The 57,671-nt window shown below is 59.6% G+C and carries 42 protein-coding genes (2 of these 42 cut by a window edge); 17 read left to right on the top strand and 25 right to left on the bottom strand.

Going from position 1 to position 57,671, the window contains the following annotated elements; genetic code table 11:
• From IPM54_45635 to IPM54_45615, 5 genes are all read right to left on the bottom strand, one after another.
• Positions 1-171, bottom strand: partial view of a hypothetical protein gene (locus tag IPM54_45635; protein MBK9267048.1) — the 5' portion only. It extends 657 nt beyond the left edge of the window; the window shows 171 of its 828 coding nt (coding positions 1-171); the start codon lies at positions 169-171; its stop codon lies off the left edge, out of view.
• Between the two features lie 294 nt (positions 172-465).
• Positions 466-1,797: a hypothetical protein gene (locus IPM54_45630; protein ID MBK9267047.1), complete on the bottom strand. Its 1,332-nt coding sequence runs from the start codon at positions 1,795-1,797 to the stop codon at positions 466-468.
• 33 nt (positions 1,798-1,830) lie between these two features.
• On the bottom strand, positions 1,831-2,988 hold the full coding sequence (locus IPM54_45625) for a PEGA domain-containing protein (GenBank protein MBK9267046.1): 1,158 nt from the start codon (positions 2,986-2,988) through the stop codon (positions 1,831-1,833).
• A gap of 95 nt (positions 2,989-3,083) precedes the next feature.
• On the bottom strand, positions 3,084-3,416 hold the full coding sequence (locus tag IPM54_45620) for a helix-turn-helix transcriptional regulator (GenBank protein ID MBK9267045.1): 333 nt from the start codon (positions 3,414-3,416) through the stop codon (positions 3,084-3,086).
• Positions 3,417-3,532: 116 nt separating this feature from the next.
• Positions 3,533-4,576, bottom strand: coding sequence for a sigma-70 family RNA polymerase sigma factor (locus tag IPM54_45615; protein MBK9267044.1), 1,044 nt, complete (start codon positions 4,574-4,576; stop codon positions 3,533-3,535).
• 453 nt (positions 4,577-5,029) lie between these two features.
• On the opposite strand from IPM54_45615, the gene IPM54_45610 reads away from it, so the two are divergent.
• A complete protein-coding gene (locus IPM54_45610; protein MBK9267043.1) occupies positions 5,030-5,389 on the top strand; it encodes a helix-turn-helix transcriptional regulator in 360 nt (119 codons plus the stop codon).
• A 58-nt stretch (positions 5,390-5,447) separates the two neighbouring features.
• Here the strand turns inward: IPM54_45610 and IPM54_45605 are convergent, their stop codons facing one another.
• The 3 genes from IPM54_45605 to IPM54_45595 all read right to left on the bottom strand — a co-directional run bounded on the left by IPM54_45605 (position 5,448) and on the right by IPM54_45595 (position 11,384).
• Positions 5,448-6,932, bottom strand: a complete 1,485-nt coding sequence (locus IPM54_45605; protein ID MBK9267042.1) for a hypothetical protein — start codon at positions 6,930-6,932, stop codon at positions 5,448-5,450.
• A 172-nt stretch (positions 6,933-7,104) separates the two neighbouring features.
• On the bottom strand, positions 7,105-10,299 hold the full coding sequence (locus IPM54_45600; protein MBK9267041.1) for an efflux RND transporter permease subunit: 3,195 nt from the start codon (positions 10,297-10,299) through the stop codon (positions 7,105-7,107).
• An 8-nt stretch (positions 10,300-10,307) separates the two neighbouring features.
• A complete protein-coding gene (locus tag IPM54_45595) occupies positions 10,308-11,384 on the bottom strand; it encodes an efflux RND transporter periplasmic adaptor subunit (protein ID MBK9267040.1) in 1,077 nt (358 codons plus the stop codon).
• A gap of 725 nt (positions 11,385-12,109) precedes the next feature.
• Here IPM54_45595 and IPM54_45590 point away from each other — a divergent pair.
• Complete coding sequence (locus IPM54_45590; GenBank protein MBK9267039.1) at positions 12,110-13,678, top strand: hypothetical protein; 1,569 nt, start codon at positions 12,110-12,112, stop codon at positions 13,676-13,678.
• Between the two features lie 30 nt (positions 13,679-13,708).
• Here the strand turns inward: IPM54_45590 and IPM54_45585 are convergent, their stop codons facing one another.
• Together IPM54_45585 and IPM54_45580 are read right to left on the bottom strand one after the other, a co-directional pair.
• Positions 13,709-15,232 (bottom strand): NAD(P)/FAD-dependent oxidoreductase, encoded by a 1,524-nt coding sequence (locus IPM54_45585; GenBank protein ID MBK9267038.1) that lies wholly within the window; start codon positions 15,230-15,232, stop codon positions 13,709-13,711.
• A 16-nt stretch (positions 15,233-15,248) separates the two neighbouring features.
• Positions 15,249-15,587, bottom strand: a complete 339-nt coding sequence (locus tag IPM54_45580; protein MBK9267037.1) for a hypothetical protein — start codon at positions 15,585-15,587, stop codon at positions 15,249-15,251.
• A 232-nt stretch (positions 15,588-15,819) separates the two neighbouring features.
• Between IPM54_45580 and IPM54_45575 the strand changes: the two genes are divergently transcribed.
• From IPM54_45575 to IPM54_45565, 3 genes are all read left to right on the top strand, one after another.
• Positions 15,820-17,547, top strand: a complete 1,728-nt coding sequence (locus IPM54_45575) for an ATP-binding protein (GenBank protein MBK9267036.1) — start codon at positions 15,820-15,822, stop codon at positions 17,545-17,547.
• A 2-nt stretch (positions 17,548-17,549) separates the two neighbouring features.
• Positions 17,550-23,231 carry a hypothetical protein gene (locus IPM54_45570; GenBank protein MBK9267035.1) on the top strand — a complete coding sequence of 1,894 codons (5,682 nt, stop codon included), beginning with the start codon at positions 17,550-17,552 and terminating at the stop codon, positions 23,229-23,231.
• 227 nt (positions 23,232-23,458) lie between these two features.
• Positions 23,459-23,974 carry a hypothetical protein gene (locus IPM54_45565; protein MBK9267034.1) on the top strand — a complete coding sequence of 172 codons (516 nt, stop codon included), beginning with the start codon at positions 23,459-23,461 and terminating at the stop codon, positions 23,972-23,974.
• A gap of 15 nt (positions 23,975-23,989) precedes the next feature.
• Here IPM54_45565 and IPM54_45560 read toward each other — a convergent pair whose 3' ends face one another.
• Positions 23,990-25,795, bottom strand: a complete 1,806-nt coding sequence (locus IPM54_45560) for a hypothetical protein (protein MBK9267033.1) — start codon at positions 25,793-25,795, stop codon at positions 23,990-23,992.
• A gap of 306 nt (positions 25,796-26,101) precedes the next feature.
• On the opposite strand from IPM54_45560, the gene IPM54_45555 reads away from it, so the two are divergent.
• A complete protein-coding gene (locus tag IPM54_45555) occupies positions 26,102-28,090 on the top strand; it encodes a hypothetical protein (protein ID MBK9267032.1) in 1,989 nt (662 codons plus the stop codon).
• Positions 28,091-28,102: 12 nt separating this feature from the next.
• Here the strand turns inward: IPM54_45555 and IPM54_45550 are convergent, their stop codons facing one another.
• Genes IPM54_45550 through tssI form a run of 5 tightly spaced genes read right to left on the bottom strand, consistent with a single transcriptional unit; the run spans position 28,103 to position 35,570 of the window.
• Entirely contained in the window at positions 28,103-29,008 is a 906-nt protein-coding gene (locus tag IPM54_45550; protein ID MBK9267031.1) for a hypothetical protein, read from the bottom strand.
• Positions 29,005-29,310: a hypothetical protein gene (locus IPM54_45545; protein MBK9267030.1), complete on the bottom strand. Its 306-nt coding sequence runs from the start codon at positions 29,308-29,310 to the stop codon at positions 29,005-29,007. Before IPM54_45545 ends, IPM54_45550 begins: the two co-directional genes overlap by 4 nt.
• Before the next feature lie 2 nt (positions 29,311-29,312).
• Positions 29,313-30,566 carry a sel1 repeat family protein gene (locus IPM54_45540; GenBank protein ID MBK9267029.1) on the bottom strand — a complete coding sequence of 418 codons (1,254 nt, stop codon included), beginning with the start codon at positions 30,564-30,566 and terminating at the stop codon, positions 29,313-29,315.
• A gap of 8 nt (positions 30,567-30,574) precedes the next feature.
• Positions 30,575-32,944 carry a hypothetical protein gene (locus IPM54_45535; protein MBK9267028.1) on the bottom strand — a complete coding sequence of 790 codons (2,370 nt, stop codon included), beginning with the start codon at positions 32,942-32,944 and terminating at the stop codon, positions 30,575-30,577.
• A 1-nt stretch (position 32,945) separates the two neighbouring features.
• Positions 32,946-35,570 (bottom strand): type VI secretion system tip protein VgrG, encoded by a 2,625-nt coding sequence (gene tssI / locus IPM54_45530; protein ID MBK9267027.1) that lies wholly within the window; start codon positions 35,568-35,570, stop codon positions 32,946-32,948.
• A 465-nt stretch (positions 35,571-36,035) separates the two neighbouring features.
• Here tssI and IPM54_45525 point away from each other — a divergent pair, with 465 nt between their 5' ends.
• The 5 genes from IPM54_45525 (at position 36,036) to IPM54_45505 (ending at position 42,079) form a co-directional block, all read left to right on the top strand.
• Positions 36,036-36,263, top strand: a complete 228-nt coding sequence (locus IPM54_45525; protein MBK9267026.1) for a hypothetical protein — start codon at positions 36,036-36,038, stop codon at positions 36,261-36,263.
• 288 nt (positions 36,264-36,551) lie between these two features.
• Positions 36,552-37,943, top strand: coding sequence for a Stp1/IreP family PP2C-type Ser/Thr phosphatase (locus IPM54_45520; protein ID MBK9267025.1), 1,392 nt, complete (start codon positions 36,552-36,554; stop codon positions 37,941-37,943).
• Between the two features lie 128 nt (positions 37,944-38,071).
• Positions 38,072-39,655, top strand: coding sequence for a hypothetical protein (locus IPM54_45515; GenBank protein ID MBK9267024.1), 1,584 nt, complete (start codon positions 38,072-38,074; stop codon positions 39,653-39,655).
• Between the two features lie 50 nt (positions 39,656-39,705).
• Positions 39,706-41,079 carry a hypothetical protein gene (locus IPM54_45510; GenBank protein ID MBK9267023.1) on the top strand — a complete coding sequence of 458 codons (1,374 nt, stop codon included), beginning with the start codon at positions 39,706-39,708 and terminating at the stop codon, positions 41,077-41,079.
• A gap of 49 nt (positions 41,080-41,128) precedes the next feature.
• A complete protein-coding gene (locus IPM54_45505) occupies positions 41,129-42,079 on the top strand; it encodes an RluA family pseudouridine synthase (GenBank protein ID MBK9267022.1) in 951 nt (316 codons plus the stop codon).
• 42 nt (positions 42,080-42,121) lie between these two features.
• Here IPM54_45505 and IPM54_45500 read toward each other — a convergent pair whose 3' ends face one another.
• The 7 genes from IPM54_45500 to IPM54_45470 all read right to left on the bottom strand — a co-directional run bounded on the left by IPM54_45500 (position 42,122) and on the right by IPM54_45470 (position 48,249).
• Complete coding sequence (locus tag IPM54_45500) at positions 42,122-42,640, bottom strand: hypothetical protein (GenBank protein ID MBK9267021.1); 519 nt, start codon at positions 42,638-42,640, stop codon at positions 42,122-42,124.
• A gap of 33 nt (positions 42,641-42,673) precedes the next feature.
• Positions 42,674-43,078, bottom strand: a complete 405-nt coding sequence (locus tag IPM54_45495) for a type II toxin-antitoxin system VapC family toxin (protein ID MBK9267020.1) — start codon at positions 43,076-43,078, stop codon at positions 42,674-42,676.
• Complete coding sequence (locus tag IPM54_45490; protein MBK9267019.1) at positions 43,075-43,317, bottom strand: type II toxin-antitoxin system Phd/YefM family antitoxin; 243 nt, start codon at positions 43,315-43,317, stop codon at positions 43,075-43,077. The genes IPM54_45495 and IPM54_45490 overlap by 4 nt, the downstream gene beginning before the upstream one ends.
• Positions 43,318-43,382: 65 nt before the next feature.
• Positions 43,383-45,248, bottom strand: coding sequence for a hypothetical protein (locus IPM54_45485; GenBank protein MBK9267018.1), 1,866 nt, complete (start codon positions 45,246-45,248; stop codon positions 43,383-43,385).
• Between the two features lie 94 nt (positions 45,249-45,342).
• Positions 45,343-46,347, bottom strand: a complete 1,005-nt coding sequence (locus IPM54_45480; GenBank protein MBK9267017.1) for a hypothetical protein — start codon at positions 46,345-46,347, stop codon at positions 45,343-45,345.
• A 130-nt stretch (positions 46,348-46,477) separates the two neighbouring features.
• Positions 46,478-47,536 carry a hypothetical protein gene (locus IPM54_45475; protein ID MBK9267016.1) on the bottom strand — a complete coding sequence of 353 codons (1,059 nt, stop codon included), beginning with the start codon at positions 47,534-47,536 and terminating at the stop codon, positions 46,478-46,480.
• Between the two features lie 8 nt (positions 47,537-47,544).
• The gene (locus IPM54_45470; protein MBK9267015.1) at positions 47,545-48,249 is read right to left on the bottom strand and encodes a hypothetical protein; all 705 of its coding nucleotides are present in this window, start codon (positions 48,247-48,249) and stop codon (positions 47,545-47,547) included.
• 141 nt (positions 48,250-48,390) lie between these two features.
• Here IPM54_45470 and IPM54_45465 point away from each other — a divergent pair, with 141 nt between their 5' ends.
• The 6 genes from IPM54_45465 to IPM54_45440 all read left to right on the top strand — a co-directional run bounded on the left by IPM54_45465 (position 48,391) and on the right by IPM54_45440 (position 54,456).
• A complete protein-coding gene (locus IPM54_45465) occupies positions 48,391-50,130 on the top strand; it encodes a serine/threonine protein kinase (GenBank protein ID MBK9267014.1) in 1,740 nt (579 codons plus the stop codon).
• Positions 50,131-50,138: 8 nt separating this feature from the next.
• The gene (locus IPM54_45460; protein MBK9267013.1) at positions 50,139-50,924 is read left to right on the top strand and encodes a tetratricopeptide repeat protein; all 786 of its coding nucleotides are present in this window, start codon (positions 50,139-50,141) and stop codon (positions 50,922-50,924) included.
• Positions 50,924-51,523 carry a hypothetical protein gene (locus IPM54_45455; GenBank protein ID MBK9267012.1) on the top strand — a complete coding sequence of 200 codons (600 nt, stop codon included), beginning with the start codon at positions 50,924-50,926 and terminating at the stop codon, positions 51,521-51,523. The genes IPM54_45460 and IPM54_45455 overlap by 1 nt, the downstream gene beginning before the upstream one ends.
• A 54-nt stretch (positions 51,524-51,577) precedes the next feature.
• Positions 51,578-52,438, top strand: coding sequence for an acyl-CoA thioesterase II (gene tesB, locus IPM54_45450; GenBank protein MBK9267011.1), 861 nt, complete (start codon positions 51,578-51,580; stop codon positions 52,436-52,438).
• 381 nt (positions 52,439-52,819) lie between these two features.
• Positions 52,820-53,833 (top strand): hypothetical protein, encoded by a 1,014-nt coding sequence (locus IPM54_45445; GenBank protein ID MBK9267010.1) that lies wholly within the window; start codon positions 52,820-52,822, stop codon positions 53,831-53,833.
• A gap of 2 nt (positions 53,834-53,835) precedes the next feature.
• Complete coding sequence (locus IPM54_45440) at positions 53,836-54,456, top strand: ankyrin repeat domain-containing protein (protein MBK9267009.1); 621 nt, start codon at positions 53,836-53,838, stop codon at positions 54,454-54,456.
• Positions 54,457-54,685: 229 nt separating this feature from the next.
• On the opposite strand, the gene IPM54_45435 is transcribed toward IPM54_45440, so the two are convergent.
• A complete protein-coding gene (locus IPM54_45435) occupies positions 54,686-57,493 on the bottom strand; it encodes a proprotein convertase P-domain-containing protein (protein ID MBK9267008.1) in 2,808 nt (935 codons plus the stop codon).
• Positions 57,494-57,627: 134 nt separating this feature from the next.
• Positions 57,628-57,671, bottom strand: the end of a protein-coding gene (locus tag IPM54_45430) for a hypothetical protein (GenBank protein ID MBK9267007.1). The gene runs 193 nt beyond the window's last position; only the last 44 of its 237 coding nucleotides appear in the window; its start codon lies off the right edge, out of view; the stop codon is at positions 57,628-57,630.

The following is a 57,671-nucleotide window of genomic DNA, read 5'->3' as shown; positions in this document are numbered from 1 at the left end:
TGCATGGATCCAACGTCGTGGAAACTCATAATACATGGAGGAGATGGAATAATTGATCTCCGGTTCATTGAAGTGCAGGTTCAAGAAGCAACTATTGAGCATTATCGCGGCCTTGAGAACGCCTTCGGAGTCTTTTGGACCTGGCGGATCCGGAGGGCTGACCATGCTCACATCGGGCACATCGAGGGGAGGCGGAGGTGGTTGATCTGGCGGTGGGGGTTGCTCGGGCCCAGCGTACGGTGGCTCGCCCTTTTTACGGCCGTAGCAAAGCCAATCGGGCTCGAAAAAGGATTCCTTGTATTCGCGGTTATCGATGATTATCAACGGTCCCATATCTGGGCAAGGCTGCCAAGGAACAACCCGGACCCGGACAAACCCATTCCCAATGCATACACAACGACATCCACGCGAAAACGCGCGCAGCCTTCATGACATGACCTCTCTTGATTCAAATTCGCACGGGCGTCATTGGCGCAGGTCCCAAGGCTCGATGCAGCACCACGTAACGGCGTCCGTTTCATCAATCTCGACCGAGCCTACGGGAAAACCGCCCGTGGGCTCACAACTACCCGACTCATACTTTAAATTGACGATTTCTTTGCTCCCGACCGCTCTACCGGGCGGTAAAAGATCATCACAATCGGGAGCGTCAGAGCCAAGTGTTTCAGTTGTCAATAACTTGGTACAATTTTCGTCTTCATAAACATTGAATGTGCCATAACATGCCCCACCAGACGCCTTGCATCCGCATTCGGTACAAGAGCGATGATCGATGATGGCTTTGTGGGGATACACGACGTACTGGTTCGTGTATTTGCCTTTTTCCGGACACGCGTGCACGCCTTTGTGGGTGTGATGCACGCAGTAACGCCAATGGTCGTCGTCGGGAATGTCCGCCCAGCGCGATTCTGAACCTTCGCAACCGTCGGTACCGAAATACTGTGGACTGCAAGACAATGCCACTTTCTGCCATCTCGGTGCATCCGTAATGGCTTTTGGGACCGGAATGGTGACAGGTTTGCAGCCCTGCACCGGATCGGGCAGCGCCGAAACGTAAATGGACTGCGCGCACGGAATGCCACTGCCCGCGGGGCACTCGGCATTGGCGGGTATGGCGTGGTCATTCGTGCACGAACCATCCCAGTTCTCGGGCGGGTCAAACGGTGTCGTTGGGGCCTCCGGTATGCTGCACAAACCACTACGAACGTGAATCGAGGTTACCTGCGGTGAGCATGTGCCTTCAATGGGACCGCACGCGCATTTGGCGCACCCGTCGGATGGGGGCACATACAAGGCAAAATAGCCTTGGCCGCCAGGTGCGCCGATGTATGTTGGGCAATCCGTCGGCCCAATGTCCTGGACATTGGGTCCGATCCATACCGGTTGCGGATCTGCAAAATAATCTGGCGCATTGGGAATGCAGGTTCCGCGAGCGGACTGCCCGTCGGTTGCCGCATCGAACGCCGCGTCCTCAGACGCGCCTGCATCCTCATCCTCAGATGCATCCGTATCCGTGCCGGCGTCAGGTGGCAGCGTTGGCAGCAGCATGGCGGCGCACTCTTCATGTTGATACAGCTCGTCGTTCGGATCCTCGCACTTCCTGCGGAAGTTCATACACGCATCGTCGTGGAGTAACGGGCGATCTGGATCTTTGCATGAGTCGCGAATGTCGCGGCATTGCCAAGCGCTGAATGCTTTCGCGCTGGGGACGTCGCAAGGGACCTCTCCGTCGCAAGCGTTGGCGATGAGCCCGCCGACAACCACTGCAACTGCCAAGATGAACTGGCGCAGGTTCATGGTCAAACCCTACAGGACAAACCGCGGGTCTGTCTAGAAAAATTTCAATCCATCGATTCCGACGGTTGGAAGGACAACCATCCCCTCCCAAACCATGCGGTTCCTGTGGTAAAAACGAGGCCAATCATGCTGTATCGCCAAGTCGCCGAAGAGTCGCACGTGAAAGCGTTCGTTCCAGTGAAACTCGTATCCCGCACGCACGCCGAACCCAAATCGCACCCAGGGCGAGTTTAGCGAATGAGAGAGACCACCATCACCCTGCACGAGCAAACAGCCAAACCAATGCTCGCGAACGCGCCCGCACGGCGCAAAGATCACCGCCCACGTCGATGCGCTGCCGAACGCATATTCGCCACTTCCAAGCGTCACCGCAAACCGCAAATCCCCGCCGATTTCCCACCACGATCGCGATCGCCACGCCGCGTGTCCATGCAGCCCAAGTGCCACACCGGGCGTCGCGCCAAACACCGTCGACACGCCACCTCCGAGGACAAACCTTCCCGAACTGCTTGATTTCAAGGGGTTTGTCGCTGGTTTGGCAACGTATAACGTCTTCGTGGGCTTGTCCTTCTTCTGCTCGACCACGACTGGCTTGGATGTCTTCGGACGCATGACGAGTCTGACTTTTTCGTGACCACCCGCCTCTGCATCGAAGTCGTGCGTGGCGTCGTCGAATCCTTCGAGCGTCGCGCGCATCGAGTGCTTGCCAGGATTGACGAACACCCAAAAATTCGCCTGCTCGTCACCAACGTCAGTTCCATCGAGGTCGACACGAGCACCCGTGCGACTCACCTCGACATCGACCCGACAAACCTTCAACAGCGCCTTGTGGTACGTCTCGAAGAACTGCGCGTGCTCGTCCGCGGACAAACCCTTCGCGGGACGCGTGATCGCCTTCAGCAAGTGGAACGCTGCGACGTCGTAATTGCCGTGCTCGAAGAGAATCAGCCCAGCGTATCCAGCGACGATCGGATCGTCGCGCAACGCCTGCGCCTTCGTGTACGCCGCGAGCGCTTCGTTCGAACGGCCCGCAGCTCGAGCCGCATCACCCTGCTTCTTGTGCGTGTCGAAATCGTCAGCAGGTCGTGCCGCCGATGCGGGGGATGAAGACGAGGGTGGGGGGGTTGCACCGGCCAAACCAGGTATGGCGAGCAGCACCACACATAGGATGGCCCAAGGATACGTCGTCAAACGCACTTGCTCCGGGACGAACGGTCGATGACAATGGGCACGTACCGTCGTTTACCAGACCAATTTTGCGATGTCGAGCTTCCTGGCCCGTGCGATCAGTTCTCGACGAGCGGTCTTACTTTGAGCATGATTTTCCGAACGCATTCGGGCTGACGGCGCATCATTTCGACGATGTGCCCGATATCATCGTTTTCGGTGTCGTGATTGAGCAAATCCAGCGGCGCGACGTCCAGCGCCTTCGCAATGGCGCGGAGCGTTCGAGTATTCGCAGCCAATTGCCCGAGCTCGATGGACATCACGTGAAATGGGTGTACACCGGCGATTTTTCCGAAATCGCGAAGCGATAGCCCCCGTTCCTTGCGCAATTTGCGGATTCTCTTGCCCACCCGAACGACCAGCGAATCCTCTGCATATTGTTGGCGCAACATACTCCTCCTCCCGAACCGCGGATACACCGCTCCTCATTGCGACCGACGTCGCAGGTTGTTACTGAATACAAATCCAGTGCGATATCGTCACCGCGATGCGATGACGCCAGCGCACGCTACTTGGTAATTGGAGCGACGCCAGGTGTCTCCGATCCCCGCATTCGATTCACGATGGCGGGATCCAAAACCTCTTTCGATTTCGGCGCTGCATTCGATTTCGGTGCCGCCTTGTGATCGGCTCTCGACAGTGGCTTACTGACGGTCGTTGCACCGGCCGGCTCGACTCTGCTACCTGCTTGCAAATCCTTCTTGGAAGATGCGGCAGGCGGCAAAGATTTGCCTGCGTCAAGCGGCGCCCGCTCGAGCTCCGGCAACTTCACGGAAGATAGCCGCTTCGCCTCGGGTACGGATGATGTAATCGGCTCGGATGAAATGGGGGCGAATACCAATGCACCCATGAGCGCCACCGTGGGAATGCTGGGCCGCGACACGGGTCGAAACTTCAATATCGTCGATAGCTGTGGCGTCATGCCCAGCGTTTCGAATACGGCGCCGAAAATCGCCTTATCGAATGGATCGAAACCGAGACCGCATAACAAGAGCGCCTCACGCGACCCCACAGACTTGCGCCCACCCACGAGACGCCCGACCGCCCCACGCAGCCGCTTGTTCGCCACGAACACCCGCCGCTCGATGGTGTCCTCTTTCTCATTGAGCGCCTTGGCAATCTCGAGGTTCGTCCGCCCCTCGATCTCGTGCGCGTAAATCAATGCTTGCGCAGGTTCGTCCAGTTTCTCGATGGCCAAAAGCACGAGCACTCGCGCCTCGACCCACGCCGCCTCATCCCGCGGATCCGGCGCCTCGACACTCTCGATACTCAAATACCGCTCGGCATCCCGCTGCGCCTGCCGACGCGCTCGAAGCGCAACGTTGGACACGATACGAATCAACGCCTGACGCGGCCCATCCGCGTCCGTCAAGATTTTGTGGCGCGATTCACATATCTGGAGAAGCGCTTCCTGCACCGCGTCCGCAATGTCCGCTCGCCGCACGCCGCACCGCCGCAGCCACTTCGGCAGCACCTCGGCAAACTTCGCGAGGAATGCGTCATTCGAGCAAATTTGCTCGGCAGACCACTCGTCACGGTTTCGAGCGTTCAATCGACCCACACTCGGAAGGGCAAAACCCCCCCTCCCATCCCGATCCAAAAATGCACGAACAGCAAAATTTGTGGGTATATGTAATGAAACAGCATACACCAACGACGCAATGGTATTTTGCGTCACCAATACGGTTCGTTGGGATGGATGGCGAAACAGGTGACACTCGATAGCCAACGACAAACGCTCGTCGGGCAAACCGACAATCCATCAAAGGTTTTTCCCATCCCCGAGCATCGACCGAAATGCGTAATGGATGACGCACCCGATCCCCCCAGAGCGCGGGCAAACGCCTCGAACGGACCTTTGGCGCGACGCACCCAAGCGAAGGCCGACGTCGGGACCAACCCAGAGTCGCCAGGACAGACGTTCGCAATCCGAACGGCCCATGATTTTTGTCTACCGAGGCAATTTTGTTTGTCTTTCCCCATCGTCCCGTGTTATTGACCCAGCATGCCCAGGCGAACTGAACCCGAACCCTTTGCATCCAAAGTTGGCGCTCGCATCCGCGAACTGCGCCTCGAACGCAACATGTCCCTGGCCGAGCTTGCTGACATCAGCGGGCTTTCTAAGGGCCATCTCTCCAGCGTCGAACACGGCCTTGCCGCCATTACGATCCAAACCATCGATCGTCTTGCCAAAGGTCTCGAACTGTCGGCGCTCTACGTCCTCACCTTCGCGGCCGACGACGAACGCGCCCAGGTCGCGGAGCTCGTCCGCAAATTGCCCGCCTCGGATGTCAAGAAATTGCGTCGCGAGCTCGCCAAGTCAGTGCAGGCCGCTGCGAAGTCGCAACCCGCACGCGCTCGCTGACCGATACTCCGCTACAAACCCGCCCCGGCCAAACTTCCTTCCATCATCCTGCAACGCGTCATTTTTTCGCTTCGCCAGCACAATTGGCGATGACGATCCCCGCAGCGTACGCCTCCGCTCGATGCGCCGGACTCGTCGGATGCGCAAAAACGAAAACACTCCCAGTCCACGCGAAATGGTTACGTGACAAATCTGCCGCGCGGTCGATTTCGCGAGGGTCGATGTCCCCACCCACCGGTCGTTTGTCCCACCCAATTCTTTGAAGCCGGCCATTTTCCATGATCGGCTCGATGACGCTCGTGAACGATTCACGAATTTGCTGGCTATCTGAATCTCCGAGCACCCGCATCTCGAGTTTTTCGATGATTGCATATTGCGCCAAATCGCCCGCTCGACGCACCACTTCGATACGGCCATTGGGGCCCCAATGACCATAGAGTCGCACATGGGCGCTCGGTTTCGGCGAAGGATTGGCGGAAGGCTTCAACCCCGGCTTCGGTGCAGGATTGGACGCTGCCCCAGCAAACTTTCCTTGGATGTCCTGCACACCGCGTTCGTCCAGAAGCTGCAACGAAAGGTCGTTGTCAACGAGCAAAATCGCCGGCGGACCGAATCCGCGTACGGGGATCACGTGCGCCGCGCGAGGCAAGTCGATCCGATGCGTATCGAGCCGCCCATCGCCTCGTTTTCGAACCCAAACGACATCGTTTTTCGTGATCAGCCCAATCGCATGACCATCACCGGCAATGATCGTTTCGATGTCGACGAGGCCCGTATGAAACGGCCGCCCAGCCGTTGCGTGCCCACCGTCCAAGTCGGTGAATTGCACGAAAAACTCGTGCCCCGGGGGCTTGCACGTCGGTGCTGGCGCGTTGGCAGGTTGTGATTCAGCCGGTTTGGCGGCGCCGGGTTTTACGTCGCCAGGTTTTACCTCACCCGGCTTCGCATCCGCAGGCTTTGAATCAGCCGGTTTGGTATCGCCGGGTTTTACATTACCAGGTTTGGCGCCCGCGGGTTTTGGATCACCCGGTTTTACGCTACCAGGTTTGGCGTCGGCAGGTTTCGTTTCGGTGGGTTTGGCGTCGGTAGGTTTCGTTTCGCCGGGTTTTTCTTCCTCGCAGGGCCCTGTTTCCATTTCGACACGTTTGGCAATGACGGCGAATCCCCGCCCAATGGCCGCAACGGCCACGGGAACGGCACCTTTGGGAAATGAAATGGGCACAGCAGAACCATCGGGCGCACCGGCGGATGTAAGTGGTTTTACCCGCATTCCTTGGGGACTCGTCCACGCAACGAGACCACCTCGTTGGCCAAACCCAACGGCAACACCACCATCCTTCGCAAGCGCCCCAACCTGCGCATCCTGCAATGAACAACGAGCCGCTCCAGCGCTGGCCATTGTCGCATCCGCCGCGGACATATGCGCCTCGACGGCCGGTGGCGAAACTTTGGGGTCGACGTTTTTCACCGGCGCCGGCCCCGAGCAAGCCACGACCAACGAGGGAAAAGTAGCGATGGCAGCGAGCAATTTGGGGGTTTTCATAGGCGCCGATGAAGTCGCGAAAAAGGCCGGGAAACAGTTGCACAGTGGCACGCGACGAACGGCAAAGCAAGCTTCTCGGGTGCCGTGCATACCATTGTAAACCTGCAGGATGTACGGAAGCAGCCGCCCGCATGCGTGCAGGCGCGAGACGGCTCGATCTGCGATTGCAGGATTATTCTTCGGCGCTCGGAGCCGGCAGAGGCTCTTCGTCAGGCGGCGGAGCGGGCAGGAATCGGGCAAACTGGTTCGAAAGGTCGTCGAACAACGAGTATGCGACCGGCGTTGCCAAGAGCGTGAGCAATAGCGCGAGCGATTGCCCGCCAATGATGACGAACCCCGTCGCTCGGTTCGTCCCGGAACCGGCGCCGCTCGAAAGAACCAGCGGAATCATGCCCGCCACGAATGCTGCCGTCGTCATCAGGATGGGACGCAACCGATCCTTGTTCGCAAGCAGAATGGCATCGAGGCGTGCCATGCCTTTTTCCCGCAGCTTCAACGTGTGGTCGATTTGCAAAATCGAGTTTTTCTTGACGACGCCGAAGAGCACCAAAATGCCAAGCATCGAAAAGATGTTGAGCGACTGACGGAAGATGATGACGCTGATGATCGCGAACGGGATCGTCAGCGGCAAGCTCAAGAGGATCGTGATCGGGTGCAGCCACGACTCGAACTGTGCGGCGAGCACCAAGTACATGAAGATGAACGAAAGCAAGAACGCGAGGCCGAAGTTCTTCGCTGCGCGACCGAGCTCGCGCGACCGCCCCGTTGCTCCCGCCGAGTACTCGGGGTCCATGTTGAGCTCTTTCGTCGCCGCATCGAGCGCCGCGACGATGGCCCGCTCCGAGTAGCCCTTCTGCAGGTTGCACATGACCATGACCTGCTTCTGGCGGTTGTAACGATCGATCTTCGCCGGGCCGTACCCTTCGGAAAACGACACGACGTTCTCGAGTGTCACCGGTCCGAGTTTCTGCGAAGGCACCGTGAGCCGCTCGAGACCTTTTACATCCGAACGATATGACGGGATCGCGCGAACGTGCACTTCGTACTGTTCGCCCTTCTCGTTGTAGGTCGTCACTTCGTAACCACCGACGAGCAAGCGCAGCGAGCCTGCGATGTCAGCGACGTTGACGCCAAGGTCCGCGGCCTTCTTGCGATCGATGTGAGCTCGAAGCTCCGGCTTGCCCAAGATGAGTGACGTGTCCGCATCGACGACGCCGGGCATCGCCTTGAGCTTGGCGAGCAGCGCATCGGCGTACGACGAGAGCTTCGCCATGTCGGGGCCGGTGATTTGATACATGATCGGGAAGTTCGGGCCGCCTCCGGAGAACGCGTTCACGGGGCCGACGGACATTCGATAGTCCTTGCCGTACTTCGGCAGAAGCTCGGCACGCGCCTTGTCGATGATCTCTGTTTGGGAAAGCGATCGCTCGCTTGGCGGGACGAGCTTTACGTACACGCCTGCGAGGTTCGGCGTCTTTTGCGGATCGTCACCGATGGTCGTGACGGCGTACGCAACGCCCGGCATCTGCTCGATTTCTGCCGCCATGCGCGTCACGAGCAGGCGTGTTTCATCGAGGCTCGTGCCTTCGGGCGCGCGCACGCTCGCTTGCAATTGCGATTCGTCCTCTTCGGGGAGGAAGTTTGCGTTTGCGCGACTCGCAAGCACCGGGATCGACACGAGCGCAAGGACGCACGACAAGACGATCACCCAGCGGTGTCCCATCGACCAACGAAGAACGTTCACGTACGTACGTTCGAGCGCGCTGTACCCGCGTTCGAACACCGCGAACACGCCCTTGGATTCACCGTGACCATGCGCCGACGTCGCGTGCTGACCAGGCGGATCTTCCACGCGATACGGCGAGCCCGGCGGGGCATGTTTTTTCACCACATCGCGCAGCCAACGCGAGCACATCATCGGCGTGAGCGTGAAGCTCACGAGCAGCGACACCATGATCGAGAACGACATCGTGAGACCGAACGACCCCATGAAGCGTCCAACGATGCCGCCCATGAAACCTACGGGGAGAAAAACTGCGACGAGTGAAAGCGTCGTCGCGAGCACGGCAAGACCGATTTCCTTCGTACCGTTCACGGCAGCCTTCATGGGCTTTTCGCCGTGTTCCTCCATGCGCTTGTAGATGATCTCGAGCACGACGATCGCGTCGTCGATGACGATGCCGACGGCGAGCGTGAGTGCGAGCAGTGTGATCGCGTTGAGCGTGAATCCGGCAGCTCGCATGATACCGAACGTGCTGATGATGCTCGTCGGAATGGCGACTGCTGCGATGAGCGTGCTGCGGAAGTTGCCGAGGAACACGAGCACGATGAGCGCGGCGCATACGGCACCGAGCGCGAGGTGTTCTTTGACTGCGCCGACCGCGTTCTCGATGAACTCCGACTGATCACGCGCAACGTCGAGCGTGTAACCTTTGGGCAAACGTGCCGTTGCTTCCTTCAAACGATCCTTGATCAGATGCACCACTTCGATGGTGTTGGTGCCGCTCTGCTTGCGGATGTTGAGCACGACGGTGGAGCGTTGTCCTTTGAAGCCGGCGCTTTCCGGTTCCGCCATGCCATCTTCGACCGTCGCCACATCGGCAACACGCACGGCGTAGCCGTCTCGGTTCGCGATGACGATCGCGCCGAGCTGCTCGACGGACTCGACGCGTCCGCGCGTGCGCAGCGTGAGTTGTCGTGGACCTTGCTCGACGCGGCCGCTCGGAAGCTCGATGTTCTGCGTCTTCAGTGCTCGCTCGAGCTCGGGCGCAGAAATCCCGTACTTCTGGAGTTTGTCCGGGTTGACCATGACGTTGATCTGTCGTGGTCGCCCGCCGATGATGAGCACTTGGCCGACGCCGTTGAGCGATTCGATTTGACGTCGAAGGACTTTGTCCGCGAGCTCGGTGACTTCACGGACGTTGTCGGGGCCCGATAGCGCAAGCGTGAGGATCGGCGTTGCGTCGGGATCCATCTTCGTGATCACCGGCGGCTGCACACCGGGCGGCAGATCCGCGAGAACTGCGCTGACTTTGTCACGCACCTCTTGAGCGGCGACTTCGACGTCCTTTTCCAGGACAAACGTCACGAGCACTTGGCTCACGCCTTCGGCGGATATGCTTCGCAGTTCGTCGAGGCCGCTGATCGTGTTGACGGCTGCTTCGATCTTGTCCGAGATCTCGCTCTCGACTTCATCCGGCGCCGAACCTGGGAGCACGGTGATGACCGACACGACGGGGAAGTCGACTTTGGGAAAACGATCGACACCGAGCTGCGCGTAGGCGAAGACGCCGATGACGCTGAGGATGAGGATGATCACCGTCGCGAAGACGGGACGCTTGACGCTGATTGCAGCAAGCCATTGCATCTTCGCACCTACTTTCTTTCCGCTGCTTGGCCTGCGGCAAGGACGATGTCGGCGCCGTCCGAGAGTTGATCGATGTTGTCGATCGCGACTTCGTCGGTGGGCTCTAGGTTGCCGTGAACTTCGACGAGGCCGTCGATCTCGCGACCGAGCGTGACGATGCGTTCGATCACGCGATTGCCGACGCGCACGAACACGCGCGACGCACTGCCCGAGCTTCCGATGGCCGCGCGAGGAACGAACAAGGCTTTGCTCGCGGTTTCACCGAGCTCGATGTACGCACGCGCGAAGAATCCGGGTTTCAACACGCCGTCGGTGTTGGGCACTTCGGCTTCGATCGGGAGCGCTCGAGATTGAGCTTTGACGCTTGCGCCGATGCGTTTGACGACGCCTTTGAAGACGCGCCCGGGATACGCGGCGACGGTCAGGCTGACTTCCTTGCCGACGGAGACTTTGGCTGCGTCGGTTTCGGGAATGTCGATGCGGAGACGCAAAACATCGTCGCGCACGACGACGGCGACGACCTTTCCCATCTGCGCGAACTCGCCCACGGAGATGCGGCGTTCGGACACCGCACCATCGAACGGCGCGCGAATCGACGTGTCAGAGACGGACTTGCGCGCGAGGTTGGCTTGGGACTGGGCAGCGGCGAGGCCTGCGTAGGCTTGCATCGCGCCGTTGTAAGCGGCGTCGTATTGCGCGCGAGCTTGCTCGGCACGTGTGCGAGCTTGATCGTAGGCGGCTTGAGCGACCGCGCCGCTTTCGAAGAGGCCCTTGGTGCGAGCTGCTTCGTCGACGGCGAGATCCATGCCTTCTTTTGCGGCGCGGACTTCGGCCACTTTGTCGGGGTCGAACTTTTCGCCGCGTTTGATGCCCAGTTTTGCAAGAGCTTGCGTTGCAGAGGCGTCGGCAGCTTGGGCGCGCAAAGCAGGATCGCGGCTGTCGAGCTGCACGAGGACGTCGCCTTTTTTCACGCGTACGCCGACGTCGATCGCGACCTTCGTGCAAATGCCGCCGGTCGCTGCGGCCACTTCGCTCGATTCGTCGGCTGCGAGCGACCCACTCACCTCGAGCGTGGGTGCGAGCATTTTTTCTTCGACTTTGGCAAAGCGCACCGTCGGCGCCGTTCGAGTGGCTGTTTGCACGGCAGCGTTCGACTTGTCGCCCGTGTTTTTCTTGCCACACCCGGCAGCCGATATCATGAGCACCGCTGCGGTCATCAGCATGACCCGTGCACGAACCTTCATCGTCGTGAGCTCCTGGGGCGGATAGAACGCCCGAATCGCTCCACGCTGGTCCGCCTTTCCACGTTTCGCAAGCCTTGGCGCTACATTCTTGCAGCAATCTGCGCCCGGAATCTCCGTCGTGAAACAGATTGCGAAAAATTTGCTGTAGCAACACCCATCGCTTGACGGTCGCTTCGGCTTTGGTCTAAGCTGACCGGTCAGTCAAGAATCTGCACGGGGCGACCAGCTTTCATTGGGGAATGCAACGGGAAAGTGCTGGTCGGGGCGAGGATCTTTCGGTCGATGGTTCCGATAGATTGTTGACCAAGGGGTCAGCCCCATGGGCGACAGGGTCATCGCAAAACAGTATGCGAGGCATCCTTTCAACTCCTCATAATCATTATCGACGTCTCTGCGCCTTTACCTCTTTGCATTGATCTTCGGATCGTTATGGGGGCAGCCCTTACGAGCCATCGGTGTCATTCGTGCTCGAGCTGCATTCGTGCTCGTTTCTCGTTGACCAGATGACATTGGCGAAGCTACGCTGAACCGTCGGCATTGCCGTCGCTTTTGCTTGGAGGTTTCGCATGAAGAATTCGCTTGTTTCGCTGCGGCTTGGGGCATGTCTTGGCGCGCTGGCGCTCGGTTTCGGAATGCTTGCGGGGTGCGGCTCGCATTCCAATTCAGGTACGCCGTCGGGCGAAGGAGGCTCGGCTGGGAGCGTTGGCGAGGGTGGAGAGGGCGGTACGGGTGAAGCTGGCGCTGGTGGTGGCGGCGCTGCACCGGCCACATGCACGCCGTCCGTCGAAATCGCCTCGGACAGCCGATCGTTCATCGTCACGGATCCCGAGGTGCTCGCAAAGTTCAACCTCGAACGAGTGCTTCAGCAATTGATCGACGAAGCAGGCGGGCCGCTGGGCTTCACGCCGCTCGAGCTTTTGCAGCGCCTGTTCGATACGGAAAACACGGCGGCAGGCGGGGCATTTGCCGATGTGGCCCATTGCGACGCGTTCAGCTTTGCCTTCATGAACGAGGCTCCCACGCATTGCCCGCGGGCAGAAGGGGCGCTCGCGACCGATCCCAATCTGCTCACCGACGGGGACCCCAATTCATTCGTTCCCGTAGCGATCGTCAATCGTTTTGACCTCACACGAATCTCCGGCGTTGCATGCGGCGAATATCGCATTGTTTACGCAAAGTCGTCTGGAAAAACCAATCCCGACGACCGCGTATTCATCATCATCGAAGCATCGCTGGCGAATCCATTGATGCCCGACGTCATGGGGTGCGCGCCCGTCGCCAACATGTGGGCGAGTTTGGAAAAGGAGACGGATATCGAAATCGTCGCAAGCAAACTCGAAAACTTCTTCTTCACGGGTTTGCCCGGATTCAAGCCAGTCGTTCATCCCGACAATTGCGGCGACCAGAGCCCCGAGGACGATGGGTCGTACGGCGGGTCGAAGGGGCAAGTGCGCGTGGGGCACAAGATGCAAGTGCCGTGGGAATGGCGTGAATTTCTTTTGAAGCGTCAGCCGGCAGGACAAGCGCCACTTTCATTCGTACCCGTAACCGTGAAAAACAATCCGCTCCCCGAACGTTTCGACGTCGAAGCAACGCCAGGCGAAGAATGGTTCCGTCAAGAATTCATGATGACGAGCACCCAGCCCCTTGCTTCGTCCGACATTCACGGGATTCGTATGCAGTCGCCTGGAAAGTCGAATATGGGGCAAAGCGCATTCGAGGGGGCGGCGGCTTCCGATTACGCTTCCCGAGGCTCCAAACAACCTGGCAATGATTTTGCAAGTCAGCTCGATGATCATTTGACGTCGTTGAACCTCGGCACGTCATGCCCGCCCGACGATCCGCTCACGGGCAAAAACATCTTGCAGCGCGCTTCGGTGCAAACATGCGCCGGATGTCATGCGCCGCAAAAGTTCCTCGATGCGGGCAATGGTATCGGTTGCGGTTTGACCTGGCCCGATAGCTTGGGCGAAGTTCACATCGACGAAAGCGGCAAATTGTCCCCAGCGCTCACGGATGTCTTTTTGCCTCGTCGCGCCGCCGTCTTGTCCACGTTCGTCGGCGGATGCAGCATCGATGCCATCAATGCCATGCTCATGCCGGCCGATCCTGGCGACATGGTAATCCCGAAGTGATCAAGGCCTGATGCAACGTCGCGCAGCCTTTCACACTTCGTCTCCCGTCAATTCCTGATACAGTTGAGCGCCCGCGCCCATGGCACCCGCGACGCTGGGCATGCCTGCCGTTGCATTCACGATCCACAAATTATCGAGCGACGTGCGATACGGTTTTCGGTCGAGCGAAATGTTTTTCGGGACGAGCGCTGCGCCGTATGAATTGCCCCCGGGGGCTCGACAAAAGCGTTCGTTCGTCGCCGGCGTGCCCACGACCTGAAGCGCGATGTGCTTACGAAGTCCTGGGATGTAATGCGATTCGAGTATGTCGAAAATGGTATCACGAACGCGTTTTTTCTCGCGATTGTAAGCTCGCCGGTCACGCGCGCGCAGCGCAGCGAAATGAGCATGATCGCAAACCGTGGCCACTTCGAGTATTTGGTGTTCCGGTGGACAAATCCCGGGGGCATCCGAATGAAGCGTCGGCGTAGACATGAAGAGCCACGGGTTCTTCAGGTCATTTTTCAGGATTTGATTATCGTACTGCCGTTCGAGGTTTTCGTCCGGGTAATGCCATACATTGTACGAGCCAAACCCGTGATCGCGCAGATCGATTCCGCGAAGACCGAGGTAAATGGTGAACGTAGCGGCCGAATATTCGTAATGAAATCGCTTGTCGTCTCGAGGGCTGAAGTTGTGCCATCCGGCAAGCGATGCCGTACGATGCGGGTCGACGTTCGAGATGTATCGTTCAGCAGTGAACTTTTTGCCGCACCGGGTGCTCACGCCGGTGACCCGACCGCTTTCGACGTGAATGCGATCGATTTCGTGTTCGAGCAAGAGTGCGCAACCGGGCTGCTTGCGAAGCGAATCCGCCAGCGTATCCACGAAATGGAAAAAATGGTTTCGAGGATAATAGGCCCCACGGTCGTAACCGTGGACCAGGGCGACGTGCAAAAGGAACGAAACGTCGCGCGGGGGCAAGAGGTAGTCGCCACTTTGGCCGCCGAGAATGGCCCGAAGCCTAGGTGGCGCGCCAATGGCGTCGTAGACTTCACCGAGCGTCGATTGGGCGTACCGGATCAAGTAGCGAAAACGATAGGCCGAGCGGAGCGCCGTCCATGCGGAGACGTGTTTGGGCAATTCGCTCGTGCGGTCCAGTTCTTCCGCAACACCCGAGACGATTTCGAAATATCGCAGAATGGGCTCGCGCCATTCGGGGAATTTGTGCAGAAGTCGCTCGCGGAACTTGGACAAACCATTCGGAATGCGAAACCGATCGCCACCGACGACGATATGGTCGAACCCCTCGGGATCGAGCCGCACGAAGGGAATGGCTTCGGCAATGCCCAGTTTGGCGAGCACTCGACCGATGGTTTCACCCTCGCCACATGCGAAGATGTAATGGACTTGAGCGCAAAATCGGAAATCACGCATCCGGAACGTATGCGCGTAACCACCAGGGACATCGTGCGCTTCGATGACGAGCACTCGGCGGCCTGCTTTTGCGAGCAGCGAAGCGACGGACAAACCCGCCATGCCCGCACCGATGATCAGATAGTCGAATTCATTCATTGGGCGCGTCGCTGGCTCACTGCGTTGCCTTGCCAAACCCCTTCAAGAAGTCGTCGACGACTTTCTGGAATCCCGAAATGCCCGCGCCGGCCACGCATCCCATGGCTTCACCGCACGTTTTCGCGCCGTCGACGCAAGCGATCCCCTTGTCGACGGGCGCATCCCCGGCTACTTTCCGCCACTGCTCGACTTGGTCCGTGCACTGATCGAGCTGCGCTTTCGTCCCATCCTTGCCGCCGCACAGTTCGCCAATGCGCACGCATGCTGCGCGATTGGGGTTGCGCATGTACGCGAACGCAAAGACGCCGGCGCCGATGATGGCCAAGAGCACGATGATGGGGATGGCTTTTTTCATGTCTGTTCTCCGCAGAGCTTCCGTGTTTTATCACTCGTCACGACAGTTGCCACGCAGGAAGCGCTTCGCGTACGAAATTCAAAGACGTCGTCTCTGACGTCGTGTAGTGAATAGTACAAAACACGCGAAGAACCATCCGCCGCTTGGGGGTTTGCTGTCCATTGCCAACGAGCCAGCGTGAACAATGTAGAGCATTCCGCGGCGCGCTTGTGGTAATCTCCGCTCGGTCGTCATGCCTTTTCGTTCTTCGCGCAAACAACAAGTCGTCGAAAAGCCTGAAACTGGGGCCGTGGCCGAGATGGTTCGGCAGTTTGCCGATCCGTACGCGTTCGTCCGAGAGCTCGTCCAAAACAGCATCGATGCCGGCGCAACGACGCTTTCAGTGCGCGTCGAACGAGCGGGCGGAATCGCCACGACGGCACTTCACGACGACGGGGCGGGGATGGATCGCGCCACGATCGATGGTCCATTGCTTACGCTTTTCAATTCCTCCAAAGAAGGGGACTCGGCCAAGATTGGCAAGTACGGCGTAGGGTTCGTGAGCGTTTTTGCAATTGACCCCGAAATCGTCGAAGTGGATACGTGGCGCGACGGTGAAAGGCATCGCATTCGTCTGTATCGCGATCACCGCTATGAAATCGAAAAGCTCGCGACGCATCCCGAGAGTGGCACCGTCGTCACGCTGCATCAATCGATGGATGCTGAAAAGTTCGACGAGCACCGTCGCCGATTGGAAACGGCGTTATCGCGCTGGTGTAGGTTTGCCGCGGTACCCATCGAATTCATTACCGTGGATCACGATCGAAACGATGCCGTTGCGAAGCGCCGCATCGATGTTCCGCTATCGGTTCCTTCGTCGCTCTACGTCGAGGCGCATCGTGACAAGGAACGATTCGTCGTCGCGCCATCTGCGGGCACGGAACACTTTTTGACGGCGGGCGCCGCTTCGGATGATCCCGCGGCGGGAAAGGCGACGTTTGCGGGGTTTTACAATCGAGGTTTGACGCTATTCGAAACGGACGAACCATTGCATCCCTCGTTGGCCCACGTACGCTTGCGTGTGGACAGTCCACACTTGAAACACACCTTGAGTCGCGACAATGTCCTTCGTGATCGAGCGTTCGATCGTATCGTATCTCAGGCGCGCGACCTCGTGGCGAAGTCATTGAAGCGCGAGCTGAAATCGCGTCTCGTGCGAGCTGCGCAGGGGCTCGCGAAATCGAAACCGCCCTACGACGAAGAGCTACTCGCATCTTATGCCGCGTTCGTCCAAGCCGCGCTGACGGCTCCGGTCGACTTGCCGCTCAACGAAGTGATGTTTCCCCTTGCAGCGCCGTGGAAGGACCATTCCGTCATTTCCCTGAAACAGATCATGTCGCAAAAAGAGATGTACGTGGTGTCCGAGCCCGATGAATTGTCACGCGCGCTGGCAAAAGTTGGTCACCCCGTCGTTTTGGCGCCGAACGCGATACTTCTATCTCTTCTCGCAATGCGGATTCCGTTGCCTGGTCCCCTTTCTCCAGACAAACATTTCGTGATCGTGCACGAACTGCCCGAACACAAAATGAGCAAAACGGACAAGGCGCTGTGTCTGGCGCTGGAAAACAATTTTTTCAATCTCGGGCTTCAAGTTTCTTCGGTAGGCATCGCAAGTTCGGTCGAAGTCGACGAAGCACCGTGCGTTTTCATTCAGAATCCAGTGAGGAAGGTTGCCGAGGGCGTATGGCTGAGTCCGAAACCGTTCGCCGAATATGGCTGGACGGGAGCGCGTCCCAATCACACCGGGAAGATCTTGCTCATTGCGACACATGAAGGCGTCAAGCTTGCGCGGGAACATGCGGCCGAGAACACTTTCATAGCCGCGCATATTCTCACTCGATTGTTGTTCTCGTCGCGTGACGATTCGGATGGATCCTATTCCGATGCGCTTCTCGCGCACGCGGCCGTGGAGCTCGTATGACCATGCAATCCAATGATGGAAGGCAAATCGTTGCGCGCGGCCGCATTCGGGTGGATGCTCGCCGGGCGCTGGCCAAGCTTCGCGAGCATTTGCTCGTCGATTTGCACCTTTATGCAACTGAAATCACGCGCGCTGCGGTTGCCTCGAAGGCCACGTTTTTCGATGTCGAATACGACGCCGACGACATCGTATTCACATTCGATGGTCACTCGGTCATTCCCAATGATCTCCCGCGGCTGCTCGATCATGTTCTCGGTGATGGGCACTCGACCGATCGCCCGCTTCGAGGATTGGCTCTCGGGGTAAACGCCGCATTGGGGCTAGGACCGGCATATGTCGATATATACGTACGAACGCCCGAGCAGAATCGCGCATCGAAGGTGAGGTTCGTGCCGTCGGTGCTCGATTCGGAAGGCGGCGAGTTGCCCGAGATTGAAATGGTCGAGGCGCCGAAAGGAATGCCGGAACGGGGGACGCGTGTGCATCTTCGGCGGCGGCTGAGCATGAATGTGCTCAAACGCGCTGCGACGCGCGAAGTTCCGCGCGAAATCGTATTGCTCGGCGAGGCATTACACGCTATTCCCCTGAAGGTCACCTCGCGAGGCGCTGCGCTGCCCCTTGCCCCGCGGCATTCCGTGCTGCTTCGCGTGCCATTCAAAGAACGCGATATTCGCCGTGGAACGTTGGAAATCATCGATACAGCAGTAGGCCCACAAATCGAATACTTCGAGCTCGGGGTGCTGCTCTTGCGAAAGCCGTTTGTCACGGAACCGATTTTGCCCTCCACTGCGCACGCGCAGGTCGAATCGCCCATTCGCGTGATGATCGATGCCGACGAATTGCCGACGAATGCATCGCGATCGGCATTGCGAGAAGATTCGCAACTGACGAATCGAGCCGAGCAAGGTGCTCGGGACGCGCTGGTTTTGGCGCTACGATCGCTCGTGTCGCTCGTGACCGGTAAAGGCAAACCATTGCCCGGCGTTGAAATCGTGAATCGCGATCCGAAAAAGCTCGAAGAGGCGCTTGGAGCCATCGTGTGTATCGTTGCCGGGGCTCTCGAGCGGAGCGCGGATCTGTCCGAGCAAGCTCGCGCGCTCCTGGACTTGCCGCTTTTGCAGAATGCCGTCGGGCTGCCGATGTCGCCCAGGAGGCTATTGCAGCGTATCAAGGGCGAGGTATTCGTTTACAATGGCAAAGAGCCTTATGACAAGGATCTCGAACCATGGCTCGACGACGTTGTGTGGCTGCGCGGCAAATTGGTCGAACGAATCCTGGTCGGCTTTGCGGTGCAGGATGCAAAAACCCTCATAACGGCCGCACAGGCGGCGCAGGTACGCCGCCGCGTATTGCATTCACGACCGCGTACGGATCCCAAGGTTCCCGACGACGAAGGGCACGTGGTCAAAGAAACGTTTCGTATCGAGGACGGACCGTTCAAAGGGCTTCATGGTCAATTGGCGCTCGGCGCCGAAGGGCAACGCACGGGGCAGCGTCCCACTTCGGTGCGGATTTACATCGAAGGGAGGCATATCGATACGCTCACGATTGACCGTGACAAACTTCCACTCGCCATGGACGCGGCCATTGCGTGGGATGGCAAGCTACTTCCGAAGTTCTCGTACGAAGGAGTGCGCGACGACGCCGCGCTGCGACTCGCGATTTTTCAGCTCACGCGATTGGCGCTCGTGGCGCTTGGAGCGTATCTGGAGCAGAGCGTATTGGAAAAGCGCGCTCCGGCAGAGCGAGCTCGCGTGCTCCCCGTGGTTCGCGCCGCGATTGGCGCATTCGGGACGGCTGCGAAAGCTCTCGACGTAGAGGAAGTGCCTGCCGAGCCGCCGCTTTCCGCGTATACTCCGATTTGGACGCGGGGCACGTGGGCGTCCGCCGATCCCGAACGGCTTCCTTTGAGTTTGGCCGAGCTCAAATCGTATTCGGATCGAACCAAAGCCATTTGTTACGTTGCACCGGGTTCCGCGGGGTTTGCCCCCGACGGGCGTCCTGTGGTTGTCGTGACGAACCTCGAGAAACAATGGCTCGAAAATGTTTTTCCTGGCGTGACATTCGTTCCGTACGAACGGGGGCTGCGGCTGCAGCGTGAGGCGCCTGCGCCCAATTTTGCCATGTTCGATTCGCTTCGGAACGCTCGGCTGGGCAACCAAGCGTCATCCGAAACCCTTCCGTCGATGACCTTTGAAATTCGAGAGGCTAGGGGAATCATTGCACCGAGCAGCGAGGATCAATGTTTGTCGCTTCATGCAGGTACATTGCTTTCGGCGACGGCGACGAACAAGTTCGTCGAACCGGCAATGATCGTCGTCGAGCATGATGCGACCGTGCCAAAACCGTCCTGGGACGGGATATTGTGGTCGAAAGACGCGCTCTTTTTAACGAACATTCGTAACGACTTGCTCGAAAAAATCGTCCAAGCGATGGAGGGCCAAGCGCCGCCGTCGCTGCGGAATTTTCCGCACGAGCTGGGACCTATTTTGCGGTCGTATCTGATCGAGGCAGTTCCCAGGTTTCGCACCAAGGAGCTGGGGCCGCGCATTGAAAAGTTGCCGCTGCTATTCGCCCTCGATGCCGATGCGCGCTCCGAGCTCGTCTCGCTTGCCGACATTGCAGCGCGGTTTCCCGACCCGGCGACGATTCCGTATTTGCGGGCTTCGCCGGCATTTCCGACGCTTGATTGGCGGCCGCTGCTCTTGCGGCACGATCGCGAAGTCGATGCACTCACGCGCTGGGCAGGCGCTCGCCTCAGGCTTGCCACCGAAGAGCTCGGACATCGTTCCAAGTTGGCGCAGAGCGAATTGCAAAAGCGCGCCTTTTATCAAAAACCCAAGGTACATCCGGCCGCACCGGGAACACTTGCGGATCCGGACATGCCCGCAAAGGTTTGGCAGGAGCAACCGAAGGAGTCGGGCGGACGCGTGGCTTCCATCGTGGCGGCCCTTCCGCGCAAGGGGGTCGAATTACCTCTGGCTTCCGCCGAAATCCTTTACGAGGAACGTTTGGTCAGCTCGCGGCCGCTCATTGGTTTGCCCGTGCCGGTGGTCGCGCGTGTGCACCTCGCGTCGGACGAGCATGTCGTGGGGTATTCCGACGTGTCACCCGCAGGCATATCGCACGTCGAATCGCTCGTGTATCCCGCGGCATGTGCGCTCGCGGCGGATCTCGTCGCGCGTGCAGACAATCAGGAGCCGGGAGCTTTTTTCCAGGATCGCCGCAGCCTTTCGCTCGTGCGCGCGCTCTACGCATGCTCGGTCGCCAATCCCTCACGCTCGGACATTCTCGCAGCAGACTTTGCGCTACGTGCAGCGAGCTTCAAGTGGCCCACGGTGCAAGGGGATTATCGCAGCTATGGCGAGCTCGTTCCCGGCGGAAACAAACTCTATTATGCAACCGCACGTTATGAATTTTGGGAATGGGCTGCGCGCGGCAGAAGTGAGCTCGATGCGCCCATCGTTTATTTGCCTCAGACGACGGAAGGGAGTTTGGCGCGGGAAATCCTCGCGTTCATGGGACACGAAATGGTCGACGTGTCGAGCGCGGTGTTTGCCTTGCAAAGCCGGCGCAAACCGGGATCGACGCAGAGCGGGCCGAATCTTTCGGGGTCGCCTGAACATCCTGCGCTCCGCGCCCAAATGTCGTCGCTTGGATACCATTACGAAGGTGAAATCGAGCTCATCGATGGCGCCAATACGACCGTGTACGTCGAAACGCTCCACGGAACGACCGAGCGGCTGGAGGTCAGTGCTCCCATTGCATTTCGCGCCGTCATTCGTGTCGAAGACGTCGAGCTCGATGCGCACGACAAAAAAACGCTTGCTTCGACTTTGGCCAAGGCTGCGGTCAAACTCATTGAATCCCTTTCCGAACGTCTTGACGAATTGCCGCGTTTCGTGCGCGTAGGCTTGCGCGCCGTCGTCGTCACCTACGCTCGCAAAGGGAAAAACCTGAGCAAAAAACGGCAGCAAATGGTGGTTTTTCCGGATATCCTCGGAGGTTACCACAGCGTTTCGACCCTTCTGGACGACGCCGTGTCGCCGTATCCCTATGTGACGCTTTCGCCCCCGTATCCGCTGGAACGTCGCCCGCAGCCACCTCTGTGCCTCACATCGGACGAAGCGAGTGCGCTTTCGAATCACGTGCCGCTCGATGACGTGACGGAAAGGCTTCGTCGCGAGCTCGCAGCGCAGCAGCGCAGAAGCGCCGCGCCGCTTTCGTTCATTGGGCTGAGCACGACGCAACGACTCGAATGCTTGGACACCGTGCCGTATGCGGGGGACGACGCCAATGGTACCATTGGTATGTTGGCGCCCGAGCACGTTGAGAAGCGCGGCATTTGGGTGCATAAAAATCGCCGTCCGCTATGCAGGTTGCCTGATTCCGCGGGCTGGCCGCTGCTTGCGATCATCAATGACGACACCATCCCCGAAAACAAGACGTTCGATGGCATCAAAGGCAACGGGCCGAAAGATCGATTGCGTAAAGCCATTCGGGCACAAGCCGACGAGGTGTTCTCGAAATGGTTTGTCAATCCGAATACCGTATTGGCTTGTAGAAAGGTGCAGACGACGCTTTTGGACGATGCCGTCGTCATGATGGGTGCTTTGTGGCTGCCGCAGTCTTGGCTTTCCGCGGGATCAGTCGACGTTCGAGACAGCTCCAATCGATTCCCCATGCCCCGCTCCTTCGGGGCATCCGGTGCCGACGGCCTCGATCTTTCGATCCCAATTCCCGTGTGTGGTCGATTGTATATTGCGAATACGGGCGCTGCCAAAAAAACCGCCGAAATCCATGCGGCCACGAGTGCTTGGCTCCTTCGCGAAACCACCGCGCTCGTGCTCGAAGCGGCTGCACGCGATGATTCGGATCCGCGCGCTGTCGAAGCTTACCGGTGGTTGTTGCGGCTTCTCGGTGCGGACGTGGGCAAACTCGAAGCGCTGGCCGCAGATGGAAGACGTATCGACGCAGCCGAAATCATCGAAACATTGAAATCAAAAAAGGAAATATGGTTTGCCCGTGGGGAAGGGCATATCGAGGGCCATTTTCCGAAAGGAATGCCCGCATTCATTTTGCGGGCCGAAGGACAAGTCTTGGAGGATGTGCTTCGTGCACGTACGAGCGCCGTGCGCGAATTCGCGGCGTTGTCAAAATCGCCCGAACCGGTCAAAGCGTTCGTCGATATTGCAGCGTTCGAAACGGCGGCGTCGCCATCGGTCGAGCCGCCTGTCGTGATTGCTCCGGATGATAAGACGAAGCCTGCGGTCGAGGAGGCGGACGATAAGGAGCCCGCGACATCGTGGTTGCAGAACCTCGTGAAGCGAGTCGTCGTGTTTTTCGATCGTCCCGCGCCCATGGAGCCGTGGACGAAAGAGCTTGGTCCTTCACTCCAATTGGCCATTGAAAAGCTTGGATTGACGAATACGAATGTCGTGACGGGTGTCCGGTACGTGCGAAAAGGGCGGCCCATGGTATTCGATGAGGCATCCGGGCAGCTCGTCATCAATCGATCGCATCATGCAATACGTTCGCTTGCGGCGCGCGTGAGCAAAGATCCGCGCGCGCGGCTATTGCTCGTGGTTGCGGCCGTGCGTGAAATCAACCGCGTGCTCGAAGTGGTCACGGACGCGACCGAACGCCGCGTGCTGCTATCCCTTTTGCGAGGAGAAGCGTTGTAAAAGACGTCGATCGGTTCGGGACGCTATGTGCCTCCTCTGTTTACCCACACGAAACGTCTGCTCCGGGCACAACTGTCCCGACTTGACGCATGTGCCACGTTCGGTGGCCTTGGAATAGGCCGGATTCCGCGGTTTCCGTCAATTCGTCCCCATGCGATGCACTGGCACACTGGATGCTTGGTCGCGCGAGTAGCTCCACTGGCTGACATACGTTCGCGGAGGAAACCATGAATGCATTCAATTGGCGTCATCGCATCGTCTTGATCGTTTCATTGCTTGCGGTCCCGCTTTTGACCGGCGCCGAGGCCAATGGATGCGGCGGCGATAGTGTCGGTGGCGGTAGTGACGACTGCGTCACCAGCGGTTGCAGCGGTACATTTTGCGTCGAACCTGGGAACGAGGTCATTACGACGTGCGAATGGCGTGAGGAATATGCTTGCTTCAAGCAGCATGGCACCTGCGAACGCGATGCGAACAACCAGTGCGGATGGCGCCCCAGCCAGGCGCTGGAAGATTGCATCGCGGCTGCCCAAAATGCGGCATCGAATCGAACTCCCGTGTCGGGGCAGTGCATTCGCAATTCGAACGACGCGTGCTCGACGGATGCCGATTGCAAAGCGGGAGGTTGCGGCGGCGAATTGTGTCATGGCGTGATGAACGACGGCATATCGACGTGCGATTGCACGGCGCCGCAGGGCGTTTCGTGTGGCTGCGTGAATGGCTCGTGCTCGTGGTGGCAGTGAGCGCGCGCTGGCGCATCAACGTGTGCCAAGCGCAAACGAGTACGCGGCCGACGTGCGAAACATCCACGCATATCGTCGTGCAGGGCTCAGCGCCCAATCCGTCGAGCTCGCGAAGAGCTCCGAAGTGAACGCCTCGTAGAGCCCCGGTGATTCGATGATGGCCTCGCGGAAAGCAGACTTGGGCTCACCCACGAGACGCGCAAAATAATCGGCCCACGCGAGGGCACCCATCACGTCTGCGGAATGCGCAATCCCATCATGATCGGTGTGTGTCGAACCATTGGGGCGAATCAGGTAATCAGGATAGCGCACGCGCATCCCGTCCGGGCGCGTATGCACCTTGGAAGCGCGCTCGAGCATTCCTCCCATTCGAGCAAGGAAGCGGGCGATGCGGGGATCTTCCCACATGCCATAAACACGCACCATTGCATCGACGAGCAGCGCGGACATCCATGGCGAAGCAATGAGCTCCTCGCCCGCTTCGTCCGGGTCGTGCTGCGTGCCGAAATGGTAAAGACCTCCATCCACGATATCGGGAACTCGAGCAAATAGGCCACCCGGTTGGCTCTGGTTTTGATGCCAAAGGACGTTCTCGACGATACCCATGACGATGTCGCGATATTCGTCACGTCCCGTGATTTCGAATGCAATCGCGGCGGCGAGCAACTTGAAGGCGACGTGACGCTCGGTCCAAGCTTCGCGCAAGGGTTCGCCGGTGCTCTTTCGTTTGGGGAAATGATTAGGCGAAAATTGCGAAGGAACGTGTGAAAAGGCTTTGACGACGAAGGGAAGTTTGTCCAAGATTCGATCGTCTCCCGTGAGCCAATGCGTGAGGGCAAGGCACTCGGCATAGGAGTATTTGGGGTCCCAAGCAGGCTCTTTGGCCGCGTCGTGTGGATTGGTGCGCGGCTTGCGCCATGAAAAGAAAGCACCAACGTCCCGCGGATCCGTGGACGGATCCCCCCTTTTTTGCCGCTCGAGGACGAGCAGCCGCTCGTAAAAAACCGACGCCCGTACGGCTTCACGTAAAACGCGCGCCGAGCCGCTTCGAAGGTAGAGCACGTACATCGCGGATGCTCGATCGAAGAGCCATGCCTCGCCGTTGTTTTCTCCATTGGCGTTGGTTCGATACGGGTTTTTCCCTTGTGGTTCGTTGAGCAGGCCATAAAAATAGTTTTTTTGGGCAATATCGTAAACGAGCGGCTCGTGTAGATGGCGCCCATAAAAGCTTGCAGGCGGATCCATCTCGTCCGTCACGCGATTGTCGAGGGGTACGTAGCGGGTGCGGAGAGCACCTCGAGAAAGCACATCTTTCGGCAAAACTGCGTATACGGCGGGCTCCGAAACGAGGTCCTCAATGGCAAAACTCCCCTCCGCGACAGGGTGCCAACCCCTTCGTGGATCGACGAGCATGGAAACGTCTCGCATTCGTTGCGAATGGCCCCACTCGACGATGATTGATTCCGGCTTCGGAGGATCATCACGAAACGTGTGCTCGATTTGAATACGTGCGACACGCACCCAATTGCCATCATTCTGGGTTTTCACGATGCTGCGGTACGACGCGAGCTCGTTCACATGGGCGGCAATTTCGATGTCCTCGTCGAGCACACGCACCGTCGCCAAATCCGATTTCGTCAACGATCCGCGGGAAAACGGAATGCCAAGGGTGACGAGATGCGGACCGGGAGAATGCACGCCTGGGGCGGGAACGAGCGTAACCGCAATGCGCCCCTGCGGCGTTCCGGGCGCATGAAAGGGATGCGGCGGGGCAAAGGGAGTACAAGCGACAACGGAGACACCGATGAGCGACGAGGTCAAGACGCCACGATGCGCACATGAGCGCTGCCGTGACGGAAAGCGTTGGAACATGGCATCTTGGATGCCGCGTCGTCAATCGCGGTCTCGCCACGTTTCGGCAATGGCGGAGCGCTCGCAACGTGCAACGCTCTGCAGTGCCGACAGACCGAGCTCACAAGATGGTCGCCGCGCGAAAATTGTTCTACATGCTTGGCACTTGGCAGACGACGGCAACCGTGAGATCGTCCGGGTGTCGGCGCCGAGCCTCCTTTGCGCACGATGCGCGAGTTTCGAATGGGCAACCTTATCATGAGCATAGCACGATTTGTGCCGGTATTCCTTGTGTTTCTGCTGAGCGCATTTATTTGTGCCCTCCCCGAAGCCCGCGCGCAGCAGCAAAGCAATTGTTCCGACGATACCCTCGCCTGGGTCGCGCGTGCCGATGCGGCGCATCCTGCATCCGTTCGAGCGGTGCAATGTTTTCCCGCGCATGTTCTCCTGAAGCTCGACATGCAAGGCTCGGGCTCACTCGACGTCGATGTCTCTCATCCGGCAGGACAAGCATTTCGTCGCATTGGGCGCCTCGGGGTTTCTCCCATTCTCGAAATCGATGATTTTCGGAAAATTCCCGCCCCTCAGCAGGAAGCATTCGAAACGTTATGTACTTGGCTTGCCGCACACGAAAACGAGGTTTTGCAATCTCAGGCTCCCCGCATCCCAGTCTTGCGTCGCCGCCTCGATCCGATCCAAGAATCCGTTTCCATTGGGAATTTTTGGTCGAGCACCGCTTGGGCAGGACTGGCTTTCCTGCTCGTATGGATGGCGGCACGAGCGGCGCGAAAGGCAATGAATACAATGGCAGGGCGACGCGACGTTATCGTATTGACCATACTATTTGTCGTGGCGCTTCTTTTACGATTGTCACTTGGTCCTTTTGGCCCGCATCACGTCAATGGTCAAGGACCGCAATGGATTCTCGCCGCTAGCGTCGATCCGGCGCGGCTTTTTGGCTATGGTCCGGGGTACGCCGAGATATTTTCGTTCATCAAAACAATTTTCACGACGTATCCTGATACGGCCATTTTTGTTGGTAATGCATTCTTCAGTGCACTGTCCGCACCGCTCGTATTCGTTCTCGCGCGAAAGCTGGGACTGGACGCCCATCGAGCCCTGTTCGCGGGCGCATTGACGACCGTAGACGCCGTCGCCATCAGGTTTGGCGCAACGGAAGCGTATTTTGCGCCCATCATGACGCTCACGCTGACCGCATATGTGCTCTTCGTTTCGGCAGCGAAGCGCTCACGGACGAACCTGCGACTCGAATCGTTGGTGTTGGCGACCGTCGGTGCACTGGTTTGCGCACAAGCCGCGCGTATTCATCCGATTGCGTGGGGTCCCGTGGCGCTTGGACCGCTGTTTGTCATGGCAACGCATGTGGCTCCGACAAACTTTCGTGCCTCGTGGAATGAGTGGGTTCGTCGTGGCGCACGTGTCGCAGCGCTCGCCGTCCTCGTCGTGCTCGTGCTCGTCGTGACCAGCGGCAAGGTGATCGCATCGGTGGCCGCCGGAATCCACGACCATTGGGATGCTCGCGCCGGGGGAAACACGGTCGGCTTATGGTTACTCGAACATGCGAGCATCGGTTTGCTGCTGCTCGCCGTCGCGTTTGTCCTGGCAAAACCTCGTGGCCCGCTCGTTCCTGCTGTTGCATCCATTCTGGCGCTCATCGCTACGCGCCACGCATACGGGCAAAGCCCAATCTGGATTGCCAGCTACGATCGGCTATGGAGCGCCGCGATCGTCATTGCGCTCGCGTCGATGATTCCCACGTCGTTCGCGCGCGTGCGTCATGTATGGCTTTTGCTTGGAGCCGCAGCTATCGCTGCATTCGCAGCAAGCTTTTCCACCATCGCCGAACGCACGACCGAACAGCTCGAGCATGCTTTTTTTCGTCATGCTTTCGCGTCGCTGCCCAATGGATGCCGAGTCGTTCATGTGCCGCGCGTAGACCGTCGGATCGTCCTTTTGCCTGAATACGCGATCCATTCGCCGGAAAACGCTCCACTCGCTGTCGTCGCCGTGTCTTCCGCGGATGAAGTGCGGCGGCTGAAACGCTCGGAGCCTTGCCTTCGTTATGCGCGCACGTCGATTTGCACGAGCACGGATGGGCGGCCGGCGTGCGAGGCCGTCGAGCACGGCCTGCATCTGGTGCCGATTGCAGAGCGCGATTTACCCGCCAAACCGAGCCATGTCATGTCGACGTACGATCGCGATGTCGTGAACGTTGGACTATTCGAAGTGCGGTCGCCGGAATGATTTGTCATCAAACTATTGTGAATGGCTGGCGATCCACGCCCGGTAATCCGCCATCGCCTGTTGCCATGAGGCGGCCAGCTTCGGATTCAGCGCCATTTGCGCTTCCCAGCCCATATCCAGCCGCGCGTGTTGCGATGCCGTCAGCCCATAACGACGCAAAATGTCCGCCGTCGCCTCGGGGTGCATCTCGAGCTCGACGTGGAGCGACGCGTGCTGTTCGAGTGTCAGTTCAGGCTCGCGCGCGGGAGCTGTTTCCGAGCGCGTCCCCGAGCCCTCGAACGGCAAAATCTGGCGTGCAATGACGCTGATTTCGTCATCGATTGCCCGCGTTTCACCAAGCGTTGGCGCCGCCGACGGTGCACCTTGCGTCGCCTGCGCATGCTCGACCGCACGCTGCAAAGCGACTTCAGCGGCCACACCTTGGGCAAATGGCAGCGGCGAAGTTTGGGGGAGCGGTGCGGCGGGCGCTTTGGCAGGGGTTGCGTGCGATGGCGCTGCATACGCGGACCAAGGTGACCCTGCGACGGCGTTCGGCGCGGACCCGGCAAGCATGAATGAAGGCACGCCCGAGGGGGCTGCGGCGACTGCCGAGACCGGGTTTGCCCGTTTGTCCGGGAAATGCGTGAGCTTTTCGCCGATCGACGAAAGAGGTGGCTTTTCGTGCGCAAGGCGCCGCCGGCGAGCTTGAAATGTCGCAGAAAAAGCCAGCGCGCGCTCGCGTTCTGGCAGCTTTGCACCGCGCGCGAGCTCGTTTGTCCAGGCACGATCCACGGCTCGCCACTCTTCGAGCGACATGCCGAATCGCTCGACGACGTCGCCTTCGGCACCGAAATGCACGACATGCGCAAGGATTTCAGCGTAGTGATCGAGGCGCACGGACTTGCGAAGAGCCATTTCGTCGGCTTCGGTGAGCTTCATGGGTAGCCCTGAATGGCGTTCATTGCGGGCTGCGTAGAGACGAGCCACCCGCGCGTTTTTGCAAACGTCATATTGAATCGCTCGGCCTGTTCGTATTGCTGCCGGCGTTTGCCCTCGGCCAATTCGTGGGTCCACGCTGCGTCGATGACCGTCCATTGCTCCATCGACAAACCGAAACGCGGCACCAATTCACTCGCACGATCGCGACCGAAGAACGCGACATGTGCGAGAATCTCGGCATACCGCTCGAGGGCCACGAAGGCGCGAGCTCGACGGTGAAGTTCGGCGGTAGCGGGATCCATCGTCATTTCTCTAATTCTTTGAGGTCATTACACGCATCCTGCATGACCATCGTCGCCATTTCGCGCTGAACGCACACCTTTTTCAAAAGGGCCTTTGCTTTCGCTACATCTTTTTCGACTCCCGTGCCATCTTTGTAAAACCGTGCGAGGGGTCGGCAGCCTTTTGCTATCGGTTCAATCCAACCGGCGTCGTCTTGGGACGTAATTGGTTTGTCGCACACCGCGTTTAGGCGCGCAAGGCCGGCGGCAACATCGGCCGGGGCGCCGTCGCCTTTGACTTGCATAACGGCGAGCTCGACACAGCTCGAGTCGTCGGGGGCTTTTTTCTCGCAATAGAACGTCAAGAGCTCGCGAATTTTGGGCAAGTGTTCGGGAAGATGCCAGCCGCGATCGTAGTCCGCAGCAATATCATGGCAATCACGAAATCGCCGGCACTCGCGTTCCTGCAGGGCAAACTTCTTCGACTTCAAAGAACGTATCTCGACCTCGTCTCCAAAGACTTTGGCTATCAGCTCGGCCTGCCAACAGCCTCTCGGATCTCCAAGGTCGCAGCCTTTCTTATAATGATCCGTCACCTCGTCGACTTGACCCTTGACCGCTTTCAAATGCATACCGCGATCGGTACACGACTTGGCATGACCCTTTTTGCAGCCAGGTTCGAGCGCCGCGGCAAGGTCTTCGCGCTTTTTCCCCTTCAGCCATTCATTGATTCGCGTCGCACAATTGAGCTGCACGGTTTCGCCCGGCACGATGTCCCGATAACATGTATATTGATCGACGATGGCCACGCACGCATTCGGTTCGCCAAGCCCGCACGCCTTGATTTGCAGGGCTGCCACGTCTTCGAGAAACATGGCCTTGTTTTTCGATTGCATTGGCGATTTCGGATGTCCGAGGCCCCCAATGAGCAGCGTACACGCTTTGCCATCGCCGCCATCGCACGCTGCCTTGTGTTTGGCGACCACAGCTTCCACGCCCCCCTCGGACCACAAGGCCAGCGCTTTCTCGCACCGCTCGGTTACGTGCATCGCATTGCTCAACCAATGGTCCGCGCATCGCGGAATATCCGCCAGCAAATCGTCGGGACCATAAGGTGCCGGTGCGGCCGTCGTTGCAGACGCGGACGCAGAAGGTGCTGCCGCAGCTTTGAGCTTCGCGCTATCGGCTGTTACCTTGGGCGCCGGAGGGTCGCTCTTGCAGGCAGAGGCGAGCGAAACGAGCGCGCCGAGCAAAATCCATTTCGATACCATTTGCATACGTTTCCTCATCCGTAACGGAACCAATCGATCTCGTCGTCCCCAGCACGTCCGTCGTCGGGGTCGGGTATGGCACCCTTCAGCCTTGCCGTCGTGTATTCGCCCGCGGCCCCGAGCGTCTGCATGATCTCGTAGATGTCTTTGGGCACCGAGAAACCATCGGCTTTGAGCGACGTGTCGCCGCCATCGGACAATGCCGATTTCAATCGGCACCACGTAAATGCCTTGCCCACGCGCCCGGGCACATCCGAACCGGTTGCTGTGAGGACGTGCGTCAATCGATAATGAGGCCCGAGTTTGACGTCCGATCGACCTGCCCAAGGGTCAGGAAACGCGCCTTTCGGGGTCTTCTTGTCGAAATACTTCGGCAGCTTCAGCACTTTGCTGGCGAAATCGCGGGGGCGCATTTCGCGCGCGCCGCGAGCCCACATCGATTTGGCAAAAAGGCCTGTCGGCATGAAGACGAACCACCACGCTTGCACGTGCGTGAAGTATGGCGTTGCGCGAAGCGATCGCAAGAGCTTGCTCAAGTAAAAATTTTGGTCGGGTTTGTCCCCATACATGCGCAGCAATCGACTAATGTAGAGGATTTCGTCGTCGTGCACTTCACCCGCCCACGTGTATCGATTGGGAAATAACGTCGGCCCGAGCGCATCGGCGGGGTTCTTCGCCGCGGGTTTGGCCCAGGGCGACGGAGGCTTCGGCACTTCGGGCGGTTTGCGCATCGTGAGCACGAATCGCAAGAGACCCACGGGGCGCGCATTTTCGAGCGCCTTCAAATGGGCATCGAGCCGCGCCGGATCGGGCTTCGGAGTCACTCCAATGCCGACCATGGGCGAATTCGCGGGGATTTGGGTCGCTTGTTTTCGCGAGCTATTCGGAAAAGCGCATCCATCCATGATTCCGCCTTCCATGGGCCGCGCAATCAATCCGCGACGGGCCTGAGCCTCCATGACCCAGTAGGCCGTATTGCTGCTCGTATCAAAGAGCTGCACGCGCCTCTTGGCTGGATCGTCTTCACCCGATACACGCAATACGAAAGCAATGTGCGAGCCTGGATCTTGCACCGACGTGGGCAATTCGAGCGTTCTCTCTTCGGGGTTTTCCCTCGTCTTTTGGTACTTGTCCGCCTCGGCACGCCGCGCGGCATCCCATTTCGCTTTTCGGGCCTTGTAGACGTCGTCCGGCTCGTTTCTATTCTTCGACGGAATCGCCGGATTCGTGACTGCTTTCAGCCAATTGTTGATCCGTTCTTCCGTCGGTACCGGCGCTTTGATCCAATCACGCCCAGGTGGGCTATAAGGATGGTGCACGTTGGGATCGCCTTGCATCGCTCGGCAGATTTCGGCGCGCACGCGCATGGTTTCCACCTTTTCCTCGAAAGGCGTGAGCATCGCCTGAACGCTTTTGATGAATCCGTGTGGATTGTACGTGATGATCGTTCCAGGCGCCATCGGCGGATCGATGTTCTTGGGATCGCAAGCAAAGGACGGCTTGCACAACACTTTCAAATCCGTGAGGGAATCGAATTTTGTTTCTCCCGCGCCCTTGCTGCCGACAGAATAAAACTTCCCGCCCGCCGAAGGCTCGCCGGGGAACCCAATCGGCTTCTTTCCCGTGAAAATGGGCAGTCCGCCCGATGCTTCGGATGCAGCATAACCCGCATATTGCAAATCGTCTTCGACCGTGAACCCATGCGCAATGGCGCCGTACGACGTCGTCTGCTGGCAGGCACCGATGATCGGAATGGCCGGATCCTTGTTCTCTTCCCATTCACCGAGGTAACATTGATTGGGTGGGCGCTCGTGTTTGGCCGTGATATTTTCAGGATCGGTCCAATCGGCGACTTGCGTCGTGCCGCGACGAGCGATGACGTGTTGATTTCTTTCGACCGCATCGTATTCGTAAAGCGTCACTTTGCGCATGCGCGGCTGCGCCCGCGAAAAAATGAACGCATCCCAGTGACCTCCGCCGAAATACGATTGTCCGGGCCCACCATAGGTGATTCCGACATAACGCTCCGCAAACATCTGCGCCCAGCGCTCTTCGTTCTTGTCTTTGCCCCAAGCTTCGATGGGTTTTGCCTGCGTCTTCCACACCGCATCGTAACTTTCGCCGAGGCGCTTTCGCACGGTCTTCAGTACCGTGAGCAGTTTGTCTTTGTCGAACGGCCCCTCGAGCTCGTGCTTTTCGATTTCGCCGTCTTTGAAAACCGCTCCATCGGGCGCTTGCACGGGTGCATCGTTGATCCCCATCAAAATGCGCGGCGGCTCGTCACCGTAGTCGGCACTTTCGGCAATGGTCGTGTTTGCATCGAACGTAGCCTTGTGACCACCCGATTCGTCCGGCGCGTTTGCCTGAGCGTCCCCTTTTGCCATATCAATGCCCGTGAACTTTCTCGAGCTCCGCCTTCGTCGCGTCGTCAATCGTGCCTGTCACTTCGAGTCCCTTGTCGCGCTGAAATCGCCCGAGCGGCCCCTTCAGCGTGCTCGCGTCATCATTGATCGGCCCATCATAATATCCGAGATTCCCCAAGCGTTGCTTTACACCCCGCACCGTGTCGACCGGCGGCAATTCCTCCGCCAAGGTAATCGAGTAATCTTTGGTTTGTCCTTCCGGATAATCCCTCACCCATAGCCGAATTTGCATGATCTTCGCGTCCACGGGTACGTCGACTTTCACGTCGCCATCCGCACTGGTTTCTCCCTCGGAAATGATGCCCGAAACGCCCGTGCGATAATGTTTTTTTGCGTAAGGTTCGCCCGCTGTATCCGTAAATCGCAGGCTGATCTGCTTCATCTCTTTCTTCTTGTCGTCGTCTTTTTCGCTCGGATCGCTTGCCTTGCAATTGAGCAGCACCTTGCGCCCCTTGACGATGGCGTCTTCCTCGAGCTCGACGCGCGCCTCTTTCGCGAATAGCCGAATGGCCTTGGCGCTGATCTGCGCTTCTTCGGCGAGCGTCATAGCGGGTCCGGGACCTGACGCAGATACCGATTCCGCGCCCATGATGCGAACGTTTTTCGCGTCCAGCGTAATGCCTTCGGAATCGATTGTAATGGCATTGTCGCCTACGGCCAGCGTAATCCTTTCATCGCAAACGAGACGCAATCCTTTGGTGGCTCCAACGACCAACGTGCCCGATACCTGCGCCTGCGCCTCGCCCATGTCCGAAGTGCCAATCGTCACGGTCGCATGCCCCGCCGTCGTGATGACCGCATCACCGCGAATCGTTCGCACCAGCGAACCATCGACGCGGGCCTGATCATGCGCATACGCAATGACCTCGCGATTGCCGAAATGCTCGAGCTTCGTCGCGCCCATGACGAACCGTTCGTGATCGCCCATGATTTCTTCGCGTAATCCTGCGGCGACGGTCACCGTTCGCATGCCTTGCACGTCCAATGAATCGGTACCCGCGACGCTCGTGCGGCGATTCCCACCGACCGTTGCCGATACGTCGTCGCCGATTTCTTGAATGAATGACTTTTGCGCGTGTAGCGAAAGCACTTCGCTGCCTGCCGTGTCGTCGAAGGCAATTTCATTGTAACCGCCTCCTCCCGGCGTCGACTGCGTGCGAATACCGCTTTTTGCGGCTCCCGTAGGAAGCGGATGAGGTGGCGGATGTGTTGCATTCGGTAAACATCCAATGACGACGGGACGATCCAAGTCGCCACCGAGAAACGTGACGAGCACTTCCATACCGATGCGCGGAATGAATTGAAACCCCCAGCCTTCACCGGCCCAATTTTGCGCCACGCGAATCCAGCACGAATTTTTGCCCATATCGGGCTTGGCATCCCAATGAAAATGCACCCGTATTCGTCCGTATTCGTCCGTGTGTATCTCTTGTCCCGCCGGACCCGTGACCGTCGCTGATTCGACGACTTGCCGCACGAAACGCGCGGGACGCTTGGGGCGCAAACCTTCTGCAGCAGACGTGCAGCGAAACGTCGCCTCGTACGTCGGCGTGCCTGGAGGGTTTGCCCCGGCGCCATAGCCGCGATGATCGACGCGCAATACCAAAAAATCGCCGTCGAGCGACGCATCTTCGTGGTCCGCAAGCGTGAAGCGATGCCCTGGAGCGAGCCTTCGACAAGGCGTGCGCCCAGTGCTGATGCGCATGCGCCGGCGAAGCTGTTCGAGCACGACGGTCGCTTCTTCGTCCCGCGCATCGGACTCTTCGTATTCCCCGTGATGTTCGTAATGGTCCAGATCGACGCCAGGAGAAAGCTTTTCGGCCGAAGTCGCCGCGCCAGCGAGATCCATTCGTGGCCTTTGAAAATCATAATCCCGTACGCGCAGCGCCGAAGGCTTGACGGTGCGCTGTGCGTCCATTTCGAGCACGTGATCTTCTCGAGGCGGCATTCCCGGCATTTCGCGCCGAAACAGGAGCGCCGGCGAGCCGCATATCATGGGCGTGAGGAGCAGGCTGTCGGTCATCACCAAAACAGACGCAGGCGGAGAGGTGTGATCGAAATAAAATGCGATGCCCTCTTCGGCGAGCAGCCGCATGACGAAAGCGAGATCGGTTTCATCGTACTGCACGCAGTAGGCGCGTAGTGGGTATTTCCTGGACAAACTGAAGCGATGGACCACGCGGTGTTCGTCGAGGAGCATCGAGACGATGGTGGTCACGTCGAGGTCTTGGAAAATGCGTGTGTTTTTGCGGCGCGAGAGCCTCCACAACGTTGGAACGAGTCGCAGCTTGTAGCTCGTGCCTTGCGTGTGCGACCCGGCAAACGTGGCGCTTGCGACGATGCCACCGATGGTGTGCGGCGCCTGTTCGTGCTCGATGCGTAACCACGCCGCTTGTCCGACGATGGTGGTGATGAGCTTTTCTTGGTCCTCTGGTCCGGAGAACGTGACGACAACTTGGAGGTCAAACGGTTTGGAGAGCCGTTCTCGGCCCGTGAACGAGGTGATTCGTAGCTCGCCGGCCTGATGGGGACCGGCCGCGAAGAAGAACGATTCACCTTGTTGGGACTTCACATCCGGCGCTGGCATCGCGCGAAGATAGGCGCAACTCGGCGTTTTCGACAAGGCATGGCTGCGTCGCGGTTTTGCGGTCTTCTTTTTGCTCGGTGCGGTCTTGCGAGATCCTGTCGAACGTTTGACCACAAACGATGTGGGCGCTGGCTGTTTTGCAACTTCGAAAGTGCATGGCCGGTTTTCGATTGCGCAACGCAGGATATTTGCGCATTGCGACAGCGGGCCGAGCACGTTTGTCCACGTGCCCAAGCTTTTGCGCACTACCGATGTTTTCGCGCGAAAGCTTTGACACGGTACACCGTAAAACCGCACGATTTCGGCGAAACTCGAGGTGGCCCATGCCTTGCAAACCTTGGGACATGCCTAGAGCAAGCCGCTCTGGACAATGCCCGCAAATTCACACTCGTGCAGCGATGGCATACGTTTACCGAGGGAATGAAAGTGGTTTGTCGCCGAGGTGGGGGTAAGGGAGATACTGCAATGCGTCGAAATTCGAGCAGCCGACGTTCGTTGGTCCACCTGTTTGTCGGCATCGTGTTTGTCACCTTGGCCTCGGCGTGCCACGTGGACGAGCCCATCGATGAGCGAGAGGATCCGCCGGCCCCGCCGCCCGAGGAAGAATCGGCCATGATGGTCGACACCACGCTGCGCGAAGTCGAAGCGGATGACGAAGACGCAATGCCGGAAGACGAATCCGAAGACGAGTAGCCCGTTGAATATCGATCAGGTATTCAGGCCGCAAATCCGCTCGATTTCCCCATATTTCCAATCCCTACAATCGAAGTGCAGTCGGACCGCAAGAGGTTTGGCAGGGCCGGGTTTGTCCGTGTGAGCACCTGAAACGTTGCGGGTGGCGAAGTGCTCCGACAAACCCAACCGTTTGCAAGCTAGACGCGTGCGACGAAACGCATGTGACTGCTCATCGACCCCACCGCTTCATCAAAAGAAACCAAGAAGTGGAGAGCGCGCGAACGCCCATGGTAGCCTCGCGGGGCGATGCCGTCGTCCGACACGATCCAGTTCTACGCAGCCACCGATGTGGGTCGCGTTCGTGACCACAACGAGGACAACTTCCTCGTCGACAAGAAGCTCGCGCTTTCCATCGTCGCGGACGGCATGGGCGGCCATGCTGCGGGCGAGGTCGCGAGCGCAATTGCGGTGCGGATCATTCACGAAGAGGTCAAGAAAAATCGCGACGTCATCGACAAGTACACCGACGAGGGTGTGAGTGCGCGCATCGGATCCAAGGAAATCCTCGGCGTCCTCGAGACCGCCGTGCAGCGCGCATGCGCAAAAATTCACGACGAAGCGAAAGCCGACACGAACAAACGCGGCATGGGCACCACGCTCTCCGCGCTGCTCATCGTCGGCTCGTACGGATTCATCGCGCACGTCGGGGACAGTCGCATCTACTTGCTGCGCGACGGCTCGGCCCAACAGATCACCGAAGATCACACCGTCTACAACGAGCTCATCAAGCGCGGAAAACTCACGCGCGAACAGATCGACAAGGTCGCTCAGAAGAACGCGATCACGCGCGCGGTGGGCGTGTACGAACGCGTCGAAGTCGACACGCTCACGATCGAGGTTTTACCTGGGGATCAATTCCTCCTCGCGTCCGACGGCTTGCATGGATACATCGCGCACACCGCCGAGCTCGAACCGTACCTCGAAGACGAAGATGGTGATGCGACAGCAACGGCTCTGCTGGAGCTAGCGAATCGCAAGGGCGGCAAGGACAACATCACCGCCATCATCGTTCGTCTCGGCAAAGGCGACGAACGTGACGACAGTCGTGCACGAAGACTTCAGCTCAAGCGCGAGCTGCTCTCGAAGATGCCGCTCTTCGCGCGCCTCAACGAGCGCGAGATGCTGCGCATCATGCAGGTCGCCGAGGTCGTTTCGTACGACCCGGGTCAAGTCGTCGTGCAAGAGGGCGATCGCGGCGACGAGCTGTTCATCGTGCTCTCGGGCGAAGTGCGCGTCAGTCGCGGCGAAACTGTTCTCAACGATTTCGGACCTGGGGAACACTTCGGCGAGATGGCGCTGATTCGCGCCGTGCCGCGATCGGCAACCGTGACGGCATCCGAGCCGAGTGAGCTCATCGTCCTGCATCGCAGCGACTTTTTCGAGGTCTTGCGCAAGGAAGCCGAGCTTGCGGTCAAGTTGCTCTGGCAGTTCCTGGGCGTCCTCGCCGATCGTCTCGACCAAACCTCGCGTGATCTGAGCTCGGCACGTGAAGAACTGAACGCCGAGGACATCACCGACGCAATTTTCGTCGAAGATGCCGTCGAAGATGTCGAAGAACGACCGAGCGACGCGCCACTGTCTGCTCCGGGGCCCCGAGACAGTTACCTTCCGGCGCCCATGGGCTCGGAAGACGCCTGAAGCGGTCCTCGTTACGCCCAGCGGCTCGGGTACTGTGCGGATGTCGAGCCGCCGTTGCGAATGACGCTCGATCCGATTGACATATCACCACGTACGCCGCTAGCGTCCGTCGAACGGAAAGGTTCGACATGGAAGGCGGAACGGTCTGCGATCACAGGGGCATGGGGCTTTGCCTCGGACGTCGTGTCCGCGGTATGTCCGCACTTCTTGCGGCATCTTTTGCGCTCGTAGCATCGCTCGATGCACAAGTGGCGCGCGCGGACGAACCGCGCAGTGCTACCGAGCCGCGGATCATGCAAGAGCCAGGCGAAGTGGTGAACGTGATCGATGCCTTCGATGATGGCGATCCGTTCGACATCGCTGTGAGCCTCGGCTTTCAATTCTCCTCCAAGTCCGCGAAGATCCAGCGCGAGACCAACATCTTCGGGCCTGGTCTCACCTCGGGCGGTTTCACGTCGAGCTTGCTCAACGTCGCGGCGTATTCCGAGTCGACATCGCGCCTCATTCCACGCGTCGACGTCGGTCTCTACAAAGACCTCGCGCTCTACTTCCGTCTGCCCATCATCCTCAGCAACACGCGCGAGCTCACGGCGCTCGACGGCAGCGATCAAGCGCAATCCGTGGTGCTTCAAGGCGCGCCTGGGGAACAGCTTTTCTCGCTTCCGTTCAAGTCACCGGATCGCAGCGGCCTCGAGTACCTCGCGGTGGGTATCGACACGAGCGCCTTCATGAACCAGGCGCGTGATCGCACCAAGCCCACGTTGCTCTTCGGCGTGGAAGGTCGCTTTGCGCTCGGTGAACCGATGCATGCGTGCAACACGCAACCTGCTACGGGGCAACTGCAATGTGCGCAGCCGTCGGACATCGATCGAGACGGTCAACGAGATGGGGATCTCGAAGGCTTCGACGTGGGCGAACGACAGCCGGGCGTCACGCGCGGCACGATTGGCCTCGAAGTGCACACGCTCGTGTCGAAGCGCATCAAGTACGTCGAACCGTACGGTGGTTTTTCCGCACTCTTTGAGTTCCAACAATCTTCGTCCGACTACGGGATCACGGACCTTCAGGGGTCGCTCGTGAATCGTCCTCCGATCTCGGGAACGATGACGCTTGGTCTCATGGTCATTCCTTGGGAAAACCGCGAGAAGTTCGGGCGACTCACGATCGACATGCGCGTGCAAGGCAAGTACACGTCCGAAGGCCGTGATTACTCGGAGCTCTTCGACGCGCTTGGTTCGAGCGCCGCGAACTCGCTCCGCGTACCTCAATGGGCGCGCTACCGGGAAAACCCCAACTTCGTCGCGAACCCCATGCCGAGCGCTCCACGTGAGCCTTTTTCGGTCATCGACGAGCAATCGCAAAAGACGTACGTGACGGGTTTGACCGACGTGCAGCAGTATTCGACGATCCGCGGACAAGCATCCGTCACGTGGCAAGCGAGCGAATACGTCAAGTTCACGCTCGGGATGGGTTTCCAGCACGATCAGCGTCACGGGATCACCGGCGATCAGCCGTGCAATCCCAACTTCAAGGACAATCCGGGTGCAGCGGGTCCGTGCAAGAGCGGCAGTGAGTTCGATGGTGGAACGATCTCGGCCACGGGCATTCCGAACCCGAATTATCGTCCGGTCATCAACGCCATCGGACGGCGCTTTTACGTCAGTGACAGCAACACGTTCGATGTCTTCGCGAGTGGCGTGGTGATGTTCTGATACGTCGCTGTCTCGGTTCACTCGCTCTAGCGCTCGCGACGGCATGTCTCGTGCGCACATCCGTTGCAGCACCAAGCGTCCCTCTGCCCGATGCATCGGCGGCCGAAGCCAAGCGCAACGCGACGGCATTGTTTGCAGCCAAAATATTGGGCGACCCCTCCGCAGCGGAGCTCTCCGAGCTTCAAACGATCGCCGGACAGCTCGACGTGCTCCTCGCCGACACCGCGCAAGACCTCGGTTTGTCACTCGATCTCGGCAGGCGTGGTGCCGCTCCCGATGATGAAATCGATCTCGTTGCATCGGCCGAAGCGATGCGAGCGATGTTGATTGCACCAAGCATTCGCGAGCGTGATGGTGACATCGAGTTGCGGCTGCTGCTTGCGGAGCCGGGATCGCGAAAACTCGTCGTGCGCGTGGAGCGAGTCGCGCGTGCGGATCTAGAGCTTCGGGCCGTCGTGATGCTTCGCGATCTCGTGACGGATCGGAGCGAGCGAGCAGCCGAGACGAAGCGGGCTGCTGCCGAGCGCAAGGGCTCGCTGACGGTGCCGGCGAGGAGCGTTGGGAAGACGGCGCTCGCGATCAACGCGACGCTTTTCGGGGGACTCGTCGGCTATTCGATTCAGCGTGCGAGTGGTTCGGATGATCCGCGCCTCTTGTACCCACTGCTCGCCGTGGGCGCAGGCGGGGGACTCGTCGCGTCGGTTCTTGCGGCGGAGGAGTGGGACATTGGTGTTGGCGACGCATGGTTTCTCGCGTCGGGCGCGTGGTGGCCGACGCTCGCAGGACACTTGATTCATGCGAGCAGGTTTGGCGCGTACGCACCGCAGCCTCGAGGAGCCGTTCACGAGGGTGAGCAGTGGACGGCGGGTCTCGTTGCATCGGCGACGGGTTTGTCTCTCGCAACGCTTGGGCTTGCGTGGCGGGGAGCGTCCGAGGGCGATGCGGCAATGGCGCATTCTGGTGCAGGCTTGGGCCTCGTCTTCGGCGGCATTGCGGAAGCGTTTGTCCGAGGCGATGTGGGGACGTTGCCGATGGCGGGACTCGGGTATGGTGCAGGTCTCGGGTGGCTCGGTGCTGCGGCGCTGAGCTTGCATTTGCGGCCGTCGACGACGCGTGTCGTCGGGGTCGATCTCGGGGTGCTCATGGGGGGCTTGGGTGGTGCGGCGCTTGGCAGCCCGCTCTTGCTCGACGCTCCCACGCCGACGCAGCAGCGCATTTGGCTTGGGATCACCGGTGGGATGGCGATCCTGGGTGGGGCGATTGGGTGGTATGCGATGCGTCCGAAGGTGGCCGTTGCGGCAAAGCCGAAGAAGAAGGCAGACATGCAACTGCCGGTGCCCATGTTCGGATTGATTGGGGAAAGTCGTGCAGGGGAGCGGCGTGCGCCCGTGATGGGACTAATGTGCAGCGGCGTATGGCAGTAGTTCGAGCGGGCGGGACAGAGCTGTTCGGGATGCCGTTGGAGGCTGAGAGATGATCAAATTCGCCGTGAACGAAGAACAAGCTGGTGTTCGCCTGGACAAACTTTTGCTTCAAGCCGTTCCGGCGCTGGGTCGAGCGGGAGCGAAGCGGCTTTTCGAGGGCGGCAAGGTGCGCGTTCACGACGGCGGGGCCGAACGTGGGCGACGCGTAGCGAAGGGGGACGTGGCGAAAGCGGGCGATGTCGTATCGATCGACGTGGCTCCCGAGGCGCAGAGTCAGGCGGCGGTGCCTGATCCGGCCTTGCCGCTCGTGGTGGTGTACGAGACGGACGAGGTATTGATTTTCGACAAACCGGCGGGGCAGCCATCGGCGCCGCTCGAACCGGGGGAGACGGGGACGCTTGCGAATGCGCTTTTGGCTCGGTATCCCGAATGCGCAAACATTGGTTTTTCCCCGCGTGAGCCGGGTCTTTGTCATCGATTGGATACGGAAACGAGTGGCCTCGTGATGGCCGCTCGGACGAAGGATGCATTCGATGTATTGACGAAAGCCATCAAAGAGGAACGAATCGACAAGCGGTATCTGCTCGTGTGCGAGGCGAAGGATTTGCCCGAATCCGGGACCATCGAGATACCGCTAGCGCCGCATCCGAAGGACCGGCGGCGCGTTCTTGCGTGCGTGCATCCGCGTGATGTGGCGCGATATGCGCCGAGGCCTGCGCGGACGACGTTTACGAAAGTATCCGAGCATGCGGGATATGCGTTGGTCGAGGCGCGAGCGGGCAAGGCGATGCGGCATCAGATTCGGGCGCATTTTGCGGCGCTTGGGCATCCGCTCGTGGGGGATGGGCTGTATGGCGGTCCAGCCGCGGAAGGTTTGTCTCGGCACGCGCTGCACGCATCGTTGATATCGTGGGGTGGTGATGCGACGGTGCCGGCGTTTACGGTGAAATCACCGCTTCCGGCGGATATTGGGGCGCTCGTGGGACAAGTGGAAGGCTGAGCGCGCTTTTGGATTGGCTGGAAAAACCAATTGTCGAGGTGCTCAAAGCGCCGCTGGCTTGGGCACTTCGCGCTCGCGCATGCGGATGCGCGTGGCCACTTGTTCGGCTACTTTCGTAAGGACGTCCTGCGGAATGGATGTACCTTTTGGACGCACCATTCCGTAGCCCACTTCGTAAAGATCGGTCTGTATCGGTGGGGGAGGGTTGCCTTTCCCTTTGGAAGCGATGCCGACCGAAAAGAAACTCCTGTCGTTTCCAAGCTCAATCCAAACGATCTTGTCGTTCGTTGCCCAGACGTTGACGACTTTCCATCCGTCGAATTCGTTGCCCAGGGTGAGGCCATTGAGCAATGCCGCCAGGTCGGCTGTCGGAGCTTTGCCCTGGGGAGCGATCGTGTCCGGATCGACGGAAAGAGCGGCGGCAGCGTTATCCGTGCTGGTTGCGGGCGGAGCACTGCTCGGGGAACCTTGCGCCAGGACGAGCAGCCCCAATCCAACAAGGAGGACCAATGCGGCGATGCGGGCTCCGCGGGGGGGCGATTGGGACGGTTTGGGGGGCATGTCAAGAGCAAGCCTTCATTAGCATGATTGGAATCACCCCGGTTTCCATAACGTTGAAACTCGACTTCTGCGTATGGCTGTGTCGTGGGTTGCGAGGGATAACCTATGTGCCCTTGCCGTTGCTACGATGAGCCGATCAGCGGGATCGCCATGAAATGAGGCTGGTAGTTCGTTGAGAGCGATGACTACATCGACATCGAGTGCAAGAACTTGGACGACATTGGGTGCCGCTGCGTCTCTTATCCAGCTATTGAAGGAGCGATTCAAGGTCAATCGCTTCTTTGCATGGAGCATCTGCGTTTCCCAAAGAGTCACCGCTGCAATACCCAAGGCACTGCTCGATGCCAATCGATCGAGCTCATCTCGTTCTCTCGTTGGCAGTTTATCGGAACCTAGTAACCACCAAAGCCACACGTGAGTGTCCAGTAGAACCCTCATCGCAAAGCCTCGAACTCGCGCTCATCAAGCACAGATTCGCCTGGATTGGCCAAGAGTTCGCCGGACCCGCGAAGCCGTTCCCAAGGCTTAGGCTGCGTTTCTGCTTCGGATCCTGCAGGTGTCAGACGTGCGACGACCTTACCCCCGCGTTTGATCGCGATCGATTCGCCACCACTCGCAACGCGACGCAAGAGTTCCAGGCAGTTTGCTCGGAATTCCGTTACAGAAACATCCATCATCGGATCCTACATGTGCACGACAATGTGTGCAACCCCTCGCCGGTGCTCGTTGGCCTATCCCCACGTCAAGCCACTCGCGCGGCCCCTGCTTGTTCGACGCCCATTTGCGACGTGCGCCGAATGCCCGATCGCTCCTCCGCTTTGCGCGCTTCGCGAAGTGCCGTCACGAGACGCATCACGAGGTCCGCCGTCATCCACGTCGTCGGAAGGCGCGGTGCCAATGTAATGGCTCGCTCGGACGAACGCCGACCACGTTGGCTCTTGCCTTGCTCGGCAATCGCTACAATCGATTCTTCACACGGCGAGCCCGTCGTCACGCGCAAAATCATTTCCGGCGAATGCACCGCCGATGCCGGCGATGGAATGGGCACCACGCCGACTTCCAGTCCGACGAACCCCGTGAGCGGCGCGCGCGGCACGATCGCAAGACGCATTTCGTCCGGTATGGCAGATCCTTCCGGTACGCGAATGCGTGGAATGATGCGAATATCGTCGCCTGTCTTGCGCGCTGCTTTGCGAATTCGTTTCGCTACCTTTTGCAGAAATGGTTTTGCATACGAAACTGCATCCAGCGGCACGTCGGACAAACGACCCGTGCAGAAAATCGCAAAAATGGCGACCGCATCGAATCCGAGCAAATAGGCGTGATACATCGACCGGTCGGACACGAACCATACCGCTACGCCGAGCAGCACGAGGCTCATGAAAAGAAGCGCCTTTCCTGCGCGCGTCGAGCTATCGAGCCATGTGCCCGCTCTTCGCGGCGGACGGGCAAACGCTTCCTCTTCCGTGATGGGCAGCCACATGCCGGGCCCTCGCAATCGTGACGAAGGCGCAATCGTTGGCGCTCGGTGCATCGATAATGCCGCCGCAAAAGCCACGAAAATGGCCCCCAGCGTGCCCGTGCGCATGAAGAGCTCCAGAAGGAGCCCACCCGTCAGCGAAAGCCCCGCAGCCACCGAACGAACGTACACGGGAAGCGGAATCAATGGGCGCGCTTTTGCCCCTGCAGCAGCCGTCGTGCGGATGACTTCGCGCGACTTCAATGCAACCAAGAGGGAATACAGGACAAACACGAGACCTGCCCCAATAAAGAGGAAATCCCTTCGCGCCGGCGTCACCGACGAAGGAGCCTGGGGCATGGGAGCATCGGCCGTCTTCGGCTTTGCAGCCGTCACTTCGAGCGCTCGGGCATCGAACCGAACCAGCCATTGCACCGCTTCACCCTTGGGCGCGTACGGCCGCAAAAGCTCGAGCTCGTCACGCCCGGTGCCTCGACGCAATGTCGACAGCGTCGACGCTGGTAGCGATTCTGCACCGGGCTGCCCACTTTCATCGGGCGTCGATTCATCCGGCCGAGGTTCGGTTGGACCCGCGGGAAGAATGAACGTTGCCCGGGCCGAATCGAAGCCATCGTTCCAGGACAAACCAGACCAACGGAGCTGCGCCATCGATCCATCGCGACGAATGAGCCCACGCCGAAAAAGCTCGGTCTTGTACCGGACGAACACCACGAAGACGCCCCGGGACAAACCCTTGTCGGCATCGAAGCGAACACGCATGACCGAAGGCTCTTTCGAGCCGTCGTCCTGCGTGCGATGCGAAGGCGGAAGCATCTCGACGCTCACTGGCTCGGCCTGAGCGAGCGATCCCGAGGCTGCATCGCGTCCCGGGACCACGTACGCGTCCGTTTCCGGAATCGCGTCGGCATCGACGCCGCGCAGGTCGAGCGCGCGCAAAGGGCCGCCCGAAATGCGCAGCGTGATCTTGTGCTCGACGCGCGCCGAGCCGTCTTTGGATACGTCGATGCGCACGTCGTCGCCCGCAACGCGAGCGTCGACCCACGCCAAGGCAGAGCGGGGCAGGGCGAGGGAACCGAGCGCCAGAAGTGCGGCGAGAAGCGACGATGGCCGGGCGAGCCGGATGAGCATGGCCCAGACCTTTCATGGGGCGAAGGGCTGGGCCAAGTTTCGTGTTGGCGTTGCGAGACGCCGTAGCGCTGTCGTCAGACTTTTCGCAGGCGAATCAAAACTTGATGTGCACCTTCGCGCCGTGGCCGCGGCCTTTTTTCCAGCCCCACTTGCCTTTGCCTTTGCCTTTGCCTTTGCCCACGACGATCACGGCGGGCGTCGGATTCACCACCACGACGGGCGCCCAAGCGGTTGCGACGAACAGGCCCACGACCGGCGCGCCATGACCGACCACGACCACGCGGCCGGGCCGATGGTGGCAAAGCACCACGACAGGCTGCGGCGAGCTTTCGCCGTGCAGCACGACGGTCACTTTGTGCGGGTTTGTCTTGACCACCGCAAGTTTGCCCGTGAAGTAAAGCCCCTTCGGCTCGGCTTGCAGCTCCACGGTTTCAGGAGCGCTTCCCACGACGGCGATCTTCACTTTGCGCTTGCCGACGGGAATCGGTTTGAAATCGTCATCGAGCACGTAGACGCGCGTTTCGCCCGATTTCGCGTCTGCGACGACTTCGATCACGTCGTCGCCGGCCACTTGAATGATGCCCCCATTGGGCCCCTTCTTGTCCTCGGGGATCTTCACTTCGGCCGCTACTTTCGCAGTTGCCACGAGCTCGCGCGTGCCACCGCGCGGCACGTGCAGCGCTCCATTGATGGGTTTTCCCTTGACCGACACGTCGTACGTCACTTCGGTCAGATCCGCATCGAGCGCCGGAAATTCGGCTGTGTGAACACCCGCTTCCGTGTCGTAAACGAGCTTTGCAGTGACGGGTTTTGCATCCGCCTGCACGGGTTTCACCGTGACCGTGCCCGTGACGCTATTGCCGAGCGGCGCACCATCGGGCGCCTTGAATCGAGCCTTCAGCTTGCCTTCCGGAGCGACGACCCACGATACCGTCGCCGGCTCGTGCTGCTCGGTAATCTCTTCTTCGGCGGCGACACTTTCGGCCGTGATCTCCCCACCTTTGGCTTGTTCGTCCTTCTTGCTGCACGCCGGCAGGGCAAATGCCGCAGCAAGAGCAAGCATCACGAAACCAGAGCGGAAAAGTTTGTCGAGTCGCATTGACCGGAGAGTACCCAAAAATCGTCCACGTGGCTATCGCAATCACGCCGAATTTGTGCCCCTTTTCGTGCGGAATGAAATCCGCACCTGGTAACGGATGGGTGCAGCCGCGTGTTCTTTTTCAATGACGTCAAATTTGTTTCTTGCGCACGGACCAAATGAACCCGTCATAAAAAAAGTGCATCAGGGCCACGGTCTGTGCGACGCTCCACAAGGCGCGGTAATCGTCGGCGATGATTTCAGCCATTGCGCCGTACCCAAGGGTCACGGTAATGAAAACAAAGGCCGCAATGGGTTTGGCAAACCTCACGCGCTCGAGCCGGAGCCGCTTTACGAGCACTCGCTGCTCGGACCACCACACCAGACCAAAATATTGAAACGCATGAAAAAGGTTCATGATGAGAAAGGCTTGACCGAATGGATTGAACCCCCAGGCCCAGATGGAACAAAGCCCCGTCGTCACATACAAAAACACTTTTTGAACGCCAATCTTGTAACCGCGTTTGGCAAGACGCACATAAGCCAGCACATAAAAAGTGAGAAAAATGCCGCCGCCGAAGACAAGGCCCCAGGCAATGAATCGTTGATGTGACAACATTGCCGTCGGTATTTGCGTGAAAAACATGGCCCCGACGTCTTCGAAGAGCGTGAATTTTTGAAAATGAGCAAGCATCGTCGCGCCAGAGACGATGGGGCCGATGTAAAGTAGCAAATTCAAAAAGAAATCGAGCCTTCGGCCCACCAGGGGATCGTTGCCTTGGTTGCGATCGTAAATACGCCCGAGGCCGAACGTCTGCAGCGCGGAATGCCACACGTCCCAAAACGTGACGACCACCGTGGCAATCACGACCGCCCACATCGACGACATCATGGCGGCAAACAGCGCAATCGGCAGGGCAATGAAGCGAATCTTGTGGCGCGGAAATACGTCGGGATTGAGATGACTACGGACAAGGACTGCCACGAGATGCGCGTGCACGAAGATGCCGAGAAGCAACGTCGTCCACGTGAATCGTCTGCTGGCGAGCCAAAAACGATCCGTATCGAGCGACGTTCCAGAGACGAGCGCTCCCACGAGCATCGATGCGAGAGGCGGGAGCAGAAAAAATACCCAATCGTAGACAGGACTCGCAATGTAGGGCGAGCGCCTTGCAGGCGCTGCGTTTTGCAGCTCGGGCGTTGCTTCGATCGTCGTGGTCACGGCATTTTTTCAGGTATTGGGCTCGGTTCGGACGTCGCAAAACGTACGACGACACCCGTCTCCGCCAGGTGATCGACGAGCCACAAAATGAAAAGGTTGATGCCGAGCATTTCGAGCGACTCTTCCACCGCATCGATGAGCCCATAACCCAGGTTGTGCGAGCCGTGTTTTTCCGTCCAATATCCGAGCGGCAATTCCATGGCCACCGCTCCACCCACGAAAATGGCCCCCGCAATCAAAAATCGAATGCTCGTGCGCCGGGGCAAATGGCGCAAAAAACGCAGGTACGAAAGCGCCACGACGAGGACCACCACGAAGGCAGGAACGACCCAGCTAAAATAAAATACGCCTGACAAATCGAGAAATCCGGTCATTTCATGAATCGAAAACACTTCATCCACCGCAATGTAGGCAAACCCCAAGGCAAGCACCCACCAATGAGGTACGAATCCGGCCCCGGATTTCTTGGCACTCGCCGCGGCAAACATCAGGAGCAGCGATGCAATGGAAAGAATGACCGCCGAATAGAACGTCGGCACATTGGCTTCGTAACTCAGCGAAAAAAGCGGCACGATTCCGTGTTGCGTGGGCAAACCGTACAGAGCGCCCAGCACTTCGACGAGCACTCCGGCAGAAACGACGAGGCAAAGCGTCACGAAAAATGGGAGACGTAACGTCGATTTCGACAGGACGATGTCCATCGTGGCGCCCTCCGCGCAATCCCCTTGGAAGACGCCCCGCATCATGCCGTGGACCTAGGCAACTGTTCAAGCATCCAGCGCTTTTTCGACCGCGCATGATTCTTCCCCCGCAACCACTCCCGGTGTACCCTCGGGCGCAGCATGTCCTCCGACTCCCTGGAAATCCCCGAGAGACTCGGACGCTACGAGATCCTCGAACGCCTTGCTTCTGGCGGCATGGGCGAGGTGTTCGTCGGGCGTTTCGTCGGGCCAGGCGGATTCATCAAGCCTGTCGCCGTCAAGCGCATCCACCCGCATCTCGCAGGCGATGAAAACTTCATCCACATGCTGCACGACGAGGCGAACGTCGCGGCATCCATTCGTCACCCGAACATCATCGCGACGATCGACGTTGGTTCCGAGGGGGGCAACCACTTCGTGGTGCTCGACTACGTCAGCGGCGATTCGCTTGCGCGTCTCTTGCGCGATCTGGGCAAGCGTGGTGTCGCCTTTCCAGATTGGCTCGTTGCATGGATCGGCGCGGAGACGGCGTCCGCTCTGCACGCGGCGCACGAAGCAAAGGCTCTGACGGGCGAGTCACTCGAGATCATCCATCGCGACGTGTCGCTCGCAAACGTGCTCTTGTCCGATGCGGGTCACCCGATGCTTTTTGATTTCGGCGTGGCCAAAGGCACGCATCGCATGCATCAAACGGCGCATGGCGAGCTGAAGGGGAAACTCCCGTACATGGCGCCGGAGACGTTCAAAGGTGCGCCGGTGGATCGCACCGTCGACATCTTTAGTTTGGGCGTGATGCTGTACGAATTGGCGACGGGACTTTCACCGTTTGCCCGCGCGAGCGACCTCGAAACGATCACCGCGCTTCAGAGCGCGGTCGTGGAACCTCCGAGTCGCGTGATGCCGATGAGCGTGCGCGCGTCGCTCGATCCCATCATTTTGCGGGCGATGGCGCGCGAGCGGGCTGAGCGTTACCAGACCGCCGCGATGGTCGAGCAGGATCTGCGTGCGTGGGCGCGTGCGTGCGCAGCTCAGCATGATGCTGCGAGTGCATCGGCGTGGGTGCTCGAGAATTTCCCCGCGCGCTCCTCTGCACGAAAAGCGCTTCTGGCGCGCATCGCAAGCTCTCCGAGTGGCCCGTCGTCGCGTTCGTCTAGCTCGCCTTCGTCGATCCGATCGGTCAGCGACATCATCGCTGAGCCCTCGTCGTCGCGAACGGGGCCCGGGTACGACAAGACGCAACCGCTCTATGCGTCGACGCTCAAGTCGTCGGGACAAACGCCTCCGCCGCCAGTTTCGGAACAAGATTCGTCCGGACAAACTGAAGAAGAACCGCGAGAGGAAGTGTCAGCGACCTACGACAAGACGCAGGCGATGCTGCAAGGCGTGACGCCCGCTCCGTTTGGTCCGCCTCCGCCGTCGTCGTCGACGCCGCTATCGGAACCGAGCACGACGACGGATGTTTCCATTCCGGGTGTCGCGCGGGGTGACACGCAGATCATTCGGCCGACGCTCGCCGTGCAGGCGCCGCCGAAGAAAACGGTATCGCCGGTTCACGTGCTGCTCGGTGTCGCTTCGACGTTTGCCGTGGTCGCATTTGCGCTGCTCGTGGTGCTTCTTTCCCGCGACAAACCCCAGCAAGATCCAGCGTCCGCCGCACCGTCGCCACCTCCCGTTCAGACCGCTTCGGTCGCTCCGATCGCGGAGCCGACGACTCCAGTTGCGACGGCGCAGGCAGTTCCTGCGGCTTCTGCGAGCGTTGCGCCCGCAACCGTCGTTGCCACGACGAGCTCCAAGGCGGTCGCTGCACCACGTTCGACGCCGATCCCGAAACCCACGACCACCTCGCGAAAGGGTGGATCTCTCGTCAGGAGTTACGATTGATTCGTCGTATGCCCAGGCGACAGCCGCACCTCCGGTGGTTTGTCCTCGCTCCGCTGTGTGCCCTTCTCTTGGGACAAACACCTGCAATTGCGGCAGGTGGCAAGCTTTCGCCCGAAGAACAAGAGGCGCGTGCGCTCTTCGATCAAGGTCTTGCGCTGAGCGACGAGAGCCGGTGGTCCGAGGCGCTCGATGCGTTCAAGAAGTCCGACAAGCTCGTCCATTCCGCGTCCGTGCGGTTCAACATGGCGGTCACGCTTCGAGCTCTTGGTAGGTACGTCGAGGCCAAACGGATCGCGGAGGAGCTGCTTGCCCGCGGAGTCGACGACAAACCTCTGAAGCCCGCATTGCAGAAAGACGTCGAGAAATTACGGGACGAAGTTGCGCCGAAGATCGTGCACGTCGAGCTGAGGAGAAACCCAGCGGATGGCGGCGTCGAGATCGATGGCACGTTGTTCATCGTCGCGGCGGATGGTCGTGTCGAGCTCGACCCGGGCAAGCACGTGTTCATCATGCGCAAAGAGGGATACGAGACGGTCACGGTCGCGCAGTCGGTTGCGGGGCCCGAGGCGGTCGTGGTGCTCACGGCGCCCAAAATCAACATTGCGCCTCCGCCCGAACCTCCGCCTTTCTACAAGCGCGGCTGGTTTTGGGGCACCGTGGGTGGCGTTGTCGCTGCAGGTGCCGCGATTGCCGTCGTCGCCGTCGTAACGACCGCGGATGCTCCGGCTGTGGCGGCTCCACCGCCGAGCACCGTGGGTCGTGTCATTCCAGCGGCGTTTACCGTGAGGTTTTGATGAGCGGCCGGCATTTCGCTCGAATCGCAGCACCGTTTGTCCTTTGCGCATTACCGGCATTCGCGTGGACCGGGTGTTCGTCGGATGCATCGCAGGATCCGAGCTATCTGCGGGTCAAGCTCGTGCCGGCGATTACGGCTGCGACGATTCCGCTTGCCGTGCGTGTGGTGATTGCAAACGAATCGACGGGCGCATTGATAGAGAGCCTGTGTATCAACATCGAGGGTGTTCAAGGCACGACGACGGCGACTTTCGTTTTGCGTCGCGACGTGGGAAAACCAGCGAGCGATCGCATATCGATCGAGGTGACGCCATTCGATGTGATTGCGGGGCAAGATACCGCGGAACCGGGCAAAGAATTCGCTTGTCCGGTCACGTTGCCTGCCGCGACGGGTGATGCACAGAAGGTTTCGGTCGATTTTTGCGAGGGCGAAACGCGAGCGCTCCAATTTCACGTGGGCGCGATTTGTTGTGCAGATGCGTCTTGCGAATGTGAATCGGGATTCGTGTGCGGCACGGGTATCTCGAGCCCGAGCATGTCGTGCGGACCGTCGACGTGTTGCCGTGAATCGATTACGTCGTGTGAGCTGGATATTTGATGGCGCACGGATCGTTTGGCGTGCAAGCTCGGTTCATGATATCTCGCAATACGAATGCAACGCGTCCTCTCTGATCTCATCGCCCTTCTCGCATTGGAACGCCTCGATCGTGACCTTTTCCGTGGTCATAGCCAAGACCTCGGTTGGGGTGCGATTTTCGGCGGCCAGGTCCTTGGTCAAGCGCTTTCTGCGGCGGCGCAAACGGCACCCGAGGATCGCCCCGTCCATTCTTTGCACGGATATTTCCTTCGCGCCGGGGACGTGCGCAGGCCCATTATTTATCAAGTCGACAGATTGCGTGACGGGAAAAGTTTTTCGACGCGCAGGGTCGTCGCGGTGCAAGAAGGCGTAGCCATTTTCAGCCTTGCGGCTTCGTTTCAGGTCGACGAAGGCGGTTTCGAGCATCAGGACGAAATGCCCGATGTTCCAGCGCCGGAAGCGCTCCTGTCCGAACGGCAAATGGCGCTTGCGATCGCCGACAAATTGCCAGAATCGCTCCGGCCCATTGCCACGGCCGAACGGCCCATCGAAATTCGTCCCGTCGAACCGCGCAATCCGTTGCGACCCGTCGTTACCGAGCCGCGCCGATATGCTTGGTATCGTGCCATCGATGCGCTGCCCGATAGCCCAGCACTACATCGTTATGTTCTCGCATATGCATCCGATTTTGCGTTTCTCGGCACGTCCATGGATCCGCACGGCGTGAGTTGGTTATCCGGAGGAATGCACGTGGCGTCGCTCGATCATTCGATGTGGTTTCACAGGCCATTTCGAGTCGACGAATGGCTTTTGTATTCGGTGGACAGCCCGTCGGCCTCGGGGGCTCGAGGTCTCGTGCGCGGGCAATTCTTCGACAGCAAAGGGCGGCTCGTCGCGAGCGCCGTCCAGGAAGGTTTGATCCGCCGGCGCAAGTGATTGACGCGCTAATTGTGTACCGCATGTGCACGAGCATGGTGGGAAGGCGCGAAGGGCCAACGTTGGTTCAATGGGGCTCGTGTGGATGTCACTTTGGTCGAACTATGGCACAGTGTGGCTCAATCGGTTTGCGCTTTCGAGTGAACGTTTGATCGATGTGGTTCGTGTGGATGTCGGTTCGAGTGAACGATGATTCGATTTGGCTCACGTGGGTGTCGGTTCGAGTGAACGGTCGTTCGACGTGGGTTCAAGCGGATGTCGATCCGAGCGAATGTTCGCTCGAATGGGCTCGTGCGGATGTCAATCGGAGCGATCGTTCGCTCGAATGGGCTCGTGCGGATGTCGATCGGAGCGATCGGTGGCACAACGTGGCATCTTCGGATGTCGATCGGAGCGAACGGTGGCGCGGGTTTCACCTTGACCACGGCGCACCGCATCGGGTGCAATCGTACCATGGTTCCAACCATCAAACGACTTACTTTGTCATTGGGCTTTACCGTGTGCTTGGGTTTTGCGTTCGTGCCTCAGGGATGCGGGGGCGTTCAGCATCCTGTTGCGGACATTCCCGAGCACGTTGCAGCGCCGATCAAAGGCTGCGCTTTCGAGCACACGCATCACGTCCGAGATGCGGACCATATCGTCAAGTATGACGTGACGCTCGATAGCAACGGTCAAGTCGAGACCATTACGCTGGTCGATTCCACCATTGGCGATGAAGAGCTCGAGCAATGCATAGCTGCATCGATCCGCTCGCTCACCCAATACGATCTTCTGCGCCCTCGCTCGGAGAATTTCGATCGCGAGCTTGCACAGCCGGAATCGCGCATGCTGCTGGGCAATCCGGCAGTACCGCTTGCGGTTTGCGTTGCGTCGCCACCTTGTTTGCTCGCGCTGGGCATGGTCGTGGCTGGTTCTGTGTACACCGTGCAGATTATCGTGCACGCGGCGACTACGGCCAAACCTACCGCGATAACGACGGGCTGGCCGATGGCGACCGCCAAACCCACCGCAACGACGACGGCCCCGCCGATCCCGATCGCCCTGCCGCGAAAGTATCCGAACCAGACGTGTGAGGAAGTGGAGCGCATTCGCCTGGAAGCCGACAAGGACAAGGTTTGTCCAGAACATCCGCTGACATTTCCTGGGAAGAGCTGTAGTGATAAGGGCAAAAACGCGCGTTTTCTGCCCGAGTATCCCTGCTCCTTGATCAAGGCTCGCATCCCGGCGATGCTGGCGTGCATCGCGGCGCGACAGAAGGTGCAAGACGAGTGCTTCAAGAACTCACCCGATTCGGGACATCCGCAGCAGATTGACGATCTCACCAAGGGGGTCAAATTGTGTGAGGCACTCAAGGTGGTAAATTGCGCGCCCGGTCACCCGATGTCAGGACTGTAGTCATGAGCGAAAAAGTGCATCGTGCGATCAAGGCCCACGACCTCGACACCCTCGCCCGGTTGCTTGCTGCTGGAGACGACCCGAACGAACGCAGCACGGAGCAGCCGCAATGGAGCCCCCTTTCCGCCGCAATTTATGAGGTTACGGAGGGCGGGGACATTGAAGCTGTCGCACTCCTTCTGCGGCATGGGGCTAACTGCAATGCCTGGGAGGGTAACCGCGACGCGACGCCACTGCTGCGGGCTCTCTGGGATGGGCATCGTGACGCCGCACTCATGCTTCTGGCCGCGGGAGCCGACCCAAACGTCAGGAGCGACGTGGGAGATGTTCCAATCTCCATGTGCGTGGTGCGCGGGGACCTGAAAATGGCCGCGACGCTCTTGCGTGCGGGGGCGGCAAAGACAATCGAGGAGTGTCCCGGCGACGGGACGGGCTGTAATGCCCTCGGCCATGCCGCGGCTCTCCTCGACATCGAGATGATCCGGCTGCTGCTCGCCTGGGGCGCTTCCATCACCGCGTGGGACATAGATCGTCGCACTGCACGTGAACGGCTCCCCGAGCGCACCGAGGAGAACGCCGAGAAGTATGACCTCGCCCTGGAGTTGCTTTCGCCAAAGTCGTGAGAAACGTGCCAACCAATGTGCCTGGTGGACACGGACCATGCCAAAGTCGTTATGGATGGGATATCCGATGTCGCTCGCGGTCGATTGATGGACGTCGAGCTTATTCGCCCACTTTGATTCGAAGCTGCGAACACCTGCGAGTTTGCGTTTATGGGGTATGGGGGGCCGAGCCTCTATCGTGACTGGTCTCGAGAAGCGAGCGCATGACTCGAGGCTCGGCTTTAGAGCATTACGGCGTCGTGCAGAGGATGAGACGCCAGTTGTTCAACGTGCCGTAGTCGGCGAATGCGTAGTTATCGGTCACCGTGAACGTCCACAGGCCGTTGGCGGGCGTTCCGTTGAGCGTCGCGAAAGACGTCTCCGGCGAGTAGCACGCACTGAATGGCGCGTCTGCATCGGTCGCGGTGTCGATGGGCACGGCGCACGTCGAATCGAGCAGCGTGTCCGTGAAGTCCACGCCAAAGCTCCCGTTGCCCGTGGATGCATCGAGCGGCGCGCCACCGGGCGGCGTGAGGTACACGTCCACGTCTGCGGCATACTCGTGCGTGATGTCGAAGGCGATCGCCGTGCGAGCGATGTTGCCGCCTGCTGCCACGTTGACGCTGCTGTCGAGCACGGTGGGGTCTTCAGGGATATCCGTTCCTACGGGCACCTGGTAGACGAGCATGCTCTCGCCGCCTCCGCATGGCGTGAAGTAAGCGGGCACCGCGCACGAAGGATCGGCTGCGTCGATCGAACCGTCGCCGTTGTTGTCCATGCCGTCGTTGCAGAGGATTTCCGGCGGAGCGCAGACGCTCGGCGAACCCGAGCACGTGTAACCAGGTTCGACGGTGCAGGTCGCGCTGCAGCCGTCGCCGCCCATGAGATCGCCGTCGTCGCACGCTTCGCCCGGTTCCACCACACCGTTGCTGCATTCCCCGACGACCGTCACGACGAGCTGGTACTGGTCGATCACGGCATTGTCGAGCCACCGGATCGTTTGGACGTAATACGTGTTGGGCGCAAGGTTTTGCGCGAAGTTGTCGACAGCCGGATCGATGAGCGAGCAGTTGCCGATGCCGTCTTGATCGTCGCTACCGAGCTCGGTCGTGCAATCGGATGCGTAGAAGAAGATCTCGGTGTCGGCAGTTCCATTGGGTTCGGTGCACATGCCCGAGCCGCCCACGAACGTCTCGATACGCACGCTCCTGGGAGGTCCAGCAGGAAGCGTGAACGAGTACCAGTCGTGGTCGCCGAGTGGCGTGATGGCACCGACGACCGAGCCGCTGAGGGGCGAGCCGGATAGCGCGATCGCAGTGGCCTCGGCGCACATGGCATTCGGCTCGATCTCTTCGATTTGGCACATCGAGCTGCAGCCGTCGCCGCCGGTCGTATTGCTATCGTCGCATTGCTCGCCTGCATCGAGCGAGCCGTTGCCGCAGAGCGAGCAAACGCCGACGGAGCACACGCCGCCCGAGCCGCCAAGGGTGCACATCGTGCCATCGGGCGCATTCGGATCATCGCATGTACCGGTCATCGGATCGCATGTGCCCGCGACGTGACACTGATCGGATGCCATGCAGACGACCGGGTTTGCCCCGGTGCACACGCCAGCTTGGCACGAATCGGCCTGCGTGCATGCATCGCTGTCGTCGCACATCGAGCCGTCCATCTTGACCGGATCGGAGCACGTGCCGGTGCCCGGATCGCAGGAGCCGACGTCGTGACACTGGTCGGATGCCATGCAGACGACGGGGTTTGCCCCGGTGCACACGCCAGCTTGGCACGCATCGGTCTGCGTGCACGCGTCGCTGTCGTCGCACATCGAGCCGTCCATCTTGGCAGGATCGGAGCACATGCCGGTCATCGGGTCGCACGTGCCGACGTCGTGACACTGGTCGGACGCCATGCAAACGATGGGATCCGCCCCGGTACAAGCGCCTGCTTGACACGTATCCGCCTGCGTGCACGCGTCGCTGTCGTCGCACGCGGTGCCGTCCATCTTCGCAGGATCGGAGCACATGCCGGTCATCGGATCGCACATGCCAGCGTCGTGACACTGATCGGAAGCTGCGCAGACGACGGGGTTTGCCCCGGTGCAGACGCCCATCTGACACGTATCGGTTTGCGTGCAGCCATCGCCGTCGCTGCACAGCGCCCCGTCGGCCGCGTTCGGATGCATCGGCATCCCACCGGCACACGCTTCCGTCGTGCACGCGTTACCATCGTCGAGCGGTACGTCCGCGTCGTCGGCAATGTCGACGAAGTTGCCTGCGCCGTCGCAGACATGCACGAGGCAGTCGTTCGGCGTCTGCGCCGCGACGGGTGTATCCTTCGCGGTGAACGACACGCCGCACACGCCCATGTCGCACGTTCGCGTCGAGCACTCGTCGTCGGTGCCGGGACAATCTGCTGCGACGTTGCATCCGACGCACTGGCCCATGTCGTTGCACACGAGCGGGTCGGGTCCTCCAGGAGGCGTGCAATCGCTGCCTTGCGCCACGTTCGTGTGTGACGGCGTGCCCATGTCACACGTGTCCGTCGTGCAGGCCTCGCTGTCGTCGGGAACGTCGGTGTCGTCGTTGTTTTGGATGGCCAAGCCGCTGCCATCGCACACTTCGATCTTGCAATCGCCCGCGGTTTGCGTCGGTGTCGGCGTGTCGGCGGCGGTGAAGTCCATGCCGCAAACGCCTGCGGTACACGTGCGCGTTTGGCAGGCGTCATCCATGCCGGGACAGTCCGTTGCCACGATGCACTCGACACATTGCCCATTGCCATCGCATTGGCTGCCGCCCGTCGTACACGGTTCACCCGCGGCTTTCGGGTTGTGCGCTGTCGTATTGTCGGCGTTGCACACGTCATCCGTGCACTCGTTCTGGTCGTCTTCGGGGACGCACATCATCGAGCCGCCGGAACCACCGGAGCCCCCCATGCCGCCGCTGCCGCCGGTATTCCCAATCTGGCTTCGATCGACGGAAGAGATCACTTCACATCCAGTCGATCCCATGACCAGTCCGGCGAGCATCGCTGCCGAAAGAAGGTATTTTCGTGATTGCATGAAGACGTTCCACCTCCGAGAAGCTCTCGCGCTCGTGGACCGCACCGTCGCAAGTCGGCTCACCCATGAGCGATTTTAGTTCGCGGCGAGCTTACTCGATGTGGAGGTTTGTCAGGCAAGAAAAAATCGAATGTTTACAGGGGGGTGCAAAGCGCTTCGCCATCCGGCGCGAAAACCG

The organism is Polyangiaceae bacterium (assembly GCA_016715885.1).
Taxonomy (GTDB): Bacteria; Myxococcota_A; Polyangia; order Polyangiales; family Polyangiaceae; genus Polyangium.
This window is presented reverse-complemented; position numbering and strand designations above follow the sequence as displayed.

What these genes read in the sequence shown, in the direction of transcription:
- IPM54_45525 (MBK9267026.1), top strand. Translation starts at nt 36,036, where the DNA reads ATGCGTCGAAATTCGAGCAGCCGACGTTCGTTGGTCCACCTGTTTGTC.
- IPM54_45480 (MBK9267017.1), bottom strand. Translation starts at nt 46,347, where the DNA reads ATGCGACTCGACAAACTTTTCCGCTCTGGTTTCGTGATGCTTGCTCTT.
- tesB (MBK9267011.1), top strand. Translation starts at nt 51,578, where the DNA reads ATGCAACGCGTCCTCTCTGATCTCATCGCCCTTCTCGCATTGGAACGC.
- IPM54_45540 (MBK9267029.1), bottom strand. Translation starts at nt 30,566, where the DNA reads ATGCAAATGGTATCGAAATGGATTTTGCTCGGCGCGCTCGTTTCGCTC.
- IPM54_45465 (MBK9267014.1), top strand. Translation starts at nt 48,391, where the DNA reads ATGTCCTCCGACTCCCTGGAAATCCCCGAGAGACTCGGACGCTACGAG.
- IPM54_45440 (MBK9267009.1), top strand. Translation starts at nt 53,836, where the DNA reads ATGAGCGAAAAAGTGCATCGTGCGATCAAGGCCCACGACCTCGACACC.
- IPM54_45535 (MBK9267028.1), bottom strand. Translation starts at nt 32,944, where the DNA reads ATGGCAAAAGGGGACGCTCAGGCAAACGCGCCGGACGAATCGGGTGGT.
- IPM54_45565 (MBK9267034.1), top strand. Translation starts at nt 23,459, where the DNA reads ATGAATGCATTCAATTGGCGTCATCGCATCGTCTTGATCGTTTCATTG.
- IPM54_45470 (MBK9267015.1), bottom strand. Translation starts at nt 48,249, where the DNA reads ATGGACATCGTCCTGTCGAAATCGACGTTACGTCTCCCATTTTTCGTG.
- IPM54_45485 (MBK9267018.1), bottom strand. Translation starts at nt 45,248, where the DNA reads ATGCTCATCCGGCTCGCCCGGCCATCGTCGCTTCTCGCCGCACTTCTG.
- IPM54_45545 (MBK9267030.1), bottom strand. Translation starts at nt 29,310, where the DNA reads ATGGATCCCGCTACCGCCGAACTTCACCGTCGAGCTCGCGCCTTCGTG.
- IPM54_45500 (MBK9267021.1), bottom strand. Translation starts at nt 42,640, where the DNA reads ATGCCCCCCAAACCGTCCCAATCGCCCCCCCGCGGAGCCCGCATCGCC.
- IPM54_45520 (MBK9267025.1), top strand. Translation starts at nt 36,552, where the DNA reads ATGCCGTCGTCCGACACGATCCAGTTCTACGCAGCCACCGATGTGGGT.
- IPM54_45495 (MBK9267020.1), bottom strand. Translation starts at nt 43,078, where the DNA reads ATGAGGGTTCTACTGGACACTCACGTGTGGCTTTGGTGGTTACTAGGT.
- IPM54_45575 (MBK9267036.1), top strand. Translation starts at nt 15,820, where the DNA reads ATGCCTTTTCGTTCTTCGCGCAAACAACAAGTCGTCGAAAAGCCTGAA.
- IPM54_45620 (MBK9267045.1), bottom strand. Translation starts at nt 3,416, where the DNA reads ATGTTGCGCCAACAATATGCAGAGGATTCGCTGGTCGTTCGGGTGGGC.
- IPM54_45605 (MBK9267042.1), bottom strand. Translation starts at nt 6,932, where the DNA reads ATGAAAACCCCCAAATTGCTCGCTGCCATCGCTACTTTTCCCTCGTTG.
- IPM54_45590 (MBK9267039.1), top strand. Translation starts at nt 12,110, where the DNA reads ATGAAGAATTCGCTTGTTTCGCTGCGGCTTGGGGCATGTCTTGGCGCG.
- IPM54_45610 (MBK9267043.1), top strand. Translation starts at nt 5,030, where the DNA reads ATGCCCAGGCGAACTGAACCCGAACCCTTTGCATCCAAAGTTGGCGCT.
- IPM54_45505 (MBK9267022.1), top strand. Translation starts at nt 41,129, where the DNA reads ATGATCAAATTCGCCGTGAACGAAGAACAAGCTGGTGTTCGCCTGGAC.
- IPM54_45490 (MBK9267019.1), bottom strand. Translation starts at nt 43,317, where the DNA reads ATGATGGATGTTTCTGTAACGGAATTCCGAGCAAACTGCCTGGAACTC.
- IPM54_45550 (MBK9267031.1), bottom strand. Translation starts at nt 29,008, where the DNA reads ATGAAGCTCACCGAAGCCGACGAAATGGCTCTTCGCAAGTCCGTGCGC.
- IPM54_45600 (MBK9267041.1), bottom strand. Translation starts at nt 10,299, where the DNA reads ATGCAATGGCTTGCTGCAATCAGCGTCAAGCGTCCCGTCTTCGCGACG.
- IPM54_45515 (MBK9267024.1), top strand. Translation starts at nt 38,072, where the DNA reads ATGGAAGGCGGAACGGTCTGCGATCACAGGGGCATGGGGCTTTGCCTC.
- IPM54_45630 (MBK9267047.1), bottom strand. Translation starts at nt 1,797, where the DNA reads ATGAACCTGCGCCAGTTCATCTTGGCAGTTGCAGTGGTTGTCGGCGGG.
- tssI (MBK9267027.1), bottom strand. Translation starts at nt 35,570, where the DNA reads ATGCCAGCGCCGGATGTGAAGTCCCAACAAGGTGAATCGTTCTTCTTC.
- IPM54_45595 (MBK9267040.1), bottom strand. Translation starts at nt 11,384, where the DNA reads ATGCTCGCACCCACGCTCGAGGTGAGTGGGTCGCTCGCAGCCGACGAA.
- IPM54_45580 (MBK9267037.1), bottom strand. Translation starts at nt 15,587, where the DNA reads ATGAAAAAAGCCATCCCCATCATCGTGCTCTTGGCCATCATCGGCGCC.
- IPM54_45455 (MBK9267012.1), top strand. Translation starts at nt 50,924, where the DNA reads ATGAGCGGCCGGCATTTCGCTCGAATCGCAGCACCGTTTGTCCTTTGC.
- IPM54_45460 (MBK9267013.1), top strand. Translation starts at nt 50,139, where the DNA reads ATGCCCAGGCGACAGCCGCACCTCCGGTGGTTTGTCCTCGCTCCGCTG.
- IPM54_45570 (MBK9267035.1), top strand. Translation starts at nt 17,550, where the DNA reads ATGCAATCCAATGATGGAAGGCAAATCGTTGCGCGCGGCCGCATTCGG.
- IPM54_45585 (MBK9267038.1), bottom strand. Translation starts at nt 15,232, where the DNA reads ATGAATGAATTCGACTATCTGATCATCGGTGCGGGCATGGCGGGTTTG.
- IPM54_45435 (MBK9267008.1), bottom strand. Translation starts at nt 57,493, where the DNA reads ATGCAATCACGAAAATACCTTCTTTCGGCAGCGATGCTCGCCGGACTG.
- IPM54_45445 (MBK9267010.1), top strand. Translation starts at nt 52,820, where the DNA reads ATGTCGATCGGAGCGAACGGTGGCGCGGGTTTCACCTTGACCACGGCG.